Here is a 56,204-nt window from a genome sequence, read left to right as displayed (position 1 = left end):
GATCGGCATGGCCGAACGGGCGCTGGAGCTGCTCTGCCGTCGGGCCAACGAGCGGGTCGCCTTCGGTCGCCCCCTCGCCGAGCAGGGCGTGGTCCGGGAGTGGATCGCCGAGTCGCGCGTCCGCATCGAGCAGGCGCGGTTGCTGGTCCTCAAGACCGCCTGGCTGATGGACACCGTGGGCAACAAGGGCGCGCACACCGAGATCCAGGCCATCAAGATCGCCACGCCCGCGATGGCGGAGTGGGTGATCGACAAGGCCATCCAGGGGTACGGCGGCGCCGGCGTCAGCCAGGACACCCCGCTGGCCGCCCTCTGGGCGCAGACCCGCACCCTCCGCCTGGCCGACGGCCCCGACGAGGTCCACCGCTCCTCCCTGGCCAAGCGCGAACTCCGCCGCTGGGCCCGCACCTGACCCGCCCCACCGCACGCCGCTCTGCCCTGCCGCGCGCCGCTGGATCGCGCCCGATCCTGGTTGTGGTGGCCTCCTAGGCGGAGGCGCGGTGGATCAGTTGGGTGTCCAGGAGGATGTGTGGGGCGGGGAGGTCGTCGCCGCGGATCCGGGCGACCAGCAGGCGGGCCATCTGCCGGCCCATCTCCTCGACCGGCTGGAAGACCGTGGTCAGCGGCGGGTCGGCCTGCCGGGCGATCGGAGCGTCGTCGAAGCCGACCACCGCGACGTCCTCCGGCACCCGCCGGCCGGCCTCGCGCAGCGTCCGCAGCGCGCCGAACGCCATCAGGTCGGAGGCGACGAAGACCGCGTCCAGTTCCGGGCAGACGTCCAGCAGCCGGCGCATGGCGGCCGCGCCGCTGCCCTCGCTGAAGTCGCCGTACGCGATGAGGTCCGGGTCGACTCCGGCCCCGGTGGCCTTGACCGCCTCGGTGTAGCCGACCAGCCGGGCCAGGCCGGCGCCCATGTCCTGCGGGCCGGCGATGGTGGCGATGCGCCGCCGCCCCCGGCCGGCCAGGTACTCCACCGCCTGCCGGGCGCCGCCGACGTTGTCCACGTCGACGAACCAGGCCGGCTGGGCACCGGGATGCAGCATCCGGGCCGGCCGGCCGCCGAGCACGGCGGGCAGGCCGCGCTCCTCCAGCAGGGTCGGCAGCGGGTCGGAGTCGTGCAGCGAGAGCAGCAGTACGCCGTCGACGTGCTGGTTGGTCAGGTGGTGCTCGACCCGCTCCCGCTCGACCGGCGACTGGGCCATGGCCAGCCAGAGCTGCATCGGCGTCTCCAGCAGGCCGGACGAGATGCCGCGCACGATGCCGGCGAAGAACGGCTCGGTGAACACCCGGTCGCCGGATTCGGACACCACCAGCGCCACCGAGTCGGTCCGCTGGGTGACCAGCGCGCGGGCCGCGCGGTTCGGCACGTACCCCAGCTCGGCGATGGCCTGCTGCACGGCGGCCCGGGCCTCCGGGCTCACCTGGGGCGAGCCGTTGACCACGCGGGAGACCGTGCCGCGCCCGACGCCGGCGCGGGCCGCGACCGCGTCGAGGGTCGGGCGCCCGAGCGACCGGGTGCGCTGCGTTGTCATCGTCTGCTCCTCCGACGTCGGGCGGGCCCGGTGCCGCCTGTGCGGCACCGGGACCGCCCTGATGGCTGGCCCGAGCCTATTGTGTGGCCAGACCGTTGCGTCGGATCACCTCGGCGTACCACCTGGCGCTGGACTTGGGGATACGGGTCTGGCTGTCGTAGTCGACGTAGATCATGCCGAATCGCTTGGTGTAGCCCCAGGCCCATTCGAAATTATCCATCAGCGACCAGGCGAAGTAGCCGCGCAGGGGCACCCCGGCGCTGATCGCCTCGTGCGCGGCGCGCAAGTGGGCGTCGAAGTAGGCCAGTCGGTCGGCGTCGTCGACAGCGCCGTCGACGACCGTGTCGACGAACGCGGAGCCGTTCTCGGTGACGTAGAGGGGCAGGTCGGTGTACTCGTCGTGCACCCGGCGCAGCGTCTCGACCAGGCCCGGGGCGTCGATCTCCCAGTCCATGTCGGTGACCGGTACGCCCCGGGTGACGAACCGGACGCCCTCGCTGCCCGGCCAGCAGGACGGCGTCCGCCAGTACGGCTCCGCCTCGGCGCCCTCGACTCCGGCGGCGACCACGTGCCGGCTGTAGTAGTTGACGCCGACCAGGTCCAGCGGGGTGGCGATGGTGGCCAGGTCACCGTTGCGCACGTGCTCGAAGTCGGTCACCTCGCGCAGGTCGGCCACCAGGTCCGCCGGGTACGCCCCGCGCAGCAGCGGGTCGAGGAAGAACCGGTTGGCCAGCCCGTCGATCCGCCGGGCGGCGTCGACGTCGGCGGGGGCGTCGCTGGCCGGGGTGACCGGGTACAGGTTGACCGTGACGCCCACCTCCGCCGTCGGCCGGGCGGCGCGCAGCGCCTGCACGGCCAGGCCGTGCCCGAGCATCAGGTGGTGCCCGGCGCGGACCGCGTCCGCCCCGTCCGACCGGCCGGGGGCGTGCACCCCGGAGCCGTAGCCGAGGAACGCCGAGCACCACGGCTCGTTGAGCGTGGTCCAGTAGCGGACCCGGTCGCCGAGCGCGTCGGCGACCAACGTGGTGTAGTCGGCGAACCGGGCGGCCGTGTCCCGGGCCGGCCAGCCGCCGGCGTCCTCGAGCGGCTGCGGCAGGTCCCAGTGGTAGAGGGTCAGCCACGGCTCGATGCCGTGGCCCAGCAGCTCGTCGACGAGCCGACGGTAGAAGTCCAGCCCCTGCGGGTTGACCGGGCCAGTGCCGCCGGGCTGCACCCGGGACCAGGAGACCGAGAAACGGTACGACTTCAGGCCCAGCTCCGCCATCAGCGCGACGTCCTCGCCGAGCCGGTGGTAGTGGTCGCAGGCCACGTCGCCGGTGTGCCCGGCGACCACCCGGCCGTCGGTGTGGCTGAACGTGTCCCAGATCGACGGGGTACGGCCACCCTCGGCGGCCGCCCCCTCGATCTGGTACGCCGCGGTCGCGGCGCCCCACAGGAAGCCGGGCGGGAAGGTCAGCCCCGGACGCTCGTCGAGGACGCCGACGGCGGGCGGGCTGGCGGGGTTGATCATGACTTGACGGCACCTTCCATGATCCCGCCGATGATCTGGCGGCCGAACAGGAGAAAGACGAGCACCAAAGGGATCGTGCCGATCGCCGTGGCGGCGAACACCTGGGAGTAGTCGGTGTAGTAGGCGTACGAAAGGAAGGAGAGCGAGACCTGGAGGGTCGGGTTCTCCGGGGTGAGAATGGCGTACGGCCAGAGGAACGAGTTCCAGGTCTCCATGAAGGTCAGCAGACCGAGGACGCCGGCGGCGGGGCGCAGCGCGGGCAGCACGATGCTCCAGTAGATCCGGAACGTGCTCGCCCCGTCGACGCGGCCGGCCTCGATCAGCTCGTCGGAGATCGCCTGGCTGGCATACTGCCGCATCATGAACACGCCGAAGGCGCTGACCAGGAACGGCACGGTGACGGCGTAGAGGGTGTCGTACCACCCCAGGTCCTGCATCATGCCCCAGAGCGGGATGAGGCCCATCTGGGTCGGGATCATCATGGTGACGATGATCGCCAGCAGGAGGGCGCTGCTGCCCCGGAACTTCAGCTTGGCGAAGGCGAACCCGGCCAGCGAGCCGGTGAGCACCACCGACAGGGTGACCACCGAGGAGACGATGATCGAGTTCATCATGCCGGTGAGGAAGTTGGCGGCGTCGTTGTCGAGCACCCGTCCGAAGTTGTCACCGAACGCTCCGCCGGGGGTCAGCGGCGGCGGTACGTCGTTGATCGAGTCCAGGCTGCGACTGCCGATCACCAGCATGTAGTAGAACGGGTAGATCGACAGCAGCGCCGCCAGGACGAGCGCCACGTAGGTCAGCGGGCTGGTGCGCCACAGGCGCTGGGAAGCCGAGATCATCGATCTCTCCTCACTTGGCCGTGCGGCGGACGAGCAGGAAGTTGAACAGCGACACCAAGACGATGATCATGAAGATCGCCCAGGCGACCGCGGCTCCGTAGCCGGCGGTGTTCAGGTTCACGATGCCCATTTCGTACATGTACATGGCCAGCGTCTGGAACTCCCGCTGGCTGCCGCCGAGAATGTTGCCGTTGGCGAAGAGCAGGGGCTCGGTGAAGAGCTGCATGCCGCCGATCGTGGACAGGATGACCACGAAGATGAAGGTGGGCTTGAGCATGGGCAGGGTGATCTGCCAGAACTGCCGCCACGGGCCGGCGCCGTCGATCGCCGCGGCCTCGTAGAGGTCCTTCGGGATCGCCTGCATACCGGCGAGCAGGATCAGGGTGTTGTAGCCGGTCCACCGCCAGTTGACCATCGAGGAGATGGCGAACCACGAACTCCACCGCTGTCCGTCCCAGTCGACCGGGTCGACACCGACGAAGCTGAGCAGCCAGTTGAACAGGCCGAACTCCCGCTGGAACAGCATCCCGAAGACGATCGCGACCGCGGCCACCGACACCACGTTCGGCATGAAGATGGCCATCCGGAAGAAGGTCTTGGCGCGCAGGAAGGTCCGGTTGAGCAGGTTCGCCAGGAACAGGGCGAGCAACAGCTGCGGAATGGTCGACAGGGCGAAGATGCCCAACGTGTTGACCAGCGCGTTCCAGAAGTACTCGTCGGAAAACAGCCGGGTGTAGTTGTCGAAGCCGATGAACGTGTGGTCGCCGATCATGTCCCAGTCGTGCAGCGACATCCAGGCGGTACGCAGCATGGGGTACAGCCCGAACGCTCCGAAGATCACGAAGAACGGGGCTACGTAGAGGTACGGCGAGTACTTGACGTCGAGACGGTTGAGGAACCTTCCCCGGCTACGTCGGGAAGAGACGTCGGGAGAAGGCGGTGCTGCTGGCGACGGCGGTGCCGTCGTGGCCGACAGGCTCATGCGAATTTCCTTTTCCGGCGAGGCCCGGGGGCCCTCGCGCAGGGCGCTACGCGGAGGGGACCGGCCGGTGGCGTCCGGGTAGTCCCGAACGCCACCGGCAGGGAATCACTCAGAAGGCACCCTGAGTCTTGGCGTCCTTCGTGAACTGCTCCCAGGCCTTCGCCTTGTCGGCCTGCCCGTTCTCGAACGCCCGCAGAGCCGGCTCGAGCGCGTTCTCCTTCACCGCCTGGTGCTTCGGACCCAGGTGGATCGGCTGGATCTTGGCGACGCTCTCCCCGAAGATCTTGCCGGTCGGCGCGTTGCTGAAGTACTCGTTGGTGTAGCTGATGAACGCGTCGTTCTTCAGCGCCTCCAGGTTCGTGGGCAGCGGGCCCTTGAGCTTGAAGGCCTCGACCTGGCTCTTCGCGTTGGTCAGGTACTCGGCGAGCTTCGCCGCCTCCTTCGGGTACTTGCTCTGCGCCGGAACCGCGAGCCACGAGCCGCCCCAGTTACCGCCGCCGCCCGGCACGGACGCGACATCCCACTTGCCCTTGTTGGCCGGACCGGAGTTGTCCGACACGATGCCGAGCATCCAGGACGGGCAGAAGGTGGCCGCGAAGGTGCCCTGCTTGAAGCCACCGGACCACTCCGGCGACCAGGTCTGCGCCTTGGCGGAGATGTCCGCCATCGAGGTGGCGGTGTCCCAGGCGTTCTTCACCGCGGGGCTGGTGTCCGCGATGATGTTGTCTTCCTTGTCGTAGAACAGATCGCCGCCCTGCTGGAAGAGCACACCGTTGGAGACGGCGGTGATCGAGTCGATGAACGCCTTGCCGCCGCTGCCCTGCTTGTACTTCAGACCGGCGTCGTGGAAGCCCTTCCAGTCCGTCCAGAGCGCCGACACCTGGTCGCGCTCGGTGGGCAGACCGGCAGCCTGGAACAGGTCCTTGCGGTAGCAGACGGCGAGGCTGCCGACGTCGGTCGGGAGGCCGATCAGTCGACCGTCCGGCGCCTTGCCCAACTCCCACTTCCAGGGCAGGTACTCCTTGGAGTGGTCGGCGACCAGCGGCGCGAGGTCGGCCCAGTTGCGCGCGTTGGGCTTGAACTCGTTGAGGATGCCCTCTTCCAGGGCGGTGACGTCCGCCGCGCCCTTGCCGGTGGCCAGGTAGCGGACCAGCTTCGGCCGGTACTCACTGAGCTGCGCGGTCTTGCGCAGCTCGACCTTGATGCCGGTGTCCTTCTCGTACTGCTTGACGAGCTCGTCGTAGCCCATCTCGCCGAAGGTGTCGACGACCAGTTTGGCGGGCTTCTCGCCGGCTGCCGGCTTGTCGTCGTCGTTGCTGCAGGCCGCGAGACCGCCGATTGCGGTGATCGCGGCCAGGGCAGCGGCCGCCAGGCGGGTACGCCGCGTGGTGACGCTCATTCGGTGACCCCTCTTTCCGGTGGTGAGGCTGGGTAGGTGTGGTGGGGGGTGCGTGTGGCGCCGCTGCCGGGCCGGCGGTGCCGGTGGCCGGTCGGAGGAGCGTGGGTGACCCGCGCCACCTCCGGGAGCGCTCCCATGAGATTGCCGGCGGGTGCCAGGGGTGTCAATAGGGTGCTGGGAGCGCTCCCAGATCGTTACCGCGCTCGACGTTTCGGAACGCCGGTGCGGGAGCGCGCGACTCAGCGCCCGGAGCCGGGCGTTCGATGGCGGTCGATCAGCAGAAGCGGCGCAGCAACGTGCCGGCACGGCCGGCGTCGAACGTGGACGGGTCGAACCCCGGCCCCGCCCAGTCCCGCAGCTCGGCGTGCTCCGGATCGGCAGGGTCGGCCAGCGCGACCAGCAGCGCCTGGTAGCCCGGCGGCCCGCCGATGCCCTCGGGCGGGCAGGCCCGCTCCCCGTCGAGGCAGACCGGGTAGCGCTCCTCGGGGTCGGCGGTCAGCGCGTCCTCGACCACCAGGTCGTGCTCCCACCAGTCGCCGAAGTCGTAGGTGTAGGAGAACCGGCTGCCCTTGCCGAGCACCGCGTCCAACCGGACGTCCAGCTCGTCGTGCAGCGCCAGCTCACCGTCCGGGTCCGGCTCGCCGTACTGCACGCCGTCGATCTCGAACGAGTGCAGATGGCAGTCCCGCCAGCCCATCGCGTGCTGCACCACCCGGTGCAGCCGGTCCAGTGTGTAGCCGGCCGGCACGAGCACCCGGCGCCAGACCGGCGGGCGGACCCCGGCGAGGGACATCTTCAGCTGGAAGATCTGACGCGGCATGCTGTCCTGTCCTCCCGCGGCTTAGGCTGCCAGCATGATCTGCCGAGCGTGCCGGGCCAGGCGGCACGACGACTGCCCGGGCCGGAACTGGTGCGACTGCCAGCACCGTACCTCCCGACCGACCCCTCCGGTCACGGGTCCGGCCGGCGAATGAGCGTCGGAATCCCGATTTCCCGGGTCTGGCCCGTGCCGGCCACCGGACCGCTGACCGACGCGGAGCTGACCTCGCTCTACGGCCGCGCCGACCGCCCCCACCTGCGGGTGAACTTCGTGTCCAGCGCGGACGGGGCGGTCACCCTGGACGGCTACTCCGAGGGCCTGTCCGGCGCGGCCGACAAGCGCGTCTTCGGACTGCTCCGGATGCTCTGCGACGGCCTCGTGGTGGCCGCCGGCACGCTGCGACACGAGGGTTATCGGGCGGTCCGGCTCAGCGAGCCGCGCCGCGCCTGGCGCCGCACGCACGGCCTGACCGAGTACCCGGTGCTGGTGGTGGTCTCCGGCTCGCTCGACCTGGATCCGGCCCAGGCCGCCTTCGCCGACGCGCCGGTACGACCCGTCGTGCTCACCCACGCCGGCGCCGAGCCGCCACCCGGGCTCACCGACGTCGCCGACCTCGTCCGCTGCGGAGACGACCGGGTGGATCTCGCCGTCGCGCTGGCCGAGCTGCGCCGCCGCGGGCTGGCGCAACTGCTCTGCGAGGGCGGGCCGCACCTGTTCGGCGCGCTCACCGCCGCGGACCTGGTCGACGAGCTCTGCCTGACCGTGTCGCCCCTGCTGGCCGGTGCCGGGCCGGGGCGGATCACCGCTGGCGACCCCGGCGCGCCCCGGCGGATGCCGCTGCGCCACGTGCTCGCCACCGACGACGGCACGCTGCTGCTGCGCTACGCCCGGGACGACGAACCCCCGGCCGCTTAGGGCGTCTCCCGCCCGCCCGCACCCGGGCCGACCGGCGGCAGCGCGTCCGGCAACCCGAACGCCGCGAAGTGCGACGCCGCCACGAACGAGGTGATCGCCGCGATCCGGGCTCCCCGCAGCGTCAACACGTTGATCGACCACGCCAGGTGCGGGCCGGTCGGGCCCCGGCGCAGGTAGGACGCGACCGCGGGCTGACCGTTCGCGCTGGTCGGCAGGTGTCGCCAGCTGCCGCAGCCGGTCAGCGGCTGCGCGCGCGCGAAGTCCATCACCGCGTCGACGCCCCGGTACCAGTGCGGCAGCGGCGGCATCGACCAGGTGACGTCCTCGGTGAGCAGGGTGATGAGGGCGTCCGCGTCACCGTTCTCCAGTGCGCTCGCGTAGCCGGAGACGATCCCCCGCAGCCGGGCGTCGTCGAGCGTGCGCAGCGTCCGCAGCTGGCTCACGGGCGGTACGCGCTCGGCGACGACCCGGCGGGCCCGGGCGAGAGCCGAGTTCACCGAGGTGGTGGAGGTGCCCATCATGGCCGCGATCTCCGCTGCCGAGAAGCCGAGGACGTCGAAGAGGAGCAGCGCCGCCCGCTGGTTGCCGGGCAGGTGCTGCAACGCGGCGACGAAGGCCAGCTCGACCGCCTCGCGCTGCTCGTAGCGGACGTCCGGGGCGGCCGGACCGGCAACCACGCCGGCATCCGGATAGGGGCTCAGCCAGGCGACCTCGTGGACCGGGCGGTTGTCCGGCACGGCCCGTTCACTCGCCGGGCCCAGATCGACGGGCAGGGCGCGACGACGGCGACCGGCCATGACATCCAGGCAGGTGCGGGTCGCGACCGTGTAGAGCCACGGGCGCAGCGAGGCACGCCCGACGAGGCCCGGCAGGCCCCGCCAGGCCCGCAGCAGGGCGTCCTGGAGGGCGTCGTCCGCGTCGTGGCTCGAGCCGAGCATCCGGTAGCAGTGGGCGTGCAGTTCCCGCCGCAGCGGTGCGACGAGCGCGGTGAATTCGGCCGGGTCGACCCCGCCCGCGGCGACTTTCCCGGAAGCCACGCTCATGAGCGACGATTCTGCCGTACGGCGAAGGTCTCATGGTGGAGCCGTTCACCACGATTCGGGAGGACCCGATGAGCAGCATCTCCGCCGAGCACGTCACCGCCGCGACCCTGGAGGTCCCGGACGGGCAGCTCTACTACGAGGTACGCGGGCAGGGACCGTTGGTGGCTCTGGTGGCCGCTCCGATGGACGCCGGAGCCTTCGTACCCCTGGCCGACCTGCTGGCGGTCGACCACACCGTGCTGACCACCGACCCGCGCGGCATCAACCGCAGCGTCCTGCACGACCCGCACCATGACTCCACCCCGGAGTTGCGCGCGGAGGACGTGTCCCGGCTCCTCGCCCACCTCGACGCCGGCCCGGCCGCCGTGCTCGGCTCCAGCGGGGGCGCGGTGACCGTCCTCGCCCTCGCCCAGGCCCACCCGGAGCGGGTGCACACGGTCGTCGCGCACGAGCCGCCGCTGCTCGGGCTGCTCGACGACCGTGTGGATCTGCTGGCCCGGGAGGAGGACATGATCGCCACCTACCGCTCCGGGGACCGGCTCGGCGCCGGGCGCAAGTTCCTCGCCAACGCCGACATCGCGCTGCCCGAGGAGGTGGTCCAGGCCATGTTCGGTGGCGAGCCCGATCCCCGGGCGGCCGCCGACGAGCACTTCCAGTACATCCACATGATCCGGGGAACCACCCGGTTCCAGCCGGACCTGGCCACCCTGCGCGCCGGCGCCACCCGCGTCGTCGTCGGGCTCGGTGAGCAGTCGGCGGGCCAGGTCTGCGACCGCGCCTCCCGGGCGTTGGCGGCGGCACTGGGCGGCACCCCCACGATGTTCCCCGGCGGACACGTCGGCTTCGTCGAGGACCCGCCGGCCTTCGCCGCCCGACTGCGCCAGGTTCTCGCCGAAGGCTGACACCGGCGACCAGATCGCCCGGCCCGGCTTGCCAGCGCGCCCGGACCGCCACGCTCCGTGCCGGTCCGGACGCGCTGCGACATCGGGGGTCGGCGCGGGCGTGGCGTCCGCCGCGTCGCGTGGCAACCTGTCGTACTCCTCGGGCAGGATGCAGGTCATGCGCCCCGACCGTGATGCCCACCCGACCCGAGTCGCCCGATGACCGACGCCGGCACCGAGCGCCCTGGCGAGGTGGTCGGCCGGGTGCTGGGCACCGCCGACGCCACGCCGCTGCAGTTCTGGACGGCCGTGGCACCGGGCAGCTACCTGCAACTCGACGACGTGGTGGTCACCCGGCGTGAGCTGCCCGACCGCGAGCCGGTGACGATCGCCGGGGTGGTCACCCAGGTCCGGGCCCGGCACGAGGGCGCCCAGTTCGAGTCCGACGTCTTCGCCATCGCCGATGGCACCCTGCCCGCGCAGGTGCAGGAGGCGGCCGAGGTCACCACCACCCGTGTCGACCCGGAGTTCTACGTGCCGCCGACCCCCGGTGCCGTGGTGCACCGCGCCGAGGGCGACGCGCGGGCCCGGGCGCTGCACTTCGACCGGATGGAGCGGCGCATCCCGATGGGGATGGGTCGCGACGGGGTGCCGGTCTACCTCAACGCCGACTTCCTCGACGGCAGCCGGGGCGCGCACGTCTCCATCTCCGGGATCTCCGGCGTCGCCACCAAGACGAGCTTCGCCACCTTCCTGCTCTACTCGGTGTTCCGCTCCGGGGTGCTGGGCGGCGACGCGGTCAACGCCAAGGCGCTGATCTTCAACGTCAAGGGCGAGGACCTGCTCTTCCTCGACCACCCCAACACCCGGCTCGACGAGCCCACCAGGGCGGCGTACGCGAAGCTCGGGCTGACCGCCGGCGCCTTCCCCGACGTGCGGGTCTACGCCCCGCCGCGGGTCGGCGACCCGTCCGGCACACCCGACGTGAGCAGCCGGCTCACCGGCGTGGACAGCTTCTATTGGACGCTGAGCGAGTTCTGCGCCGACCGGCTGCTCCCCTACGTCTTCGCCGACGCCGACGACGAGCGCCAGCAGTACACGATGGTGGTCCACTCGGTCGCCGCGCACCTGGCCCGCCACGCCCAGCCGGCCGACGGCGGGGTGAGCATCGACGGGGTCCGGCTCGGCTCCTACGCCGACCTGGTCGATCACGTCGTCGAGCAGCTCAACGACGACGAGACCCGCTCCGACTGGGCCGGCAGCGCGGTCGGCCTGGGCACCGTCAACGCGTTCGCCCGGCGGTTGATCGGCAGCAAGAAGGACCTCGGCCGGCTCATCCGTGGCGACCTGGCCACCCGCCGCCCGCACTCGATCAACACCAGCGAGTCGGCCCAGGTGACCGTGGTCGACCTGCACAACCTGCCGGACCGGGCGCAGCGGTTCGTGGTCGGCGTGACGCTCAAGAGCGAGTTCGAGCGCAAGGAGAAGGCCGGCACCGCCAAGCCGCTGCTCTTCGTGGTGCTCGACGAGCTCAACAAGTACGCCCCCCGGGAGGGCTCCTCGCCGATCAAGGAGGTGCTGCTCGACATCGCCGAGCGGGGCCGCTCGCTCGGCGTGATCCTGGTCGGCGCGCAGCAGACGGCGAGCGAGGTGGAGCGGCGGATCGTCACCAACTCGGCGATCCGCGTGGTCGGCCGGCTCGACCCGGCCGAGGCGTCCCGTCCGGAGTACGGCTTCCTCCCGCCGGCGCAGCGGCAGCGGGCGCTGCTGGCCAAGCCGGGCACCATGTTCGTCAACCAGCCGGACATCCCGGTGCCGCTCTGCCTGGAGTTCCCGTTCCCGGCCTGGGCCACCCGGGTCTCCGAGGCCGGTCGCGCCCCGTCGGAGACGCTGCGCTCGATCACCCAGTCCGCCGACCCGTTCGCCGTGGTGGGTTCCGGCGGCGGCACCGACGACGACATCCCGTTCTAGGGCGGCGCCGGTGAGCGCGAGGAGTGAGCTTGCGAGCCCCGCAGTCGCGAACGAAAGGCTGGCACGGTGAAGATCCTGCACACCTCGGACTGGCACGTCGGCAAGGTGCTCAAGGGGCAGTCCCGCGCCGAGGAGCACAAGGCCGTGCTGGCCGGGGTGATCGACATCGCCCGGGCCGAGCAGCCCGACCTGGTCATCGTCGCCGGTGACCTCTACGACACCGCCGCGCCCACCTCGGAGGCGACCCGGCTGGTCACCCGGGCGTTGACCGCGCTTCGGCGTACCGGCGCGGACGTGGTGGCCATCGGCGGCAACCACGACAACGGCCCGGCGCTGGACGCGCTGCGCCCGTGGGCCGAGGCCGCCGGCATCACCCTGCGCGGCGGGGTCCGGGAGAACCCCGACGAGCACGTCATCGACGGGGTCACCGCCGACGGCGAGCGCTGGCAGTTGGCGGCGCTGCCGTTCCTCTCCCAGCGGTACGCGGTGCGCGCGGTGGAGATGTACGAGCTGACCGCCGCCGAGGCCAACCAGACCTACGCCGACCACCTGGGTCGGGTGCTGGGCCGGTTGACCGAGGGCTTCACCGAACCGGACCGGGTGCACCTGGTGACCGCGCACCTCACGGTGACCGGCGCGACCACCGGCGGCGGTGAGCGGGACGCGCACACCGTCCTCGGCTACGCCGTGCCGGCCACCGTCTTCCCGGCCACCGCGCACTACGTGGCGCTCGGTCACCTGCACCGGGCGCAGCGGGTGATCGGGCCCTGCCCGGTGCGCTACAGCGGCAGCCCGCTCGCGGTCGACTTCGGCGAGCAGGAGAACGTCCCGTCAGTGACGATGGTCGAGGTGACCGCCAGCACCGCCGCCCGGGTCCGGGAGGTGCCGGTGACCGCGGCCAGCGCGCTGCGCACGGTGCGGGGCACCCTGGCCCAGCTCGCCGAGGTCGAGGCGCCGGACGCCTGGCTGCGGGTGTACGTGCGCGAGCAGCCCCGCGCCGGCCTGCGCGAGGAGGTGCAGGAGCTGCTTCCCCGGGCGCTGGAGATCCGGATCGACCCGGAGCTGATCGCCGCTCCCGGCAGCGGCACCCGCGTCGCGCAACGCTCCGGGCGCTCGCCGCGTGAGCTGTTCGCCGACTACCTGGACAGCCGTGGCCACGCCGACGAGGGCGTACGGGAGCTCTTCGACGAGCTCTTCGAGGAGGTCGAGCACTGATGCGGCCGATGCGACTGGACATGGCCGGGTTCACCGTCTTCCGCGACGACACCACCGTCGACTTCACCGACGCCGACTTCTTCGCGCTGATCGGCCCGACCGGCTCGGGCAAGTCCACCGTGCTGGACGCCATCTGCTTCGCGCTCTACGGCACCGTGCCGCGGTGGGGTGGCACGCGTGGGCTGGCCAACGCCCTGGCGCCGTCGGCGACCGAGGCGCGGGTGCGGCTGGTCTTCGAGTCCGGCGGGGCCCGCTACGTGGCCACCCGGGTGGTCCGCCGCGACGGCCGGGGCAACGTCAAGACCGCCAACGCCGGGTTGCAGCTGATGCCGGCCGGCTTCGACGTGACCAAGCTGGACACCGGGCTGAGCCCGGACGACCTCGGCGAGGTGGTCGCCGGCACGCCCGCCGAGATGGAGCAGGCGGTGCTGGACGCGGTCGGGCTGCCGTACGAGCAGTTCACGAGCTGCGTGGTGCTGCCGCAGGGGCAGTTCGCCGACTTCCTGCACGCCAAGCCGGCCACCCGGCAGCAGATCCTGGTCAACCTGCTCGGTCTCGGCGTCTACGAGGACGTGCAGAAGCGGGCGACGGCGCGCGCGACGGCGGCCGAGGCGAAGCTGGAGGCGGTCGACCAGTTGCTCGCCGGGCTCGCCGACGTCGACGACGCGGCGCTGGCCGAGGCGGACTCCCGGGTCGAGCGGATGACCGTGCTGGCCGCCGAGGTGTCGGCGGCCATGCCGGAGCTGGCGGCGGCGCGGCTCACGGCGCGCGAGGCGTCGGCCGCGCTGGCGGCGCTGGACGACGAGCTGGCGGTGCTGGCGGCGGTGCGGGCACCGGACGGGGTCGCCGAGGTGGCCCGGGCGGTGAGCGCGGCGCGGGCCGACGCCGAGGCGGCGACCAGCGCGGTGTCGCTGGCGGAGGAGCGCGAGGAGAAGCTGCGCGGCGAGCTGACCGGGGCCGGGGACGAGAGCGCGCTGCGGCTGCTGCTGCGGGCGTACGACGATCGGGATCGACTGACCGACGAGGCCGGGACGGTCCGCGCGGCGGTGGCGGCGGCGGACGCCGAGCACGCCACGGCGGTGGCCGCGCTGGCCGCCGCCCGCGCGGACGCCGAGCGGGCCGAGGCCGAGCTGGAGGCGGCCTTCCGGGCGCACGAGGAGGCCAAGGCCACCGACCTGGCGGTCAGCCTGCGCGCGCACCTGCACGCGGGGGCACCCTGTCCGGTCTGCGAGCAGCCGGTGCCGGCGGTGCCGGCGGTGCCGGTCGACTCGGCGGTGGCCGCCGCCACGGCGGCCGGCAAGGCCGCCCGCGCCGCCACCAAGGCCGCCCAGGCGCTGGTGCAGGAGCGCGACGCCGCGGCCCGCGACCTGGAGCGGGTGCTCGTGCAGGCACGCGCCCGGCAGGAGCAGCTGGACGCCCGGCTGGCGGAGTTGGCTGGGCAGCTCGCCGGCGCGGCAGAGCCTGCGGTGCTGCGGCGGGAGCTCGCCGAGCACGCCCGGCTGCGGCGCGCGCTGGACGAGGCGGCGAGCGCGGTGCGGGCCGGCCGGGAGGCCGCGCGGCGGGCCCGCGGTGTGGTGGACGCCGCCGAGGAGCGGCTGCGGGCGGCCTGGCGGGGCTTCGACACCACCCGTGACGGGCTGGGGCGGTTCGGTCCGCCCGGCACCGACCGCGACGACGTGGCCGCCGCTTGGGCGACGCTGACCGGCTGGGCGGCGGACGAGGCGCAGCGCCGGCGCACCGACCGTGACGTCCGGGCCGGCGCGGTCGCGGAGGCCGAGGCGGTCGCGGCCGAGGTGCAGCGCCGGATCGCCGGCATCTTCGCCGCCGCCGACGTGCCGGTCGGGGACGACCCGGTGCACGCCGCCACCGTCGCGGTGGAGCGGGCCGAGGCTGACCGACGGCGGCTGCGGGAGCGCCGCGAGCAGGCCGGGACGCTGCGCGAGCAGCGCGCCGGGCACGAGCGGGAGGCGCAGGTGGCCCGGGCGCTGGCCGGGCACCTGCGGGCCAACAACTTCGAGCGGTGGCTGCTGGCCGAGGCACTGGACCTGCTGGTCGACGGGGCGTCCGGGATCCTGCGGGAGCTCTCCGGCGGCCAGTACGAGCTGGTGCACGACAAGGGCGAGTTCTTCGTGGTCGACCACCACGACGCCGGGCTGCGGCGCGGGGTGCGCACCCTCTCCGGCGGCGAGACGTTCCAGGCGTCGCTGGCGTTGGCGTTGGCGCTCTCGGAGCAGCTCGCCGGGATGTCGACCACCGCGGCGAGCCTGGAGTCGATCGTGCTGGACGAGGGCTTCGGGACGCTCGACGCGGCCACCCTGGACACGGTGGCGGCGACCCTGGAGAACCTGGCCGCCCGCGGCGACCGCATGGTCGGCGTGGTCACCCACGTGTCGGCGCTGGCCGAACGCATCCCGGTCCGTTTCGAGGTCCGCAAGGACGCCCGCTCGGCCCGCATCGAACGGACCGGCCGGTGAGCGCGAGGAGTGCAGCGCAGCGGAGCCCTGCAGTCGCGAACGAAAAGGCGGCACGGTGAGCGCGAGGAGTGCAGCGCAGCGGAGCCCCGCAGTCGCGAACGAGAGGACGCCCCGGTGAGCGACCCCGCGTTCTTCGTCGACGCGTGGGATCCCGCGTACGGTGCGTCGTTCGAGGCGTCCGCGGCTGGTCCGGCGGCGCCGAGCAGCGCGCAGGTCGACGCGGACGTGGAGCTGCCCGCGGTGGACTGGCGGGCGATCGGGGTCCGCCCGGGGGTGCGGGCGCCGGACGTGGTGCTGCTGGTCGACGGGGTACGCCGGATCGACGCGAGCATCTGGACGGCGGAGTCCGACGGGGGTTCCTTCCCGGGGCTGGCTGCCTCCTACGCGGCGGGGGTGGTCCGCTGCGATCTGGGCCGGGGGGCGGCGCAGTTGGCCGGGACCCGGGTCGCCCGGGGGCTGTTCACCGCGAGCCCGTCGGCGCAGGACGTGGTGGCCGGGTCGATCAGCTATCCGGTGCACCGGGTGGGTGGCACCGGCGAGCTGGCCAAGCTGCCGGCCGCGGTGCAGGGGCCGTTGACCGCGCTGGAGGTGGCGGTCTCCGATGCCGCGCGGGTCGACGGTGACCTGCTGGTGGTGGACGGCCCGCTGCGCAGCCGCCGGCAGTTGCCGCGCACCCTCGGCTACATCAAGACCCAGCACAGCCAGTATCTCGACGCTCGGCTGACCGCGGTGGTGACCGGGCTGGCGCCGGGTGAGCGTTCGCCGGTGTTCCGGTTGGGCACGGCGTGGGGCGGCTGGTCGTGGTACCTGCGGCTGCCGGTGGCGGTGGGCGCGCCCTGGGCCGGCATCGTCCGGGTGGAGTGCTCCGCCGAGATGCCGGTGGAGGGGGCGATCGAGCTGGCCGACCTGTCGTTGGTCACTCTGCCCCGGTTCGCGTCGACCCCGTACAAGGACCCGCGCGCCCCGCAGAACCTGATCCCGATCGCCGGTCTGGAGCGGCGGCTGCGGGCGCTGCTGGGCGACGCCCGGCTGCTGCACCGCGCGCTGACCGCCGCCGCCCGCGCCGCGGCCCGCTGACCGGGGGCGTCGATGGGACGTAAGCGGGCCGGGGACCGGCTGGTCGAGCAGGTGGACACCGGGCAGGCGGAGCTTCTGCCGGACCCGGACCGGCCCGGCTCGTGGACGCTGCTGCTCGACGGCGCGCCCCAGTCGCACGTCGACCTGACCGACCCGACCCACCTGGAGTTCGAGTACGTCCGGCGGCTGGCCGCGGCGATCGACCTGATCGCGCCGCCCGGTACGCCGCTGCGGGTGCTGCACCTCGGCGGCGGCGCGCTCACGCTGCCGCGGTACGTCTCGGCAACCCGACCCGGCTCCACCCAGCGGGTGTCCGAGGTGGACGGGGCGCTGGTCGAGCTGGTGCGGCGGGTGCTGCCCTGGCCGACCGATCCTCGGCTGCGGGTCCGGGTCGCCGACGCGCGCGCCGTGCTGGCCGGAAGCCGCGACGCCAGCTACGACGTGGTGGTCGCCGACGTCTTCGCCGGCGCCCGCACCCCGGCCCACCTCACCTCGGTGGAGTACGCCGCCGAGGTGGCCCGGGTGCTCCGCCCGGCCGGCTGGTACCTGGCGAACCTCGCCGACGGCCCGCCGCTGCGGCACGCCCGCGGGCAGGTCGCCACGGTCCGGTCGGTGCTTCCCCGGGCCTGCCTGGTGGGTGACGCGGCGGTGCTGCGCGGCCGGCGGTACGGCAACCTGGTGCTGCTGGCCGGCCGGACCGACCCGCCGGTGCCCGCGCTGACCCGGCGGGCGGCCGGTGACTGGTTCCCGGGCCGGGTGGTGGCCGGCGACGAGCTGGACCGGTTCTCCGGCGGGGCGACCGTCGTGCGGGACGCGGATGCCACCGGCTCCGATCCGCCGCCGCCGGGTCTCTTCTCCGTCCGCCGCTGAGCCGCCTGGCCGCTCAGCCCGCCCGGGCCGGGCGTCACCGTGGCCGGTGCACCCTCCCCACACGCGCCTCCGGAAGTTTTTTCGCGCGTTGTTGATCCGCTGGGACCGGCGATGCGTACCACCGGGCGGCCCGCCTAGTGGGCCGATGGTGGTGGTCACGGACATCCCGGAGGTCTGCATGCATGCGGTGGCGGCCGGTTGGCATGGCGACGCGGTTCGCGCGGACTGGTTGTCCGCACGGTCGTCGTCGCGGCCGACCACGTCTGCCCGGGGGGTCGACGCACGCGCGACGCCTCGCCAGAATGGTCCGGTGACGCCGCGACCGGCGCCCGGGCGCCACCAGGCGACGTCCACCGAGGCCAGCCACTCCGACCAGTTGGTCCGGCTGCTCTACGCCGAGCACGCCGGTCCGTTGCTGATGTTCGTCATGCGGCTCACCGGTGGGGACCGGCAGCGCGCGGAGGACATCGTGCAGGAGACGCTGCTGCGGGCCTGGCGTAACGCGCACCGCCTCGGTGTGCAGGGGCAGGGTTCGCTGCGGCCGTGGCTGGTCACCGTGGCCCGCCGCATCGCCATCGACGAGCACCGCAGCGAGCAGGCCCGGCCGGCGGAGACGTACGACCGGGACCTGACCGCGTTCGCCGAGTCGGACAGCACCGACCAGGTGCTGCGCACGATGACCGTGGCGGACGCGCTGCGTACGCTCAGTCAGTCGCACCGGGAGATCCTGGTGTCGACGTACTTCCGGGGGCGGACGGTGCCGGAGGCCGCCGAGGAGTTGGGGCTTCCGCTGGGCACCGCGAAGTCGCGGGTCTACTACGCGCTGCGCGCGCTGCGCACTGCTCTGCAGGAACGGGGGGTGACGGAATGAGCCGGGCGGACCACATGGACGTCGCCGCGTACGCGCTCGGCGTGCTGGACGAGCAGGACACCGAACGGTTCGAGGAGCATCTCGCCGTCTGTTGGGCGTGCGCGGCGGAGCTGGAGACGATGGTCCCGGTGGTGGGGCTGCTCTCCGGCATCGACGGCGAGACGATGATGGCGCTGGAGCAGACCGCGACCGACCCGGCCCTGCTGGACCGGACGCTTGTCGCGGTCCGCGCCGACCGGCGGCGTACCCGGTTCCGTCAGTTGCTGGCCACCGCCGCCGCGGTGGTGGTGTTCGGGGGCCTGACCGGTTACGGGTTCGTGAGCGTGACCGACGACCAGTCGCCGGGTGTGCTCGCCGAGCCGACGGCGACCGCGCAGGCGAACGACCCGCCGACGAGTGCGCCGACCGCGCCGCCGAGCGGCCCGGGCGTCGGCGGCACCGAGGAGGAGGGGGACCAGATGGAGGCCACCGACCCCACCACCGGCGTGCAGACGACGATGTTCCTGGTCACCAGGGACTACGGCACGCGGATCAACTTCAGCCTGCGGAAACTGCCCGGCCCGCGGATCTGCCGGCTGGTGGTGGTACGCAAGAACGCGACCAGCGAGGTCATTTCGACGTGGTCGGTGCCCGACGGCGGGTACGGCACCACGAATCGCCCGCAGGGGCTGGAACTGAGCGCTTCGACGTCGGCCAAGGTCGGCGACATCAAGCAGCTCCAGGTGCAGTCGGTGGACGGCAACGGGGTGGCCAGCCCCCTGGTCACCGTGCCCATGTAGGTTCTCGCACCGAATCGGCGCCGGTCATTGCCACAATGACCGGCGCCGATCGGTGGTATCCCGAAGGGATTCCGCGCCGGGGTACACGCGTGGCGTCACGGATCGGTTCAACGATATCGCGTGAAATTGACCACTGTTACTCCTTCAACCTTGACAGCCCCGCTGCCGTACCTATGGGTGAACTGCCAAGAATGAGGAGGGCACGTGGCACAGATGAAGCGGACCGTCATCGTCGCGAGCGCGATGGTCGCACTAACGGCCTGCGCTCCCGCAGGTTACGACGGGGCGAACACGAGCGCGGCCGAGCCGGTCGCCGTCGCCGCGGCCGAACCCACCGCGTCGGCTGAACCCGAGGCCTCGGCCTCCGCGGAGGCTCCGGCCGCCGACGCGCCGCCGCCCGCGGACGTCGACCTGACCGAGCAGTTGATCGCCAAGAAGGTCGCCCGGATGGGCAACGTGGTCACCGACCAGGACGGCTGGATCCTGTACCGCTTCGACAAGGACACCGCCGACCCGCCCTCGTCGAACTGCGTCGAGAAGTGCGCCCAGGTGTGGCCGCCGGCGCTGACCGACGGCAACCCGCAGCTCAACGGGCTCTCCGACGACAAGGTCGGCAGCGTGACCCGGCAGGACGGCACCCGCCAGCTCACCATCGGCGGCTGGCCGGTGTACCGCTACATCGGTGACAAGAAGCCGGGCCAGTGGAAGGGCCAGGGCGTCGGCGGCACCTGGTTCGTGGTCGCGCCGGACGGCAAGAAGAACCTGACCTGCCTGCCGACCAGCACGCCGAAGCCCGTCGCCCCGCCGGCGGACAGCGGATCGAACGACGCGGGCGGCTCGGGCTACTCGTACTAGTTCCGCCGTCGGCACGGACACGGTGGCCGGTCGCAGCCGGGGAGGGCGCGGCCGGTCACCGTCATGTGAGCAACGACGGCCTCAGCCCTTCTCCCAGGGGCTGGGCACCGGGTAGTAGGTGTCCAGGAAGGGCGTCAGGATCGTCAACTGCCGGGCCAGGTCCTCCTCGGTGGAGAAGGCGTCGTTCAGGCAGAAGACGTGCCGGTCCCGGCGGGCCAGCAGGTGCGCCAGCCGTGCGGGAGTGTCCGGATGCGACAACTCCGCGATGGTGTACTCCAGGTCCCCCGGCACCGCCCGGCCGGTGTGGAACGCGTAGTAGTGGTGCAGCGACGAGGCGATCGAGATGTCCGTCATGCTGCGGAACCGGCTCTCCGCCGTCCGACGGTGCGCGTCGGGGAACTCCCGCTCGATCTCCCAGAGCACGCTGCGTCGCAGCGCGTGCGGCATGTGCTTCATCTTCCGGCTGAGCACCGTGCCGAACCGCTCAGCGATGAGCGCCCGGTTGTTCTTCCCCGCCGCGGACGACGGGATGTCCTCGGCGGTCGCGGTGCCCGGCGGCACCAACGCTGGCGACGGGAAGAACCGGGAGATCCCGTTGGCGAGGAAGAAGTCCCCGGGCAGCACGTCGGTGCCGAGGAACACGTCGTCGTTGAAGTACAGGAAGTGCTCGGAGAGCCCCTCGATGTGGTGCAACTGGCTCTCGATGGCGTGCGAGTTGTAGGTCGGCAGCACCGACGGGTCTGCGAAGATCTCCCGGTGGCTGACCACCCGGATCCCCGGTGCGGACCGGTCCAGCCAGGGCGGCACCTGATCGTCCGTCACCAGGTAGATGTGGCGTACCCACGGCGCGAACAGGTGCACCGACCGCAACGAGTAGCGCAGCTCGTCGCGGCTGAGGAACCGTGCCGCGCTCGCCGACTCGGCGTGGTACGGGATCCCGGTCACCTCGGCGCGGCGGCGCAGCCAGTCCGGATCGGTGCCGTCCACCCAGGTGTAGACCACGTCGACCGGGAAGGTGACGTCTCCGGGAAGCCGCCCCGCGAACTCCGGACGGGTGCGGGCGGTGGCGGGAGAGGTCGCCGGCACCAGGCCGGTGAAGACCGACTCGGACGCGAGAACGCTCGGTCCCGTCGCCGCCACCTGCTCGGCCACCGGGTTGCGTCGGGGCGCGACGAGCGCATCGCCATGCCGGGTCCAGAACTCGACGTCGCAACCGTACGCCTGACCCAGCACCAGCCGCTGGCGGGGATCCGTCCAGTACCAGGTCAGCCGCACCACCGGGGCGTCACCGAGGCGGCGCCACACCGGCGGTTCGAAGCCTGGAGCCGGTGGTCGGGCGGGCTGCTGCTCACCACGCCGCAGCTGGGCGACGTAGCCGGGCACCCGTCCGCAGGCGACCGCGAGCGCCGCGTACACCCGCTCCCGGTCGTCGGCGTCGACGGCGACGACCGAGGAACGGTCCGACCCGCCCCGGGCACGGAAGTACGGCACCCCCGCCTCGTCCAGCGCCGCCGTGACCGCCGACAGGTTCTCCGCGCGGGCCTGGCCGGGCGTGATGTCGGCCCGGACCCGGGCGACCCTGGGGCCCCGATCCGCCGTGACCACCGCCCGGTCGCCGCCGGCCAGCAGCTCCGGCTGCCGGCGCGCGAGCCACTCCCCCCGGCGGCCCATCAGCTGGCCGTCGACGGACGCCCGGGCCACCCACTGCTTCAACTGGTGCCGGGTGTGCGGACTGACCTTCTTCGCGATGGCCCGGCGCGTCTGCGGGCTCAGCACCCGGCGGTAGACGCCGACCAGCCGCGACGGTTCGGCGACCGCTCGTGGGATGTCCGACCGCCCCTGCCCCGGCTCGCTCACCCTGGTCCCCTCCTCGGGTTCGCCGCTACGGCCGGTCGATGACCACGAGCGACAGCTCGCTGTCGATCGTGTAGTAGGGCCGTACCCGCACCGTAGCCGCAGGGTCCTCCTCCACCAGGGCCAGGTCCACCTCGTCGGGCAGGTAGATCTCCGGATAGGTGTAGACACGCTTCTTGTCGACGACGTCGTCGACAAACCGCCCCAGCCGGACCTCCTCGAGGCCGCCCGGCCGCGGGAAGAAGATGTCCCAGTCCTCGTACCGGCCGAGCCGGAGTTCGGCGAGCGTCGCCAGCGGCACCACCAGGGTCGGGCTCCCGTCGGCCGCCGCCACGACGGGCACGGCGAGTGAGTCCGTCCGGTCGCCTCGACGACGGAGGACCGCGGTGTCCGGCGCACCCGGCCCGTACCACGTGAGGCCGACCAGGACGGCCTCGCCGTCGAGGGTGACCCGACGGACCTCGGCATGGGCGGCACGTACCCAGCTCCGCACGGCGAGGAAGCCGTCGGCGGTGCGGTACGGCACATGCGCCCGCACCCCGGACGGACTTCCGGCGAACCCGTCGTCCGGCCCGCCCGCGAGGACCCGACTGTCGAGCCGCTGCGGGCGCAGCCGGCGCCGGACGCCCTTCCCATCCGCCAGTTGGACGTTCCACCGGCCCTCGGGGAGGGCGGCCGCGTCGAGCGTGCCCACGTGCCGGAGCCCGTCGACCGATGGGACGAGGGCCACCTCGACGACCTCGCGGGTGTCGCGGTTGCGCAGTACGAGGGACCCGCCGCCGGCGCAGAGCGCCGCGTCGACGGACCACTGCAGCCCCAGGTCCGGCAGCACCAGGCAGTCCGCGACCAGGCCGTCGGTCGGAGCCGAGACCCGCCGCCGGATCGCCTGCTGCAACCGGGTGCTGGTGCCGCGCGCCCGCCGCACCCGGCCCAGCCGTACGAGTGCCCCCATGCTCGCCCGCCGGGCGAGGTCGTTCCCCGCGATACCGCGCAGCAGCGGATCGGCCAACGCCCGAACCAGGTCCGGCTCGCGGAGCAGCTCGCCGCCCCGGGCGAGGACCGACCGGGTCACTCCGACCCTCGGGATCCGGCGTGCGCTCCGGCGGGGCGGCGGCGTCCCGGCACGACGGGTGGCCAGCACGCCCGCGCAGTCCCGAGCGAACTGGGCGGCCAGGTGGGCCGGATCGAAGCGGACGGAGTTGGCCAGGGCCATCTTGGCCATGCGGGCGCGCAGGGCGTCGTCGCGCATCAGGGTTCGCAGCGCGGCGGCGTACGCGTCGAGGTCGTCGCTGGGCACCAGCAGGCCGTCCTCGCCGTCCTCGATGATCTCGCGGGGACCCACCGGGCAGTCGGTGCTGACGACCGGCAGCCCGAGACGCATGGCCTCGACGATCGTCATGCCGAACGACTCGCGCTCGGAGGAGACGGCGGCGATGGCGCCCTTCACCCACTCCGTCGACATGTCGTCCCGGCGGCCCATGAGGTGGACGCGGTCGTAGACGCCGAGCTCGCGGATCAACACGGCGAGCGCGGTCCGTTGCTCGCCGTCGCCGTAGATCCGCAACGTCCACTCCGGACAATCCGCGGCAGCCCGGGCGAAGGCGGTGATCAGCCGGTCGTAGCGCTTGATCGGGTCGAGCCGGCCAGCCGCCATCACGATCCTGCCCCGCCCGTCCGCGGCCGGGACCTCCGGTGGTGGGGAGCTGTTGGGCAGGACCTCGATCCGGGTTCCCGGCACCGGGTTGCCGAGGCGGAAGGCCTCCGCGTCCGCACCCGTCACGGTGTACGCCAGGTCGATCCGCGGGTAGTGCCGGCGGATCTCGGCCTTCAGCCCGTCGTCGATCAGGTCCTGCGTCATGTGTTCCTGCGCGACCCGCACGGCGTGGTCCGGGGCGTACCGGGCGACGGCGATGTTGAGCCCCGGACGGGTGCCCACGACGACATCCGCGTCGGTGGACCGGAGGTACTCGACCAGCCGCTCGTCCGTCAGCCGGCTGTAGTGCAGGTGGAACTCCTCGGACTCGGGGATCAGCGTCGAGGGTTCCCGGTGTCGCGGGTTGGACCGGTCGGGCCGCCGCGGCCTGGTGTCGACCAGGGGTACCACGGTGATCCGCTCGTCGACGTCGAACATGGTCCGGTCGAGCCGGCGGAACACCGAGGCCACCTCGACCTCGTGGCCGCCCTCCACCAACGCGGTGGCCAGGTTCAGCACCGCCCGGTTGGTGCCACCCACGCCGTAGAAGTTGTGGATGAGGAAGGAGAACTTCACGACCGGCCCGCCGACTCGTACGGGCTGGGCACCGGGAAGTAGGCCTCGAGGAACGGCTCCAGGATGGCCATCTGCTGCTGGAGCTGGGCGTACGTCGAGTAGGCGTCGTTGATGCAGAAGGTGTCCCAGTCCCGCCGGGCCTCGGCACGCTTGAGTCGGGCCACCAGATCCGGCACCGCGAGCTGCACGTAGCCGTAGTTCACGTGCCCTGGCAACGCGCGCCCGGTGAGGAAGGCGTAGTAGTGGTGCAGCGAGTAGGTGATCGTGAGATCGGTGGGGCTGCGGAACTTGCTGTGCACCGTCGCGGCGTGCTCCGCCGGGAACTCCCGCTCGATCTCCGCCAGGATGCTCCGCCGAAGCGGATACGGCACGTGCTGGCTGCCCTGCGTCAGGGTCCGGCCGAACCGTTCCTCGACGAGCCGCCGGTTGTTCTTGATCATCGCGTCGACAGGGCTGTCGAGACTGGTGATCGGCCCGATGGGGATGCGGTTCTGGGACAGGAAGAACTTGGTGTTGCCGTTGGCGAGGAAGAACGTCTGGGGCGCCAGCGGACGACCGAAGAACATGTCGTCGTTCAGGTAGAGGAAGTGTTCGGCGAGGCCGTCGATGTTGTGCAACTGGCTCTCGATGGCGCACGAGTTGAACGTCGGCAGCGCGCTCCGGTCCCTGAAGATCTCCTCGTGGTTGACCAGGAAGATGTTGCCGGCGCTCAGATCGAGCCAGGCCGGCCGCTGCCGGTCGGTCACGATGTAGATGTTGCGGACCCAGGGGGCGTTGAGGTGCAGCGACCGGAGGGAGTACTTCAGCTCGTCCCGGTTGATGTACCTCGAATCGCTCGCGGCCTCGGCGTGGAACGCCTCGCCCTTCTGCTCCGCCCGGCGGCGCTGCCACTCCGGGTCCGCGCCGTCCACCCAGGTGTAGACGACGTCGATGGGGAAGTCGATGTCGTCCGGAAGGGTGTGGTCGAACTCCGGGCGGGTACGGAAGCGCGGGCCGGGCCTGGCCGCGGACGCCAGCCGGGTGAAGCGCTGCTCGGCGGCCTCCACGGGCACGCCGGCCATCGAGACCGCGAACATCATCCGGTTGCGCCGCGGCGCGCGCAGCACGGCGGCCTTCCGGTCGGGTTTCCAGAACTCGACCTCGCACCCGTACGGGGCGCCGGTGACAAGCTTCTCCGTGGGATCCATCCGGAACCAGGTCACCTTGAGCGCCCGGGCGGCGTGCAGGTCCGCCCACGCCTCCGGGTCGGCCGCGTCCCGCAGGACCCCCACGATCGGCGGCCTGGGCAGTACCTGGCTCACGTAGCAGGGGTTCGCGGCGCCGAGCTTCTCGAGCGCGCCGAGGGCGGCGGTCCGATCGTCCTCGCTGACACCGACCACCGGCGTCCGGTCGTCCATGCCGCGGACGAGGAAGTGGTCCACGCCGTGCGCCTCCAGCGCCGCGGTGACCGCGCTGGCGTTCAACTGGCGGGCGAGCAGCGGGGTGAGGCCGGGATGCACGTGGGCGCGCCGGCGCCCCCCGTCTACCAGCACCTCCCGGACGTCGGTCCCGCCGGGGGGGACGGACCAGTCCGTCAACGGCTCATGGGTGGGGGGCGTGAGGGTCACGGTACTTCCTTCATCACGTTGATCGACGACGCCGCCTGCTCCACCTCGTGGGTGAGCAGTCCGCCGCCGGCGGAGACCGCCAACACGACCGGCCGGCCGGCGGAGTTGACCGAAACGGCGTGGCTACCGGCGATCGGGGTGGGTTCCCGCATCCAGGCGCCGCGGGCACGGCCGTCCAGACCCACCCAGATGACACTCGTCGCCGAGTCGTCGTCCCGGACGGCCACCAGCACCGCGCCCGCGTCCGGCACGAACCGGGCGGCGATCGGCCCCGGCCCGCCGTGCCCGCCGAGATCGACCAGGCTGGACGGGTCCCAGACCGGGCCGTCGCCGACGGTGCGGAACGACACGACCGACGCCGAATCCCGGCACCGGCAGAACAACATCCGCCCGCCGTCCGGAAGCCGCACGACGGTGGGCGGGCCCGCGGGCGCCTCGGTGGGCACCACCGCGAACTCGGCGGCGAGTTCCGCCGGGGAAACCAGCCAGCGAGCGATCCCGTGACGCGCCGCGGCGAGCACCTCGACCGACCCGTCGGGCAGGGCCACCGCGGTCAGGCCTTCCTGTGTGTCTCCACCACCGAGGTCCCGCCAGGAGGTCCAGGTCGAGCCGTCGTGGAAGCGGGCGCTCACGCCCTTGCCGGCGTTCCGGGCGAGCACCAGCAGCCGGCCTTCGGAAAGCGGCACGGCCAGCGGCATCCCGATGTTGCGCCGCTTCGCCGGCTCGCTGTGCGCGTTGGGATTGCCCAGCGACTCCCACCGCACGTCCCGGTAGTCACCCGAGGCCGGCAACAGGATCGTCCACAGGTCCCGCACGTGCCGGTTGGGATCTGCGGTCAGCCCCTGGCGTACCGCGAAGAGGCGCCAGCCGCCGTCCCCGGTCGGCACGGCGTCCACGTGCGGCAGCAGCTTGCGGCCCGGCACCCGCCGGCCCTCCGCGAACTCACCACGGCGGACTTCCCGCCAGTGCACGACCTGCCCGCCGCGCACGGCGAAGGCCGAGAGCCGACCGTCGGCCCCGGGCCGGGCCCACGAGCGCGAGCCGGGATAGCGCAGCGTGGTGCCGGAGGCGTTGCCGGAGGCGATCAGGTCGCCGCTGACCTTCCGGTCGCCCAGCCCGGCAGGATCGTCGCTCGGGCGACGGTCGGCCCAGCCGTACACGTCCTTGTAGCGCTGCTTGGCGGCACGCCCCTCCGGGCTGAGGTTGGACGGCCAGCGCCGGACGTAGTATCCGCGGAACGCCTCGACCGTCGTCATCCGGCCGCCGCCCGCGGCGAACCAGCGGGTGATCGCCTCGTGGGTGAACAGGCCCGTCGCGGTGTGGAAGCTGTGGTCGGAGTAGCCCTCCGCGTCCGCGTGCCGAGGGTTCGCGCGGTTGTGGACCTGCCGGTCCGGATCCGGGTCCATGGTCCAGAGCAGCGTCGGGGCGAAGCGGTCCAGCAGCATCACCAGCGACTCGATCAGGGTCTCCCGGGTGTAGCTGTGCACAGCTGACACCGGCGAGCCGAGCGGGATCATGGTCAGAGCCGACTCCTCCCGCCCAGCCCAGAGCCCGGGCAGCGACTCGGCGCCCGGGGCGGCGCCCGCCGGGGGCGAGCACCACAGGTTGAGCGACACCAGCCGGATGTGCGGGGCGTCGACCAGGACCGACACATCCGCCTCGGCGCCGCCGGCCAGGGTCATCACCTCCCGGCGCCACTTGGCGTCCCGGTCACCCAGCACCATGTCGGCATACGCGCAGCGCAGCCCGTTGTACCGGGCGGCCGCGAAGGCCTCGAAGTCCAGCGGTGCGGCGGCGTGTTCCGCGGTGCCCCCCGGCGCGTTGCGGCCATCCGCCTCGCCGGCGGTCAGGCAGACGGTGAGGTGCGCCTCGCTGCTGAGCAGCTGGCTCACCAGCAGGGGGTTGAGGAAGTAGAGGTCGTCGTCCTGGTGAGCCATGACGGCCATCGAACGCGCCGGGCCGACGGGCGTGGACCGGGCGCGGACGGCACCCGGAAGACCCGCGGCCCGACGGCCGAGCGCGCGTAGCGGACCGGCCCATCCCTTGTGATCAGGCATCTCGCGTCTCTCCTGCGGGGGAAGGGCCGGCTCCGGGTGGTGCACCGGTGTCGCGGTCGGACGATCGGGCGGCAGCGATGCGCATCGAGGGCAGGGTGGGCGCGTCCAGCCGGGGACCGACGCGGACTTTCGACGCGCTCGCCGGGTCCGGGCCCGTCTGAGGCCGGAGCGTGGGAGTCGTCGGAGCGTCCACCTGCCCGGCGGGCCGGGCGGCGCCACGGGCCTGCCGCCACCGGGCGGTCGCGCCCCACTCCCGCCGCTGTGCCACCACGTCGTCGGGCAGCTCGAAGGGTGCGGGGAAGGGCAGGTAGCGCGGCAGGAAATCGGCCAGCATGTTCTCCTGCTCCTCGATCGCCCGCGGATCCGAGTCGGTGTCGTTGAGGCAGAACACGTCCCGGTGGCGTCGGGCCAGCAGTTCGGCGAGGCGGGCGGGCGTGGAAGGGTGGCCGAGGTCGGTGTACTCGTACTCGATGTCGCCCGGCACCGCCTGCCCCGTCAGGTACGCCCAGTACTGGTGCAGCGACGACGGGATGGAGAGGTCGCCGTGGTGGCGGAACCGGTGCGACGCGGTCGCCGCCACGTCCGCGTGCAGCACCGCCTCGATCTGGTACATGATGCTACGCCGCAGCGAGAACGGGGTGTGCTTCATCTTCTGCGTGATCGTCACGCCGAACTGCCGCTGGATGTGCCGACGGTTGTTCTTGCCGGCGGCGTTCACCGGCGGGTCGCTCGGCGTGGCCTCGCCCAGCCCGAACTGGGCCGGTGAGGGGAAGAACTTCGCGATCCCGTTGGCGTGGAAGAAGTGGGTCGGCAGCAGCGGCCGGCCCAGGAACACGTCGTCGTTGAGGTAGAGGAAATGCTCCGCCAGCCCCTCGATGCGGTGCAGCCGGGACTCGATGGCGTGCGAGTTGAAGGACGAACACCCACCGAGGTCGGCGAAGAGTTCGGCGTGCGAGACGACGGTGACCATCGGGTGGGTCGGATCGAGCCAGCTCGGCAGCTGGCTGTCGGTGACCAGGAAGATCCGCCGCAGCCAGGGGGCGAAGCTGTGCAGCGAGCGCATCGAGTACCGCAGTTCGTCCCGATTGTGGTAGCGCGACGTGTTGGCCGCCACCGCGTGGAGCGGGCCGTCGGGGGTGCCGAACGCGGCCATCTTCCGCTTCAACCACTCCGGATCCGCCCCGTCCACCCAGGTGTAGACCGCGTCAATCGGGAAGCCCACCCGGTCCGGGGCACGGACGGTGAGATCACGGCGGGTGCCGTAGGTGTGGTCATCGGCCTCGGGGACGAAATGGCTGAGCAGCGCCGCGGCCACGCGGACCGGCCTCGCCTCGGCGGGTGCTTCGTCGATCACCGGGTTGTGCCGGGGCGCGCGGACGACGTCACCGACCCGGGTCCAGAACTCGATTTCGCAGGCGAACTCGACGCCCAGCACCACGCCCGCCCGGGCGTCGGTCACCGGGAACCAGACCTGGATGACCTCGGCCGGGGCGAGGTCCGGCTGGTTGCGCGGGGGCTGCACCTCGATGGTGCGCACGTGCGCGCCGGACAGCGCAGGCGCGGAGCTGACCAGGCGGCGCACGGCGTCGCGCCGATCGACGAGCACCGCCACGGTGCTGCGGAGATAGTCGTCGTTGCGCAGGCAGTGGTATTCGATGCCGGCCGCGTCCAGGGCGGTCGTGACGGCGGTGAGGTTCCGGTGCCACACCTCCAGCGGCGTGGCGGCCGCGACGACCTCCGCCCGGGTTCGGACGCCGCCTTCGTCGACCGTCACCCGGGACCCGATCGGGTGCACGGTGTCGCCGCCGCGCGGGCGGACGAAGACACGCACCAACCCGATTCGCCGGTGCGCGGGGAGCAGCTCGAACAGCCGGCGCCGGATCGGAGGCGGCAGGAGGCGGTAGACCCGCAGGGCGATCATGCGTCCCGCCGTCCGGATCGGACGGACACGTCGTCGGTGAGCACGGTCAGCGCCGGTCGAGCAGAGCCGACGACACCTGTCGTGACCCGCGTGAACACGTTCCATCAGCGGGCATCGCTGATCGCCCTTTCTCCGTGCATCCCCGTTGGCCACCAGCCGTGCGCCCCCTCGAAGAGTGGGCGCGATGTCACCGCGAACGAACCATGCCTGGGCCGTCGGCCGTGGCCGGGCGGTCAGGAGAGGACAATCGCGGGTTGGCGGCGACCGTCGAGACGGTAGCAGTGTGTTCACCTACCGGCCATCGATCAGACAGCAGACGGCCTTTCACGTCGCGTCGATACCTTGCCATTTCGGGCCGAAAGTCCGTTTAGCACCGAGAATCCCACCGTTCCGACGTAGCGGTGACTGCCAGTTCGGCTGATGGGCACTCACCCCTGCGCCGATGTCCGCGGAGCGCTCGCCGGACCCACCCGCCGTACTCGCTGAGCCGGAATGATGACAGAGTGGCGGGATGACCGGGATCAAGCCGACCGCACACCGGGAGCTGCGCCCGCCGGCCGACTACCGGCTGGCCGCGTCGGTGCGGGCGCTGACCTTCAGCCCGTACGATCCCTGCGTCCGGATCGCGGGCGGCGCCTTCTGGTGGGCCACCCGCACCCCGGCCGGACCGGCCACCCTGGCCCTGCGCCCGGCCGCCGGCGAACTGGTCGCCGAGGGGTACGGCCCGGGCGCCGACTGGGTGGTGGACCGCGCCGACGCGGTGGCCGGGCTGCGCGACGACCTCACCGGCTTCGCCGCGCTCGCCGCGAACCACGCGGTGGTGGCCCGGCTGGCGGCGCAGCACCGGGGGCTGCGGATGCCGGCCACCGGCCTGGTCTTCCCCCGGCTGCTGCGGGCGGTCTTCGAGCAGAAGGTGACCGGCAAGGAGGCCTACCGGGCGTACGCGGGGACGGTCCGGCACTTCGCCGAGGCCGCTCCGGGGCCGGTCCAGCTGCTGCTGCCGCCGGACCCGGCCGCCGTGGCGGCCACGCCGTACTGGGTGTTCCACCAGTTCGGGGTGGAGCAGCGCCGGGCCGAGACGCTCCGCCGGGCGGCGGCCGCCGCCGACCGGTTACAGCGGTGCGCGGACGCCGCCGAGGCCACCCGGCGGCTGACCGCGATCGCCGGCATCGGCCCGTGGACCGCCGCCGAGGTGGTCCGGGTCGCGTACGGCGACCCGGACGCGGTCAGCGTCGGCGACTACCACATCCCCAACACGGTCGCCTGGGCGCTCGCGGGCGAGCCGCGCGCCGACGACGCCCGGATGCTGGCCCTGCTGGAGCCGTTCCGCGGCCACCGGGGCCGGGTCTGTGTGCTGCTGGAGGCCGCCGGCGTCCAGGCACCGAAGTTCGGGCCCCGCGCCCCGATCCGCTCGTTCGCCCGGTTCTGAGAACCGGAAGAACCGGTCAGGCCCGGGCGCAGAGCCGGCGCAGGGTGCGACCCAACCACCAGGCGTACGCGTGCTGAAAGGCACGCCCGACGGGCCCGGCGGCGCGCATGACGAAGCGGTCCGGGCGGCTGAACGCCACCACCTCGAACCAGACGTGACCGGCGTCGTCGCGGCTGACCACGAACGCCTCCTCGCCCCGCGCGGGATGCCCGGGGAGGGTGCCGTACCCGAAGCCGGCCCGGCGCCCGTCGTCGACGGCCCAGACCACCGCGCAGGGTGCGGCCAGCCGCAGCGGTCCGATGCCCAGGCGGGAGACGACCCGCACCCCCGGCGCGGCCCGTTCGGCCTCGGCGTCCAGCCGGATCCCGGCCGCCCGGTGCAGCCGCCAGTCCAGCACGGCCGTGCCGGCCGCCCGGAAGCAGGAGTCGGGCAACCGGACCCGGTGTCGCACGTGCCGCCAGCCGGCCGGCAGCTCCCCGGTGCGGGTGGCGCCGACGTGCGGGTAGGTCAGTGCCGGCACGGTACGCACCCCCACGGGTCGACGGGACACCGACAGCGTACGGCCGGGGTGGGCGGGCCGCCGGACGCCGCCGTCGCGCGCTGTGGTGTGCTGCCACGATGAGCGTCGAGGTGACCATCGTCCCGGCCGACGTCGCCGACGCCGGTGAGATCCTCACCGTGCAGCGCGCCGCGTACGTGACCGAGGGGCAGCACTACGGCGACCCGTTCCTGCCGCCGCTGACCGAGACGCTGGACGAGGTCCGCGCCGTGCTGACCGGGCCCGCCACCGTGCTCGTCGCGCGGCTGGGGCGGCGGCTGGTCGGCTCCGTCCGGGCGCACCTGGACGGGGACACCGCGCACGTCGGGCGGCTGTCGGTCGCGCCCGACCATCAGGGGCTGGGCCTCGGCGGGCGGCTGCTCACCGCCGTCGAGGCGGCCTGCGCCGGTCGGGCGGCCCGGTTCACCCTGTTCACCGGCGCGGACAGCGCCCGCAACCTGCGGCTGTATGAGCGGCACGGCTACCGGATCGTGGCGCACCGGCCGGACGCGCACGGCATCCGGCTGGCGGTGCTCGAGAAGCAGGCGGTCAGCTCGGCTCGCAGCGACGCCTGAGCCCGTCGGCCTCCAGCCGCAGATAGCGGCGGACCAGATCGCCGTACAGGAAGCCGATCGGCCCGGCCAGCGGCCCGGACTGGTCGAGGACCAGCTCGACCCGGCTGCGCCCGTCGGGCAGCGGCAGCACCCGGTGCTCGCCCCGGCTGCGCACGCCGGGATTCTCGGAAACCCAGGTGAAGGCGCCCCTCGGTCAGCTCGGTGACCCGCCACACCGCCGGGCGCAGCTTCGGCTGCGTCAACCGGGCGGTCGAGCCCACCGCGAGCGGCCCCGGATCCCCGCGCTCGACCCGGCGCACCGAGGCCGTCCACTCCGGCCAGCGCTCGACGTCAACCAGCACCGCCCACACCCACTGGGCGTCGGCGACCACCTCGGTACCGGCTTCGAAGCGCATCACGTCCCCTTCCCCGCGGCGCCGCCCAGCGCCCGCCACGCCGTACTGACGACGCTGCCCGGCGAACTGTGACGACGATATCCGCCGGCCGGCCGGTCACCGCCCGGCCGCCCGGTCACCGCCGGGAGGTCAGGCGGCTTCGCGCAGGTCGGCGAGGCTCAGCGGGGTACGCCGGCGCAGCAGTTCCTCCAGCTCGGGCACCGACCCCACCTCCCCGAGCACGTTCTTGCCGCCGCCGAACCGCTCGGGGTAACGGCGGATCAGCCGGTACCGGTAGCGGCCCCGGATCAGCTCCACGCTCACCCGCCACCGCCCGCAGCAGCAACAGACCCACTCAGACACCCGGCGAAAGTAGCTCTGACCTGCGGTTATTCGATCCGCGCGGAGGGGACGATCGCAGCGGCGGCGGACACCGCGCCCGCGCGGCGGCGGTGATCTGCCTCACGGCTGTCGGTACCGTCTGATTGACTGGTCGCCGTGGACCTGCCGATCAACCCTCCGATCGAGCCGATGCTGGCCAAGAGCGTCGCCAAGCTGCCGACCGCGCCCGGGATGACCTACGAGCCCAAGTGGGACGGTTTCCGGTGCATCGTGTTCCGCGACGGCGACGAGGTCGAGCTGGCCAGCCGGGGCGGCAAGATGATGACCCGCTACTTCCCCGAGGTGGTCGAGCAGGCCCGCCGCCAACTGCCCGAGCGGTGCGCGGTCGACGGCGAGCTGATCGTGATCCGGCGCGACGGTCCGGACGGGCAGCCCCGCCTCGACTTCGAGCTGCTGGCCCAGCGCATCCATCCGGCCGCGTCCCGGGTGAAGATGCTCGCCGAGACCACGCCGGCCGACTTCGTCGCCTTCGACCTGCTGGCCATCGGCGACGAGGCACTGCTCGACCAGCCCTATCCACGGCGCCGGGAGCGGTTGACCGAGGCGCTCACCGGGGTGCGCCCACCTATGCACGTCACCCAGGTCACCACCGACCCGAAAACCGCGCAGCGCTGGTTCGACGTCTTCGAGGGCGCCGGGCTGGACGGGCTGATCGTCAAGCCGGCCGACCTGCCGTACGAGCCGGGCAAGCGGCTGATGTCCAAGGTCAAGCACGCCCGCACCGCCGACGCGGTGGTGGCCGGTTTCCGCTGGCACAAGTCCGGCCCGGTGGTCGGCTCCCTGCTGCTCGGCCTCTACGACGACGCGGGGGTGCTGCACCACGTCGGAGTGAGCGCGTCGTTCACCATGGCCCGCCGGGCCGAGCTGCTCGAGGAGCTGGCACCGTACCGGGACACCGGCGGCGAGCACCCGTGGGTGCACGGCGACCACGAGCGCGGCCAGCGCATCCCCGGCGGGGTGAGCCGGTGGACCGGCACGAAGAACCTGGAGTGGGAGCCGGTCCGCCCCGAGCTGGTCGTCGAGGTGGGCTACGACGCGATGGAGGGCGAGCGGTTCCGGCACACGGCCCAGTTCGTCCGCTGGCGCCCCGACCGCGATCCCCGTTCCTGCCGTTACGACCAGTTGGAGCGTCCGGTGCGCTTCGACGTCGACCAGGTGCTGCGCGGCGACCCGGCGGCCACCGTGGAGCGGGCCGCCGCCGGCCCGGCGTAGCCTGGCCTCGACTCGACTCCGGAGGACCACGTGACCCGCACCGCGCAACGGATCCGCCGGGTTCGTCGTACCCTCGCCGGCTTCGCCGTGGCGGCGCTGCTCACCGCCGGGTGCACGCTGCCCGCGTTCGCGCCGCGCACCGAGGTGCAGGGCGAGGCGGCGCCGGCCGGCAGCGCTCCGACCTGGCGGGCGTGCCCGGAGGTCGCCGACGAGTTGGTCGGGCGAAGCGCACCGGACATGCGCTACGAGTGCGCCCGGATCACGGTGCCGCGCGACTGGGGTGCTGGCGGCACTCCGGCGACCGCCGGCCCCGGCGCCGGGCAGACCTTCGAGATCGCCCTGCTCCGGGCCCGGTCCACCAAGCAGCGCGACCGGATCGGTTCCCTGGTGGTTAACCCGGGCGGCCCCGGCGGCTCCGGCGTGGACACCGCCGTCTACCTCTCCTTCGGCTCGGCCTTCGGCGGGCTGCCCACCGACATCACCGAACGCTTCGACATCGTCGGTTTCGACCCGCGCGGGGTGTCCCGATCCAGCCCGGTGAAGTGCATCTCCGACGCCGACCTGGACGCCAGCTTCGGCTACGACCCCGACCCGAGCAGCCAGGCCGCCTTCGACGGCTTCGTCGCGTTGAGCCAGCGGATCGGGCGCGGCTGCGGCGATCGCTACGGCGACCAGCTCCCCCTCTACGGCACCGAACAGGCCGCCCGGGACATGGACGCGGTCCGCGCCGCCGTCGGCGACGACAAGCTGACCTATCTCGGCTACTCCTACGGCACCCTGCTCGGCGCCACCTACGCGCAGCTCTATCCGCAGCGGGTGCGGGCGCTGGTGCTCGACGGCGCGGTCGACCCGCAGCAGCGCCTGGTGGCCGGCTCGGAGAGCCAGGCCCGCGGCTTCGAGCGGGCCTTCGACAACTTCACCCGATGGTGCACGGCGAACGCCGCCCGCTGCCCGATCGCCCCGGACGCCCGCGCGGCGGTCACCACGGCGATCGACAAGGCGAAGGTCTCCCCGGTACGCGGCGACGACGGGCGGGAGGCCACCGCCGGCTGGGTCTTCTACGCGGTCATCTCCTCGCTCTACACCGAGTCGGGCTGGCAGGAGCTGGCCCGGGCGATCGACCGGCTGGCCGACGGTGACCCGAAGGAGGTGTTCCGCCTCGCAGACGCGTACGCCGGCCGCGAGGACGACGGGCACTACTCGAACCTGTTCGACGCCAACCTCGCGATCAACTGCGCCGACGAGACCGAAAAGCCGAGCCGGGAGCAGATCCGCCAGTTGCAGTCACAGTGGCGCAATAAATATCCGCTGTTCGGGCCGGCGCTGGCGGTGGGGATGCTGAGCTGTGTCGAGTGGCCCGGTGGGCGCGATCCGTACCCGACCGGCCGGGCGGCCGGCGCACCGCCGATCGTGGTGGTCGGCACCACCGGTGACCCGGCGACGCCGTACGAGCAGACCCCCCGCCTCGCCTCGATGCTCGGCGTGGGCCGCGTGCTCACCTGGGAGGGCGAGGGGCACACCGCCTACCCGCAGACCTCCTGCATCACCGCGGCGGTCGACGCCTACCTGATCGACCTGACCGTTCCCAGGGAGGGGCTGCGCTGCCCGGCCCGCTGACCGGTCAGCAGGGCTCCGGCGACGGCCGTCAACCGGCGACGGTCTACTAGCATGAGCCGGCCGCGGCGCGCCACGCCGGGGCGATGACCCGTCGGCTGCGAGCTGGTCCATGTCGTCCCGCCTCCGCCCTACTCAGGAAAGCCCCCGCCATGTCCGTCTCAGCGTTGCCCCGCCAACCCGCATCAAGCGATGGCGGCACCCTTTCCAGCCCCTCCCGGGACGCCTACTTCGACAACGCGAAGCTCATGGCCACCACCCTGGTCGTCCTCGGCCACACCTGGGGCCCGCTCGTCGGCTCCCCGAACGAGATCCGCGGCGTGCGAGCTCTCTATCTGCTGGTGTACGCCTTCCACATGCCGCTGTTCGTCATGATCAGCGGCTATTTCTCCCGCTCCTTCGCCCAGAACTCCTCTGACCCCGGCCGGCTGCGCAGACTCCTCACCAGCACCCTGGTCCCCTACCTGATCTTCGCCACCGCATACCAGCTGTACAACAACTACCGCCGGGACGAGTCCAACCCGATTGACCTGGTCACGCCCTTCTACCTGACCTGGTTCCTGGTGGCCCTCTTCGTCTGGCGGATTTCCGCCGCCCTCTGGCTCAACCTGCGTGCGCCGGTCGCGGTGGCGACCGCCGTCATGCTCGCCTCGGGCGCCGCCTCGCTCTCCGGAGAACTTGACCTGGCCCGCATCCTGCAGCTCCTGCCGTTCTTCGTGCTCGGCCTCACCGTTCGGCGCGAACACCTGGAACGGATCCGGGACACCCGGTGGCTGCGCCCCGTCGCCGTCCTGGTCTTCGTCGCAGCCCTGGCCATCGTTTACCGCTACGCCCCGCAGCTGCCCGCCGGCTGGTTCTACCGTCACAGCGGGCATGCACAACTGGACGTCAGCTGGGCCACGTGGGCAGTCGGCGCACTCGGCTTGGCGGCGGCCGCGCTCGTGCTCAGTGTCGCGTTCCTCGGCCTGGTGCCCGCGAAGCACAATCTGTTCACCCCGCTCGCCACCGGCACCCAGTACACCTACCTGCTGCACGGGTTCATCGTTCAGATCGCGCTCGCCTACAAGTTCCAGAACTCGCCGTTCGTCAACTCCCTGGCCGGCCTGGTGACCATCAGTGCGCTCGCCGTCCTCGCGACGGGAATCCTGGCCTCCCCTCCGGTCCGGAGGCTCTTCGGTTGGGCGGTGGAACCGAAGATGGGTTGGGCCTTTGCCGATGTACGGGCGGGAAAGCCCGCCGGTGCCCGGCGCCCGGTGACCGCTCCGGGTGGTACCGCGCCGCCCTCACCGCCACCGTCGACGCCTCTGTGATCGACCTGCCCGTTCCCAGGGCGGGGCTGCGCTGCCCGGCCCGCTGACCGGTCGGGTCGGCGGCAGCGGCGGCAGTTCGACGCCCTGCCGGGCGGCCAACTCCTCCAGCAGCGCCCGCATCCGCCGCACATCGTCCTTGAGCTGCTCCTGCTCGTCGTGCTCGAAGGCGTCGTCATCGACGATGAGCCGGCTCGCGAAGTGCGCGGTGATCAGCGGGATGACCAGCAGCACCATGGTCGAGATGAGCAGCGCGGCCAGCGTCCGCCCCTGCCAGGTGGTGGGCGAGATGTCGCCGTACCCGACGGTGGAGGCGGTGACCACGGCCCACCACACGGCGTCGGCGGGGCTGCGCGCCTCGACATGGCCGTAGATGACCCCGGCCACCACGATCATCAGCAGGTACGACGTGATCAGCGTGCGCGGCGAGTTGGCGAACCAGATCAGACCCCGGTAGATCCAGCGGAACGGCAGCAGGAGGTCCTCCATGCCGCCCCATGCTGCCCTCTGCCGGCAACAGGCACCGGCACATCCGCCGGTGTCGCTGTGCCAGGCTCAGCGGCATGACCGACGTGATCTTCCGGGAGGCGGCCCGCGCCGACCTGCCCGCCGTCATCGCCCTGCTCGCCGACGACGTCCTGGGCAAGGCCCGCGACTTCACCGAGGTCGACGCGGCGTACGAGAAGGCGTTCGCGGACATCACCGCGGACCCGCGCAACCACCTGATCGTCGCCGAGCAGGGCGGGGAGCTGGTCGGCTGCCTTCAGATCACCTACATTCCCGGGCTCGGCCGGCACGGCGCCGAACGGTCGCTGATCGAGTCGGTCCGGGTCCGCTCCGACCGGCGCGGGCAGGGGTTGGGCCGGGAGCTGATGGCCTGGGCGATCGATCAGGCCCGGCAGCGTGGCTGCGCGCTGGTGCAGCTGACCACGGACAAGACCCGCCAGGACGCGCACCGCTTCTACCTCGGCCTCGGCTTCGCGGCGAGCCACGAGGGCATGAAACTCGCACTCTGACGATGCCGGCGGTCAGGCGTCGACAAGGTGGCCGTCGCGCAGGTTGAGCACCCGGTCGGCCAGGTCGATCAGGGCCGGGTCGTGCGTGGCGACGAGGGCGGTCATGCCGCGGGCGTGCACCACCGCGCGGAGCAGGTCCATGATGGACCGTCCGGTCTCCGAGTCGAGCTGCCCGGTGGGTTCGTCGGCGATGAGCAGGTCGGGCTCGTTGGCCAGGGCGCGGGCCACCGCGACGCGCTGCTGCTGGCCGCCGGAGAGCTCGTACGGGCGCTGCGCGGCGTGCCCGCCCAGGCCGACCAGTTCGAGCAGCACCGCCACCCGCTCCTCCCGCTCGGCGGCCGGCACCCGGGCCAGCCGCAGCGGCACCCCCACGTTCTCGGCGGCGGAGAGGATCGGCACCAGCCCGAAGGTCTGGAACACGAAGCCGACGGTGCCGCGCCGCAGCGCCAGCAGCTCCGTCTCCCCGGCCGAGGTCACGTCGTGCCCGGCCACCACCACGCGGCCGGAGTCCGGCCGGTCCAGCCCGCCGATGAGGTTCAGCAGGGTGGTCTTGCCGGCGCCGGAGCGGCCGCGGATCGCGACCAGCTCACCCCGGTCGGCGGTGAACGACACGTCGCGCACCGCGTGCACCGCGCGCTCACCTCGACCAAAGGTCCGGCTCACCCCGCTGACCCGGACCACCTCGGCGTCGACCGCGTCGACCGCGAGCGGACCACCGGCTCCACCCGCCACCATGTCCCGACGGCTCACGCCTGCTCCTCCTGCCCGTCCGCGGCCCGGTCGCCGGGCCGTACCTGCACGTGGTCCGGTTCCAGGTCGAGCCGGACCCGGTCCCGCAACGACAGCGCGTCCACGAACGCGGCCGGTAGCTGCATCCGGCCGGTCCGGTCGAGCACCGCGTACTCCTCGCTGACCAGCTCGGTGCTGCCGTCCTCGCCGACGCGCGCGGTGCGGCGTACCTCGGAGGCGGTCCGGCCGTCGCGGATCGCGACGGTCCGGCGGACCTGCGTGGCCACGGCGTGGTCGTGGGTGACCACCACGATGGTGACGCCCAGCTCGGCGTTGATGGTGCGCAGCGCGGCGAAGACCTCAGCGCCGGTCGCCTCGTCCAGCTCGCCGGTCGGCTCGTCGGCGAAGAGCACCTCCGGGTCGTTGGCCACCGCCACGGCCACGGCGCAGCGCTGCTGCTCGCCGCCACTGAGCTGCCCGGGCCGCCGGTCCGCGCAGTAGCCCACCCCGACCAGGTCGAGCAGTTCCCTGGCCCGCTCGCGGCGGGCCCGCCGGCCGGACTTGCCGGCGAGCTGCATGGGCAGTTCGACGTTCTCCAGGGCGGTCAGGTACGGCAGCAGGTTGCGACCGGTCTGCTGCCAGACGAACCCGACCAGCTCCCGCCGGTAGCTCAGCCGCCGCTTCGCGGACAGCGAGAGCAGGTCGTAGTCGGCGACCCGGGCGATGCCGGCGGTCGGGGTGTCCAGCCCGGAGAGGATGTTGAGCAGGGTGGACTTGCCGGACCCGGAGGCGCCCACGATCGCCACCAGCTCGCCCCGGTCGATGACCAGGTCCAGCCCCTGGAGGGCGACCACCTCAACCCCCTCGGTCTTGAAGATGCGGACCAGGCCGTCGCAGACGATGTGCCCGCGCAGCCGGTCCTGGCCGCCGGCCCGCTCGGCGGCACGCTGCGCGGCCCGCCGTTGCAGGGCGGCCAGGTCGGGCACCACGGGAGTCTGGGTGGTAGCGGTCATCTCAGCTCTCCTCTCCGAGCCGGAGCACCTCACCGAGGCGCAGCCGGCGGTTGTTCAGGGCCTCGACGGCGACCGCGAAGCCGAGGGCGAGCGCCCCGAGCGCGAGCACCGCGGCGACCAGGCCGGGCTCGAAGGCGACCCGGACCGGCACGCCGCTGGTGAACGCGGACAGGCCGAGCACCGGGTTGAGCAACAGTGGCAGCACCGCCCCGACCAGCGCGCCGGTCAGCACCGCCACCCCGACCAGCGGGGTCAGCTCGACCAGCAGCAGCCCCCGCCACTGCCGGCGGGACAGGCCGAGGGTACGCAGCCGGGACAGCACCTGCCCCCGGGCCCGGGCGCCGGCCAGCACGGTGAACGCGATGGCGAGCAGCCCGAGCGCGGTGCCGCCGGCCGCCCCGGCCAAGAAGCCGAAGGCCAGCACCCCGTTCGCGCCGCCGTCGCCCAGGTCCCGCCGGACGTCCGCGCGGGTGGAGACGGTCACCCCGATCGGACGTTCCCGGGCGGTGACCGCCCCGGTGCGCTGGTACCGCGCCTGTCCCTCGTCGCCGGCCTGGCGCAGCACCTCCGCGTCCAACCGGTCGCCGGCGACGAGCACGCTGGTCGGCACGGGCTCGGTGTTCCGGGCGGGCAGCGCCTGCCAGGGCAGGATCACGAACCGGTCGGTGGTGGCCGGCAGCAGCGGGAAGCTGTCGGCCGTGCCGGCGACCCGCAACTCGTACCGCTGGCCCTGCACGGCGACGAAGGCCGAGCCGCTCAACCCCGCCTCGGCCAGGTCGGCGGCGAGCGCCGGCGAGACGACCGCGGGCAGCGGCCCGGCCCCGGCCCGTGCGGTACGCAGCGCGGCCGGCACCGGCACGTCGACGCCGGAGAGCCGGATCGTCTCGGCGAGCCCCGGTCCGTCCACCAGCAGCGCGGTCGTCTGGCCGATCCGCGCGTCGGTGCCCAGCGCGTCGGTTGCCAGCGGCTGGGCCGACTCGCGTAGCACCGGGGTGGCCGCCCGCACGCCGGGCAGGCGGCCCAGCTCGGCGGGAGTGTCCGGCGCGAAACGTTCGCCCTCGATCAGCGCGTCGGCCGGCACCACCTGCTCGGCGGCACGGTCCCGGCTGGCCTCGACGCCGGCCGCAACCACCGCGCAGAACGCCGCCGTGCCGATCGCGAGCACCACGACCACCAGCGGCGCGGCGACCGCCGACCGGCCCGCCCGCGCGGTGCCGAGGAACGCCACGCTGCCGCGCGTCCGCGCGGCCAGCCGGCTCACCAGCCGCAACGGCCAGGGGTACGCGCGCAGCGCGAGCACCGCGGCGGCCACCGCGAGCAGCACGGGCACGGACACCAGCAGCGGGTCCACCTCGCCGAGGGTGAGCCCGCGCCGGCGCAGCAGCACGGCGGCGAGCCCGGCGAGCACCAGCAGGAAGACCTCGACGGTGAGCCGGCGGGCGGACGGACGCAGCCGGACCAGGTCCCGCCGGGCGCCTCCGCCGGCCGGCACGGCCAGCGCGGCCAGGGGCAGCGCCAGGCAGACCAGCACGGTCGCCGTCACCGCGTACCCGGCGGTCGGGTCCGGGGTGCCGGGCGTCAGGGTCCCCAGCCACCAGCCGAGCAGCGCGGCGGGTGGCACCACCAGCAGCGACTCGGCGAGACTGCGCCGGGCGCCGGCGGTGGCCGCGCCGCCGCGAGCGCGCAGCAGCGCGAACTCGGAGCGGCGCCGCCGCACGGCCAACGTGGCCGCCAGCACGATGAGCCCGGCCAGGGTGGCCAGCACGCCGGCGGCGATGACGGCGAGCAGGGTCCGGGCGGCGTCCACCTCGGCGGCGAAGGCGCGCAGCGGAACATCGACGCCCTGGGTCAGCTTCGCGTCCGCCGGGGCTTGCCGCTGGAGCTGTTGCAGGCCGTCGATCAACTCGTCCAGCCGGCGTGGATCGATGGTGCTGGCACCCAGCCGGTAGCGCCAGCCGAACCGCACCGGCCAGGCCTCTGCCACCTGTCGGTCAAGGGTGGCCGGAGTGACGACGGCCTGGGCGACGAACGGTTCGCCGTCGCCCTGCGGTTCGATGATCCGCAGCAGCGGCGGCAGGGCGTCCCAGATCCCGTCCGACCGGTTGGCGGGGCGGAACAGTCCGACCACTACCACCGGCGCGAGGAGCGGCACCTCCGGTGTGAGCTGCTGGCTGAGTTGCAGTCGGCTGCCGGCCCGCAGGTTCAGCTTCCGGGCCACGTCGGCGTCGAGCGCCACCTGCACCGGTCCGTCCGGGTCGGGCACCTCGTCCGGCCAGGCTCCCTCGACCAGCGTGCCAGCTTCCCGGACGCCGGGCACGGCACGTAGCCCGAGGTCGACGAGCAGGTTGCGGGCTGCCAGGTCCGGGCCGGTCAGCCGGCCCGGCAGGGTCTCGGCCGAGTACCACCGCTCGGCGACGGCCGCCCGCACCGCCGGCGGCATCTGCCGCTCCAGCACGTCCAGCCGGGTCCGGGCGGTCGACATCGCCGCACCACCGGCCAGGCTCGTCGAGCCGGAGGTGTACGACAGGTCACGGCGCGCGGCCGGCTCGCTGGTCAGCCGCTCCCGCAGGCCCTGCTCGGCGAGCCGGTTGACCAGCCTCGGCACCCCGCTGACCAGTAGCGTGACCACCAGCATGAGGACGCCCAGCAGCAGGAACTGCCCGCTGTACGCCCGGACCCGGCGTGCCGCCGCGCCGACGCTCATCGTTCTCCCCCGATCCGCAGCTGCACCGCGGCCACCCGTTGCCGGATGCCGGTGGCGATGAACGCGCTGAAGGCGAGCGCGGCCAGCAGCAGGCCGACCGCGGTCACGCCGATCGGCACCCAGGGCAGCGCGAAGGCCGCCGGGGGCACCGGCCGGTCGGCGGCTGGCGTGAGGATGACCAGCGGGGCCATGGTGGCGCCGACCACCGCGCCGAGCAGCAGCCCCACCCCCACGCCGATGCCGGCGAGGAAGGTCTGTTCGGCCAGCAGTGCCCGGGCCAGCAGCCGGGGGGTGGCGCCGAGGGTGTGCAGCACCGCGAACTCGCCGAGCCGGTGCCGCGCCGTGGCCCAGACGTCCACCATGAGACCGACCAGGGCGAGCAGCACCGCGCCCAGCGCGGCGGCGAGCATCCCGGTGCGGGCGCCCCGCCAGTACGGGTCCCGGGCCGCCGCCCCGATCGCCGCCTCCCGGTCGAGCAGGGTGGTCCCGGACAGCTCGCTGGCCGACCGAGCGGCGGCTACCGCGTCGTCGGTGCCGATCCACCACTCTGGCACGGGCCGGATCGTGCCGGCGCGGATCAGCGTGTCGACCGCGGCGGGCAGGTCCAGTAGCACGCCCTCCCCGGTGGTGCCCGGTACCGCGGTCACCTCGCCGACGAGCCGGACCGGCAGCGACGCGCCGGAGAGCGTCAGGGTCACGGTGTCCCCGGTGCGCAGGCTCAGCGCCTCGCGTACCCGGGGGGTCATGAGCACCGGTACCGGCGGGCTCTTCCCCTCCGGCACGACGGCGAACCGGGTCGGCGGCTGGTAGGCGAACTGACCGCCGGGGATCAGGTCCACCGGGTGTGCGGCGGTCACCCCGGTGGGCGTGGATGCCGCCGGCGCGGTGGACGTCGGTCCGTTGGGCCCGATCGCCCCGGGGTCCTCGGCCGCGGCCACCCGCCAGGTGCCGGTCAGCTCGGCCGGGCGGGCGGCGCCGTCCGCGCCGGCCAGGCTCAACCCGGATACCTTTAGCCCGTAAGCCGTGCCGGCCGCCACCCCACCGTCGGCCTCGAACCCGGCCAACCGGAGCCGGGAACCGCCGGTGTCGGGCAGCCGCACCGTGAACGGCGTGGCCCGCCCGTCGCTGTCGGCGTTGACCGCCGGCAGCCGGAGGGCGAGCCCGTCGGCGCTGGTCACCAGCAGCGCCACCGCGATCTGGTGCGGCCGGACCGCACCGGTCACCGGGGTGCGCACGGTTCCGCTGATCGCCCTGGTGCCTTCGGGCAGCTCCATGCCGCCGGGTGTGCCCCGGGCCCCGACCAGCCGCCGGTACAGCTCTGGCACCGGGTCGTCGGCCAGACGGTCGGCGAGCCGAACCACGCCGCCGGCACCGGCGGCGTCGAGGCCGATCACGGTCACCGGCAGGTCCTCCCGACCGACGCGCACCTCGTCCCGCGACACCGGCAGCGCCCGGTCCACGCCCGGCAGCGCGGCCAGCTCCGCGGCCCTCGTCGGTGGGGCGGCTCCGGTGCGTTCGGTCACCCGCAGGTCGGCGCCGACCGTGTGGCCGGCCTGTTCCACCTGCGACCGCTCCCCGGTGGAGACCAGCGACCAGGCCAGCGTGCTGCCGCCGACGGCCAGGGCGAGCAGCAGCACCGGTCCGGCGTGCGGACGCCGGCCGGCCTGCCACATGCCGAGCATCGTCGCCATCCACGGGCGCCGGTCCACGAACCGCTCAGCGAACCGGGTGAGCGGCGGGAGGACCCGCAGTGCCAGCACCGCGCCGGCCAGCACGCCGAGCGTCGGGGCGGCGACGAGCAGCGGGTCGACCCCGAGTGAGCCGCCCGAGCCGGCCAGCGGGGAGGCGTAGCGGCGCAGTTGCACCCAGGCGAGCACGGCCAGCGCCACCAGCACCAAGTCGACGCTGGCCCGCTGCACGGTCGCCGCCCGGTTGGGGCGGGACCGGGCAACCATGTCGGCGACGTACGTCCCGGAGCCGCGCAGCGTCGGGGCGACCATGGCCACCAGGCACCCCACGGCGGTGGCGACGGCGGCCGCCCAGACCAGCACCGTGTTCCCGCCGGCCGTGGAGAGTTCCGCGGCCCCACCGGGCCGGACGTGGCGCAGCGCCTCCGCGGCGAGCAGCGGCCCGAGCACGGCGGCGGGCGCGACCACGAGGGTCGCCTCCCGTGCTGCCAGGCCGGCGAGTTGCCGGCGGGCAGCTCCCCGGGCGCGCAGCAGCGCGGTCTGCGGACGGCGGTCCTCGTGCAGCAGCGCGGCGACCAGGACCAGCGCGTACCCGCCGAGCACCACGATGAGCAGCAGCGGAGTGGCCAGCGCGGAACGGCCGACCAGGTCGGCGCGGGCGATCCGGTCGAACAGCCGCTCCATCCGGGTCACCGTGGTGGCCGACGCGCCCAGGTCGGCGGCCTCCGGCACGTTGGCGACGGCCCTCGCGAGCGCCGCCCGCACGTCCGGCAGCGCGGCCGGCTCGGCCTCGCCGAGGGCGGGTTCGGCCAGCCAGGAGGCGGACGACGAGCCCGGGAAGAGGGCCGCGAAGTCGGCCGGGTCCAGCGCGAACGGCCCGTACGAGGTGCCGGAGTCGGCGCTGCCCGCACCCACCCCGGGGGCGAGCAGCCAGTACGCCTCGGTCGCGTCCCGGGGCCGCCAGGTACCGGCGAGCACCACCTCGCTGGCCTGCTCGGTTCCACGGTCGCTCAGCGGGATCCGCTCGCCGGTATTCAGACCGAGTGCGGTGGCGACCCGCTCCGGAAGAGTCACCTGGACGGGGGCCGCGCCCGGAGCCGGCCACGCTCCACTGACGAGGTCGGCGTGCCGGGCCAGGTCGTCGAGGGTGGCCAGGTTGGCGAAGACCGGGTCGTCGCCGGCGCGGGTCAGCGACCCGAGGTCGCCGGTGAGTTCGCGGCCGGTGCCGTACCGGGCCGCCGCGACGGTGACCGGCACCCCGGCGAGGCCGTCGGCGAACTCCGCACGCACCGCCCGGTCCCGGCTGACGAACTCGGTGCCGTCCCGACCGCCGGAGCCACTGACCAGCAGGCCGCGTTCCTCGGCCGGGGCTGCGGCGACCAGCGCTCGCTGACCCGCGTCGACCGCCCGGCGGTTGTAGTCGGACAGGCCGGTGACCAACGCGACGGCGACCAGGGCGGCGATGACCGCGGCAACGAGCAGCCCGCGCGCCTCGCGGGCCCGCCTCCACACCAGTTTCATCCAGCGCCTCCCCTGGCCCCGTTCGGGCCGACGACCAGGGAGACCGGTTACCAATGGGAAAAGGTTCGCGCCCGTTACATGATCGTTATTCCGACGCCGGCCAGACCAACCCAGCCCGCCCGGCCGCCGCACGCAGCGACGTCGCGAACCGGGTCACGCTGCCGTCGAGCCCGGCCAGCTCGGCCGGGCCGAGCAGCGGCACCAGGTCGTCGCCGGTCCGGGCCAGCACGCACGGGGTACGTCCCGCACTGGCCGCGCGCACCTCGGCGGTGCGCTCGTTGAGGTGCACCAGATCGAACGGCACGCCCAGCTCCCCCACCAGCTCCCGCCACTCCCGCTTGCGGCCGAGCGCGTGGTGGGTCACGTCGCACAGGGCGCATTCGGCGGTGCCGCGCACCTTGCCGATGAGGTACGCCAGCTCGCCGCGCAGGCCACCATCGGCCTGGTAGACGCCGACGAGCCCGTGGATCGCGTCCGTGGGGTGAGTCATGCGGGCAAGTGTGCCCGGCGGCGGGGACGTCAGTCCGCCGCCGACTCCGGCCGGTGCTTCCTGATCCACGCCTCGACGTCCGACCTCCGCCAGACCTTTCCCATGGCCAGCACGGCGATCGGCTCCGGGAAGTTCCGTTGGTTGGCGATCACCGAGGCGCGTTGCCGCGACACGTTCCCGAGCATCACCCGGATCTCCGCTACGCCCACCAGCTCCACAGGTTGACGATGACAGCGGCACTGTCCGCCGACTCCGACAACTACGGAGTCCGTTGACACAGACAACAGGACGAGGGACGATCGGGGTATGCCTACGCCGAACGTGTCGTCCGTACACGACCGCCAGCGGCGGGCGGTCCGGCCGCACCTGCCGATGCGGCCACTGTGGCTCTGCCGGGTGTGCGCCGCCCCCTGGCCCTGCCAGCCGGCGCGGCTGCTGCTCGGCATGGAGTACCGACGGGACCGCGTGTCGCTGTCGGTGTACATGGCCGGCCAGCTCTTCGACGCCACCGCGGACTTGATCAAGCTCAACCCCCACCCGACCACGACACCGGCGGAGCTGTTCGACAAGTTCCTGGCCTGGACGGCTCGGTACGCACGGCGCGACGACACCGAGCGACAGGCCAACACCGAGCGGCGGGAGATCAGCCCTTGATCAACACGAGATCCACGATGTTGCGGTATCCGAGCTGGTCGGACGCCCGACATCGCCGACCTGGTGTTGACCTTGACCACGCCGCCCACCCGGCGCGGCACCCCCGCGAGCCCAGCGCCGACACTGCGTGAGTGCCGGCGTCGCGGGGACGTCGCCGACACTCACGCGGTGTCGGCGCTGGGCTCGCGCTTGGCGCGGCTGGGCTGGACCCGCTTGGGCTCGCCGGGCATCTTCGGGTGGTCCGGCGGGTAGGGCAGGTCGCCCTGGCCGGCGGCGGCGTCGCGCTCGGCCCACTCCAGCAGCGGCGTGATGTCCCACGGGGCGTCGTCGATGCCGGCGTGCGGGTCGCCCCGCTCGGCCAACCGCGCCGGAACGCTGCCCAGATCGAAGTCGTCCGGCTCGACGTCGGGCAGCTCGTCCCAGCTGACCGGGGTGGAGACGGTCGCCCGGGCGTTGGCCCGCAGGGAGTACGCGCAGGCGATGGTGCGGTCCCGGGCCATCTGGTTGAAGTCGACGAAGACCCGGCTGCCGCGCTCCTCCTTCCACCACGCGGTGGTGACCAGCTCGGGGCGGCGACGCTCCAGCTCGCGGGCCAGCGCGATGGTGGCCCGGCGCACCTCGGTGAAGGTCCAGCGCGGCGCGATGCGCAGGTAGACGTGCACGCCCCGGCCGCCGGAGGTCTTCGGCCAGCCGGCGACGCCCAGCTCGTCGAGGAGCCCGCGCAGCTCCGCGGCGGCCTGCGCCGCGTGGGCGAAGTCGGTGCCCGGCTGCGGGTCGAGGTCGATGCGCAGCTCGTCGGGGCGGTCCACGTCGGCGGCGCGCACCGGCCACGGGTGGAACACGATGGTGCCCATCTGCGCGGCCCAGGCGACGTGCGCGAGGTCGGCCGGGCAGAGCTCCGCCGCGCTCCGGCCGCTGGGGAAGGTGATCTCCGCCGTCGACACCCACGGCGGGACGCCCCGGGCGGGCACCCGCTTCTGGAAGAACATCTCGCCCTCGATGCCCTCGGGAAAGCGTTGCAGCGTGGTGGGGCGCTGGCCCAGGGCGCGCATGATGCCGTCGCCCACCGCCAGGTAGTAGTGGAAGACGTCCGCCTTGGTGAAGCCCCGCTGCGGGAAGATCACCCGGTCGGGACTGGTCAGTCGTACGGTGTGCCCGGCCACCTCGACCTCGGTGACCGCTGCCCTGGTGCCACCCATCCCGCGACCTTATGCCACGGCCCCGACGTTCGACGTACCGTTGACGGGTGAGTCTTGACAAGAGCGAACTGCCCCAGACCGAGGAAGAGTGGCGGGTCCGGCTGACCCCGGAGGAGTTCCGGGTGCTGCGGGAGGCCGGCACGGAACGCCCATGGACCGGCGAGTACGTGGACACCAAGACGCCCGGCGTCTACCACTGCCGCGCCTGCGGCCTGGAACTCTTCTCCAGCGACACGAAGTTCGACTCGCACTGCGGCTGGCCGAGCTTCGACGACGCCATCCCGGGCCGGGTCAAGGAGATCCAGGACAACACCCTCGGCATGACCCGTACGGAGATCCGCTGCGCCCGGTGCGACAGCCACCTGGGGCACGTCTTCCACGGCGAGGGCTTCACCCCGAAGGACACCCGACACTGCGTCAACTCGGTCTCCATCCGGTTGGAACCGCGCTGACCCGCCGATCCACTCGACGTCCATGAAGTCGGGGTGTCCCCGTAGCGGGGGCGCCCCGATTTCCATGAACCCGGGTTGATCAGCCCGGCTGCCCGGTCAGCAGCTCGACCTCGGCCGTGCGGGAGCGTTCGACCCGGCGGGCCAGTTCACGTACCCGCTCGTCGCGACCGGCGTCGACCTGGGCCCGGGCCAGCTGGGCCGCGGCCCGCTGATGGTCGGCGAGCACCTCGCGCAGCACCGCGTCGACGTCGACGCCGGTTGCGGCCCGCAGCCGGTCCAGCGCGGCATCGTCCCCGTGGCCGGCGTGATGGTGGCCGGCCGCCGCGCCGGCCGGGCCCGAAGTGGGCAGCCAGGCACGCATGCTGGAAAGTTCGTCGGTCTCGGTCGCCTCGATGGCCGCGGCCAGGGTGCGCAGGTCCGCGTCGGTGACCCGGTCCCGGGCCAGCCGGACGATCTCCAGGGTGCGCTCGCTGTGCGCCGCCATTGTGGTCAGGAACAGCACGTCGATGCCGCTGAGCGCCGCGTCCTCGGCCGGCAGCTCGGAGGCGGCCGGGACGGCACCGGATGCCACCGCCGGGGCCGGGACGGCACCGGGCGCGGCCGGGGAGGCAGCCGCGCCGGCACCGGACGTGGCCGGCGAAGCGGACGGTCCGGCGCAGGCGGTGGCCAGCACGCAGCCGGCGACGGCCAGCAGGAACAGGCGGGCCAAGCGGGCCAAGCGGGCCAGGCGGGCCAGGCGGGCTAGGCGGGCCAGGCGGAGGGTTCGCCGGGGCATGGCGGGTGCTCCGATCGGGCGAGGGTGGATCACGGGTGCGGCCGGAACCGCACCCGTGCGGTCAGACCTGGCTCCAGAGCGCCGGCACGTTCGGCGGCTCCCACCCGGGGATCGCGGTGTGCGCCTGCCGGCAGCGGTACGTCAGGCCGCCGTAGGTCACCTGGTCACCCACCTGGTACGCGCGGCCGGCGGTCCAGGTGCCGCCCGGCGCGGGCGGTGTGGTCGGCGAGGCGGTCGGAGTGGGGCGCGGCGTCGGTGAAATGGTTGGGGTGGGGCCCGGCCCGCCGCCACCGATCTGCACGTCGACGCAGGAGTAGAACGCGTTCGCGGTGTCGGCGATGTTCCAGACCGCGAGGATCTTCTGCCGGCCGGAGTAACCCCCGAGGTTGACGGTGTGCGAGACGGTGGCGCCCGGCTGCTGGCCGTTCCCGTTGACCACGGCGACCCGGGTGGAGCCGATCCAGTACTCCCAGTTGCTGGTGGCGTGCCGGGCGGTGTTCACCCAGGTGAAGGTGAGCGAGGTGCCGACCGAGGTGGCCGGCCAGCCACGACTCTCGTCGTCGAGGACGGCGAACTGGGCGATCCCGGCGCTGCAACTGCGCAGGCCCTTGCGGCCCTCGACGCTCTGCGGCTCGTACTTGATCTGCCCGCAGTCGGGCACCCGGCCCTGGGCGCAGAGCGCCTGCCGGCTGGGTGGCGCGGAGACGTAGCCGTGCGCCTGGGCGGGCGCGGCGACGGTGAGGGTGGCGGCGACGGCGCCCGCCACCACCAGCGGGACGGTGATTCTTCGACGCATCGGGCAACTCCTTCGGATGTCCGGCCGGGACTCGGCCGGTGCCGCCGATCCGCTCAGCCGAGGCCGGGGACCGGCCCTCCACCTGGGGAAGGTGCCCTTCAACGTAATTTAAAGTTTGTTAACAGTAAAGACCCCGATCGATAAATATATCGACGGTGACGATTCGATTGCTCAGAGCCGCAGCAGGCTGCCGCAGTCGTCCACCTGGTCGGCCGAGTCGTCGTCGAGCCACACCCCGCCGCTGGCGAGGTAGCGGAACCGGTACTCCCCCGGCCCGAGCCGCACGGTCACCGTCCGGGTGCCGTCGCGACGGGCCACCAGTTCGTGCCGGCCCGGCTCCCACTCGTTGAAGCAGCCGACCACGCTGACCGGGCCGGGCGGGGCGTCCCGGGGCAGGCAGAAGGTCACCCGGGTCTGGTTGCCGAAGAGTCTGTTGCGCTTGATCACTGCGATCCTCCGGGGGTTGCGGCGGTCCACTCGGCATAACGGACGACACGCCGGAGCCGACACGCCGCCCAGCCCGGTGGGATTGCAGCAATTCGGCCGGCAGCGCCCCGTCCTGCGGCACGCTGGGGCTACATGTCCGAAAACGGGGGGTTCTCCATGGCGACCTGCGAGGTCTGCGGCAACGACTACTGGATGGCGTTCGAGGTACGCACGGTCAGCGGCGACGTCCACACCTTCGACTCCTTCGAGTGCGCGATCCACAAGCTGGCACCGATCTGCGAGCACTGCCAGATCAAGATCGTCGGCCACGGGGTCGAGGTCAACGGCCGCTTCTTCTGCTGCGGGCACTGTGCCCGGGCGGTCGAGGGAGACCAGGGCGCAGAAATCCGCGACGCGGTCGGCGCCCGCCCCGCCTGACGTCGCCACCGGGTACGGTCGTCGGATGCGACCGTTCCTCGGCGTCCTCCCGCCGCCGCGCTCCTGACCGGAGCGCCGCGCCTTCCGCCGACCGGGTGACCCGGTCCGGCCACCTCGCCGTACGCGCTCCGCCGACGTCGTCCCCTGTCAGCGGCTCATCCTCCGGAGCGCATCCATGGCCACCTCCCGTACCGCGCCCTCGCCCGCCCCGACGGCGCTCGCCGCCGCCCACGCCCGCACCGGCCTGATCCAGATCACCGTCACCGGGGTGCTCTGGGGCACCACCGGCGTCGCGGTGCAACTCCTGCGTGAAAGCACCGGCCTCAACCCGGTGACCATCGGCTTCCACCGCCTCGCGATCGCCGCCGTCGTCCTGCTCGTCTGCACCGCCGGGCGGCTGGGCTCCACGCTGGCCGCCGTGCGCGCGGCACCGCTGGCGCTGCTGCTCACCGGCGTCGGCCTCGGCCTCTACCAGGCGCTCTACTTCGCCGCCGTGGCGATGGCCGGGGTCGGCGTGGCCACCGTGGTGAGTCTCGGGCTGGCGCCGGTGCTCGCCGCCGCGTGGGAGTCGGTGCGGGCCCGGCGGGCACCCGGCCCGCTCCGGCTCGCCACGCTGGTGGCCGCCGTGGCCGGTCTCGCCCTGATCACCGGCTCCACGGCGGAGCCCACCGCGGCGGCGCCCCGACCGTTGCTCGGCCTGCTGGCCGCCGCCGGGTCCGGCCTCGGGTACGCGGCGAGCACCCTGGTCAGCCGGCAGGTGTCGCAGCGCACCGCGCCGATGACGCTGACCACCGTCTCCACCGCGATCGGCGCGCTGACCCTGGCCCCGTTCGCGCTGGTCGCCGGGGTGACCGTGCCGCTGCGCGCCAACACCGTCGGGCTGCTGCTGCACCTCGGGGTGGTCACCACCGCGCTGGCGTACGCGCTGTTCTACGCCGGGCTGCGAACCACCGAGGGCAGCGTCGCCGCCGTGCTGACCCTGCTGGAGCCGCTCACCGCGGCGGCACTCGCCGTGGCGCTGCTGCACGAGCCGCTGCCGCTGCCACTGGTGGCCGGCGGCGGGCTGCTGCTCTGCGCCGTGGCCGCCACCTACCTCTCCCCCGCCGGACGGGAGGCGTCGTGAACCGACCCGCTGAGCGGCGGCCTACCATCGCGGGATGCGCCAGCAGACCGCCGAGATCCGAACCGCCTCCTTCGCCGATCTGGACACCCGCACCTTCCACGACCTGCTCAAGCTGCGGATCGACGTGTTCGTGGTCGAGCAGAACTGCCCGTACCGGGAGCTGGACGGGCGGGACGTGGAGCCCGGCACCCGCCACCTCTGGCTGACCGACGGCGGCGCGCCGCTGGCGTACCTGCGGATCCTGGCCGACCCGGACGGCACCGCCCGGATCGGTCGGGTCGTGGTGGACCCGGCGGCACGCGGCGGCGGGCACGCCGGCCGGCTCATCACCGCGGCGCTGGAGGTCGTGGGCAACCGGCCGTGCGTGCTGGAGGCCCAGTCGCACCTGGTCGCGTTCTACGGCCGGCACGGCTTCGCGGTCAGCGGAGCGGAGTACGTCGAGGACGGCATCCCGCACACCCCCATGCGCCGCGAACGCATCGACGCCTGACGCCACACCCGCGCGGGGATGGGCGCCGGGCCGGCGGGGAAATCGTTTGGCCCGCGCGCCGGGCACCGGCACGATGCCGAAATGATCGAGATGACCGTGGTCGGCCCGGACGACTGGCCGACCTGGCGCCAACTGCGACTGGCAGCCCTCACCGAGGCGCCGGCGGCGTTCGGCGCCCGGCTGGCCGACTGGCAGGGCGACGGCGACACCGAGCAGCGGTGGCGGGAACGCCTCGCCATTCCCGGCTCGCACAACCTGGTGGCCAGCCTCGACGGGCGGCCGGCCGGGATGGCCAGCGGCGTCACCTGGCCGACCGCGACCGAGGTGGCGCTGACCTCCATGTGGGTGCGCCCCGACGCGCGCGGCCGGGGCGTCGGCGACCGGCTGGTGGACGAGGTGGCGCGGTGGGCGAAGGAGCGGGGCGCCCACCGGGTGGGCCTCGGCGTCGCTCCGGACAACGCAGCCGCGATCGCCCTCTACCGGCGCAGCGGCTTCGTCCCGTCCGACGTACCCGGGAAGGTGCTGCCCGACGGGGTACGCGCGCAGGTCATGTTCCGGCAGCTCTGACCGAGCGCCCGCCGCGCCGCACGCTTGTTAGGAGGGGCCCCCTGTACAACGCCAGGCGTTAACAGGGGGCCCCTCCTAACAGCTCAGACCAGGCAGTTGACGATCTCGGCGACCGAGCGGCGACGGCCGGTGTAGAACGGGACCTCCTCGCGGACGTGCCGGCGGGCGCCGGACGCACGCAGGTCACGCATCAGGTCCACGATCCGGTGCAGCTCGTCGGCCTCGAACGCCAACATCCACTCGTAGTCGCCGAGCGCGAACGAGGCGACCGTGTTGGCCCGCACGTCCGGGTAGCCGCGCGCCAGCCGGCCGTGCTCGGCCAGCATCTCCCGCCGCTCGGCGTCGGGCAGCAGGTACCACTCGTACGAGCGGACGAACGGGTACACGCACAGGTACGGGCGGGCCTCCTCGCCGGCCAGGAACGCCGGGATGTGGCTCTTGTTGAACTCGGCGGGCCGGTGCAGCGCCATCTGCGACCAGACCGGGGTCATCGACCGCCCGAGCGTGGTGCGGCGGAACCGCAGGTACGCGTCCTGCAACGCGTCGCTGGAGGCGGAGTGCCACCAGATCAGCACGTCGGCGTCGGCGCGCAGCCCGGAGACGTCGTACACGCCGCGGACCACCACGTCCTTGCCGGCCATCTCCTCGAAGAGGGACTCGACCTCGCCGGTCACGTTGTCCCGCAGCGACGGCAGCGGGGCGCTGGCCCGGAACACCGACCACATCGTGTAGCGAATGCTGGCGTTCAGCTCCCGCAGCCGGGCCGCGTTGGTCTGCTCGGTCATCTCGCCGGTCCTCCCAGTGCTGTGATGATCTCGTCGGCCGCCGTCTCGCCCGAGCGGACGCAGACCGGGATGCCGACACCGTCGTAGCCGGCGCCCGCGAGGACCAGGGTGGGGTGGGCGGCCCGCAGCGCCGTCCGTGCGGCGGCCACCCGGTCGGCGTGCCCCGGGGTGTACTGCGGCAGCGCGCCGCCCCAGCGCTGCACGTGCCCGCCGACCGCGTCGGGCAGCGGGGCGCCGAGCACCGCCGACAACTCCCGGTGCACGGTCGCGGCCAGGTCGGCGTCGGGGCGCTGGAGATACTCCTCCTCCCCGTACCGACCCACCGAGGCGCGCACCAGGGCCAGCCCGTCGGACCGGCGCAGGTGCCCCCACTTGGTGGTGAAGAACGTCGCCGCCTTGGTCAGCAGCCCCTCGGTGCTCGGCACCAGGAAGCCGGACAGCTCGGGCAACCGCGGCTGCGGCAGCGCCAGCGTGACCAGCGCGACGCTGGCGTAGTCCAGGCCGCCGACGCCGGCGGCGGCCGCCGGGGCCGGGCCGGAGAGCAGGCGGGCCGCCGGCCGGGCCGGGACCGCCAGCACCACGGCGTCCACGTCGACCAGTTCGGGGTCGCGGGTCGGGCCGACGGTGAGTCGCCAGCCCGCGCCGGTCGGGGTCAGCTCGCGGACCGCCGCGTCCCGCCGCACCGTCGCGCCGCTGGCCGTCACGGCGGCGTCGACCAGGGTGGAGAGCCCACCAGCCAGGGTGCCGAACACCGGTGCGCCGGGGGCGCGGGGCGCGGCGGCCTGCGCCGCCCGCACCGCGCCGAGCAGGGTGTGCTCCACCCGGGCCGCGCGTGCCAGCGCCGGCATCGTGGTGACCAGGGAGAGGTCGTCGGCGCGGCCGGCGTACACGCCACCGAGCATCGGGTCGACCAGCCGGTCGACCACCTCGTCGCCGAACCGGGACCGGACCAGCGCGCCGACGGAGACGTCCGCGTCGGCGCCCAGCAACGGCCGGCCGCCGTCGGTGTCGGCGTCCGCGGCCGGCCGCGCGACCGTGGCCACCCGCTCCAGATCTCCGGGTACGCCCACCAGCGTCCCGCCCGGAACGGGGCGCAGCCCACCGTCGACGACCAGGGCGGCCTGCCCGACGGTGGGGTGCACGATCTTCTCGGCCAGCCCGAGCCGGCGGATCAACCCCACGGCGGCCGACTCGGCGCCGGCCGGGTCGCGCATCAGGAACGACTCGGCGCCCAACTCCACCGGCTGGCCGGCCAGCGCGCCGGTGCGCAGCTTGCCGCCGAGCGCGCCGGACTGCTCGTACACCGTGATCTCGGTGCCGGCCGGCGCTCGGTCGCGCAGCCGCACGGCGGCGGCCAGCCCGGCGATCCCGCCGCCGACCACCGCCACCCGCCAGGGCTGCCCCATGCTTGTCAGCCCTGGTCGGCCCGGCGGCCGGACAGCTCGTGCACCAGCGCGACCACCCGGGTCAGCACGTCCGGGTCGGTCTCCGGCAGCACCCCGTGGCCGAGGTTGAACACGTGGCCGGGCGCGGCGCGGCCCTGGGTGAGGATCCGGCGTACCTCGGCCTCCACCACCGGCCACGGGGCGAACAGCACGGTCGGGTCCAGGTTGCCCTGCACCGCCTTGTCCGGGCCGATCCGGCCGGTGGCCACGTCCAGCGGGGTACGCCAGTCGACGCCGACCACGTCGGCGCCGGCCTCGCCCATCGCGCCGAGCAGCTCGCCGGTGCCCACCCCGAAGTGGATCCGCGGCACGCCCGCGTCGGCCAGCCCGCCCAGCACGGCCGTCGAGTGCGGCAGCACGTAGCGGCGGTAGTCGGCCTCGGACAGCGCGCCGGCCCAGGAGTCGAACAACTGCACGGCGGAGACCCCGGCGTCGACCTGCACCCGCAGGAAGGACAGCGTCACCTCGGCCAGCCGGCCGCAGAGCGCGTGCCACAGCTCCTCGTCGCCGTACATCAGCGCCTTGGTCTTCGCGTGCGTCCGCGACGGACCGCCCTCGACCAGGTAGCTGGCCAGGGTGAACGGCGCCCCGGCGAAGCCGATCAGCGGGGTGTCGCCCAGCTCGACCACCAGCTGGCGGACCGCCTCGTCCACGTACGACACGTCGTCGCGGCTGATCGGGCGGATCCGCTCGACGTCGTC

The 56,204-nt window shown here is 73.3% G+C and carries 52 protein-coding genes and 1 pseudogene (2 of these 53 only partly in view); 23 read left to right on the top strand and 30 right to left on the bottom strand.

Annotated features, from left to right (window positions below; translation table 11 throughout):
- Positions 1-412, top strand: partial view of an acyl-CoA dehydrogenase family protein gene (locus ACFOW4_RS28790; protein ID WP_377533434.1) — the 3' end only. Its footprint begins 806 nt before the window's first position; 412 of the gene's 1,218 nt are visible here — the last part of the coding sequence; the start codon falls outside the window, past its left edge; its stop codon occupies positions 410-412.
- 73 nt (positions 413-485) lie between these two features.
- Here the strand turns inward: ACFOW4_RS28790 and ACFOW4_RS28785 are convergent, their stop codons facing one another.
- The 6 genes from ACFOW4_RS28785 to ACFOW4_RS28760 all read right to left on the bottom strand — a co-directional run bounded on the left by ACFOW4_RS28785 (position 486) and on the right by ACFOW4_RS28760 (position 7,082).
- Positions 486-1,532, bottom strand: coding sequence for a LacI family DNA-binding transcriptional regulator (locus ACFOW4_RS28785; RefSeq protein ID WP_377533433.1), 1,047 nt, complete (start codon positions 1,530-1,532; stop codon positions 486-488).
- 76 nt (positions 1,533-1,608) lie between these two features.
- Positions 1,609-3,042, bottom strand: a complete 1,434-nt coding sequence (locus tag ACFOW4_RS28780) for a GH1 family beta-glucosidase (protein ID WP_377533432.1) — start codon at positions 3,040-3,042, stop codon at positions 1,609-1,611.
- A complete protein-coding gene (locus ACFOW4_RS28775; protein ID WP_377533431.1) occupies positions 3,039-3,881 on the bottom strand; it encodes a carbohydrate ABC transporter permease in 843 nt (280 codons plus the stop codon). The genes ACFOW4_RS28780 and ACFOW4_RS28775 overlap by 4 nt, the downstream gene beginning before the upstream one ends.
- 10 nt (positions 3,882-3,891) lie before the next feature.
- The gene (locus ACFOW4_RS28770; RefSeq protein ID WP_377533430.1) at positions 3,892-4,863 is read right to left on the bottom strand and encodes a carbohydrate ABC transporter permease; all 972 of its coding nucleotides are present in this window, start codon (positions 4,861-4,863) and stop codon (positions 3,892-3,894) included.
- A 109-nt stretch (positions 4,864-4,972) separates the two neighbouring features.
- On the bottom strand, positions 4,973-6,262 hold the full coding sequence (locus tag ACFOW4_RS28765) for an ABC transporter substrate-binding protein (RefSeq protein WP_377533428.1): 1,290 nt from the start codon (positions 6,260-6,262) through the stop codon (positions 4,973-4,975).
- Between the two features lie 274 nt (positions 6,263-6,536).
- On the bottom strand, positions 6,537-7,082 hold the full coding sequence (locus ACFOW4_RS28760; RefSeq protein ID WP_377533427.1) for a plasmid pRiA4b ORF-3 family protein: 546 nt from the start codon (positions 7,080-7,082) through the stop codon (positions 6,537-6,539).
- A 150-nt stretch (positions 7,083-7,232) separates the two neighbouring features.
- Between ACFOW4_RS28760 and ACFOW4_RS28755 the strand changes: the two genes are divergently transcribed.
- Positions 7,233-7,997, top strand: a complete 765-nt coding sequence (locus ACFOW4_RS28755; protein ID WP_377533426.1) for a pyrimidine reductase family protein — start codon at positions 7,233-7,235, stop codon at positions 7,995-7,997.
- Here ACFOW4_RS28755 and ACFOW4_RS28750 read toward each other — a convergent pair.
- Entirely contained in the window at positions 7,994-9,040 is a 1,047-nt protein-coding gene (locus ACFOW4_RS28750) for a sigma-70 family RNA polymerase sigma factor (RefSeq protein WP_377533425.1), read from the bottom strand. The genes ACFOW4_RS28755 and ACFOW4_RS28750 overlap by 4 nt on opposite strands.
- A 68-nt stretch (positions 9,041-9,108) precedes the next feature.
- On the opposite strand from ACFOW4_RS28750, the gene ACFOW4_RS28745 reads away from it, so the two are divergent.
- From ACFOW4_RS28745 to ACFOW4_RS28705, 9 genes are all read left to right on the top strand, one after another.
- Positions 9,109-9,942 carry an alpha/beta fold hydrolase gene (locus ACFOW4_RS28745; RefSeq protein WP_377533424.1) on the top strand — a complete coding sequence of 278 codons (834 nt, stop codon included), beginning with the start codon at positions 9,109-9,111 and terminating at the stop codon, positions 9,940-9,942.
- Positions 9,943-10,140: 198 nt separating this feature from the next.
- Positions 10,141-11,892 carry an ATP-binding protein gene (locus ACFOW4_RS28740; protein WP_377533423.1) on the top strand — a complete coding sequence of 584 codons (1,752 nt, stop codon included), beginning with the start codon at positions 10,141-10,143 and terminating at the stop codon, positions 11,890-11,892.
- Between the two features lie 66 nt (positions 11,893-11,958).
- On the top strand, positions 11,959-13,107 hold the full coding sequence (locus ACFOW4_RS28735; protein WP_377533422.1) for an exonuclease SbcCD subunit D: 1,149 nt from the start codon (positions 11,959-11,961) through the stop codon (positions 13,105-13,107).
- On the top strand, positions 13,107-15,581 hold the full coding sequence (locus ACFOW4_RS28730; RefSeq protein ID WP_377533421.1) for an AAA family ATPase: 2,475 nt from the start codon (positions 13,107-13,109) through the stop codon (positions 15,579-15,581). Before ACFOW4_RS28735 ends, ACFOW4_RS28730 begins: the two co-directional genes overlap by 1 nt.
- A 114-nt stretch (positions 15,582-15,695) precedes the next feature.
- Positions 15,696-16,658 (top strand): hypothetical protein, encoded by a 963-nt coding sequence (locus ACFOW4_RS28725; protein WP_377533420.1) that lies wholly within the window; start codon positions 15,696-15,698, stop codon positions 16,656-16,658.
- A 12-nt stretch (positions 16,659-16,670) separates the two neighbouring features.
- Positions 16,671-17,528 (top strand): spermidine synthase, encoded by an 858-nt coding sequence (locus ACFOW4_RS28720; protein WP_377533419.1) that lies wholly within the window; start codon positions 16,671-16,673, stop codon positions 17,526-17,528.
- A 178-nt stretch (positions 17,529-17,706) separates the two neighbouring features.
- Positions 17,707-18,399, top strand: coding sequence for a sigma-70 family RNA polymerase sigma factor (locus ACFOW4_RS28715; protein WP_377533581.1), 693 nt, complete (start codon positions 17,707-17,709; stop codon positions 18,397-18,399).
- Complete coding sequence (locus ACFOW4_RS28710) at positions 18,396-19,178, top strand: anti-sigma factor family protein (protein WP_377533418.1); 783 nt, start codon at positions 18,396-18,398, stop codon at positions 19,176-19,178. The genes ACFOW4_RS28715 and ACFOW4_RS28710 overlap by 4 nt, the downstream gene beginning before the upstream one ends.
- 204 nt (positions 19,179-19,382) lie before the next feature.
- Positions 19,383-20,033, top strand: a complete 651-nt coding sequence (locus ACFOW4_RS28705; RefSeq protein WP_377533417.1) for a hypothetical protein — start codon at positions 19,383-19,385, stop codon at positions 20,031-20,033.
- 81 nt (positions 20,034-20,114) lie between these two features.
- Here the strand turns inward: ACFOW4_RS28705 and ACFOW4_RS28700 are convergent, their stop codons facing one another.
- From ACFOW4_RS28700 to ACFOW4_RS28680, 5 genes are all read right to left on the bottom strand, one after another.
- Positions 20,115-21,890, bottom strand: coding sequence for a stealth conserved region 3 domain-containing protein (locus ACFOW4_RS28700; RefSeq protein ID WP_377533416.1), 1,776 nt, complete (start codon positions 21,888-21,890; stop codon positions 20,115-20,117).
- 25 nt (positions 21,891-21,915) lie between these two features.
- Entirely contained in the window at positions 21,916-24,156 is a 2,241-nt protein-coding gene (locus ACFOW4_RS28695; protein ID WP_377533415.1) for a glycosyltransferase family 4 protein, read from the bottom strand.
- The gene (locus tag ACFOW4_RS28690) at positions 24,153-25,763 is read right to left on the bottom strand and encodes a stealth conserved region 3 domain-containing protein (protein ID WP_377533414.1); all 1,611 of its coding nucleotides are present in this window, start codon (positions 25,761-25,763) and stop codon (positions 24,153-24,155) included. The genes ACFOW4_RS28695 and ACFOW4_RS28690 overlap by 4 nt, the downstream gene beginning before the upstream one ends.
- Positions 25,760-27,700: a hypothetical protein gene (locus tag ACFOW4_RS28685; protein ID WP_377533413.1), complete on the bottom strand. Its 1,941-nt coding sequence runs from the start codon at positions 27,698-27,700 to the stop codon at positions 25,760-25,762. The genes ACFOW4_RS28690 and ACFOW4_RS28685 overlap by 4 nt, the downstream gene beginning before the upstream one ends.
- A 112-nt stretch (positions 27,701-27,812) precedes the next feature.
- Positions 27,813-29,741: a stealth family protein gene (locus ACFOW4_RS28680; protein WP_377533412.1), complete on the bottom strand. Its 1,929-nt coding sequence runs from the start codon at positions 29,739-29,741 to the stop codon at positions 27,813-27,815.
- A 511-nt stretch (positions 29,742-30,252) separates the two neighbouring features.
- Here ACFOW4_RS28680 and ACFOW4_RS28675 point away from each other — a divergent pair.
- Positions 30,253-31,170, top strand: a complete 918-nt coding sequence (locus ACFOW4_RS28675) for a DNA-3-methyladenine glycosylase family protein (RefSeq protein WP_377533411.1) — start codon at positions 30,253-30,255, stop codon at positions 31,168-31,170.
- Between the two features lie 16 nt (positions 31,171-31,186).
- Here the strand turns inward: ACFOW4_RS28675 and ACFOW4_RS28670 are convergent, their stop codons facing one another.
- Complete coding sequence (locus ACFOW4_RS28670; RefSeq protein ID WP_377533410.1) at positions 31,187-31,720, bottom strand: DUF1990 family protein; 534 nt, start codon at positions 31,718-31,720, stop codon at positions 31,187-31,189.
- 68 nt (positions 31,721-31,788) lie between these two features.
- Between ACFOW4_RS28670 and ACFOW4_RS28665 the strand changes: the two genes are divergently transcribed.
- Positions 31,789-32,283, top strand: a complete 495-nt coding sequence (locus ACFOW4_RS28665; protein WP_377533409.1) for a GNAT family N-acetyltransferase — start codon at positions 31,789-31,791, stop codon at positions 32,281-32,283.
- On the opposite strand, the gene ACFOW4_RS28660 is transcribed toward ACFOW4_RS28665, so the two are convergent.
- The 3 genes and pseudogenes from ACFOW4_RS28660 to ACFOW4_RS28650 form a co-directional block, all read right to left on the bottom strand.
- Positions 32,258-32,437, bottom strand: coding sequence for a hypothetical protein (locus ACFOW4_RS28660; protein ID WP_377533593.1), 180 nt, complete (start codon positions 32,435-32,437; stop codon positions 32,258-32,260). The genes ACFOW4_RS28665 and ACFOW4_RS28660 overlap by 26 nt on opposite strands.
- A gap of 67 nt (positions 32,438-32,504) precedes the next feature.
- A pseudogene (locus tag ACFOW4_RS28655) lies at positions 32,505-32,678 on the bottom strand (polyketide cyclase); the annotation flags it as partial.
- 129 nt (positions 32,679-32,807) lie between these two features.
- Complete coding sequence (locus ACFOW4_RS28650) at positions 32,808-33,020, bottom strand: hypothetical protein (protein ID WP_377533408.1); 213 nt, start codon at positions 33,018-33,020, stop codon at positions 32,808-32,810.
- Positions 33,021-33,155: 135 nt separating this feature from the next.
- On the opposite strand from ACFOW4_RS28650, the gene ACFOW4_RS28645 reads away from it, so the two are divergent.
- The 3 genes from ACFOW4_RS28645 (at position 33,156) to ACFOW4_RS28635 (ending at position 37,195) form a co-directional block, all read left to right on the top strand.
- Positions 33,156-34,271 carry an ATP-dependent DNA ligase gene (locus tag ACFOW4_RS28645; protein WP_377533407.1) on the top strand — a complete coding sequence of 372 codons (1,116 nt, stop codon included), beginning with the start codon at positions 33,156-33,158 and terminating at the stop codon, positions 34,269-34,271.
- A 30-nt stretch (positions 34,272-34,301) separates the two neighbouring features.
- Positions 34,302-35,888, top strand: coding sequence for an alpha/beta hydrolase (locus tag ACFOW4_RS28640; RefSeq protein WP_377533406.1), 1,587 nt, complete (start codon positions 34,302-34,304; stop codon positions 35,886-35,888).
- Between the two features lie 149 nt (positions 35,889-36,037).
- Positions 36,038-37,195, top strand: a complete 1,158-nt coding sequence (locus ACFOW4_RS28635; protein ID WP_377533405.1) for an acyltransferase family protein — start codon at positions 36,038-36,040, stop codon at positions 37,193-37,195.
- On the opposite strand, the gene ACFOW4_RS28630 is transcribed toward ACFOW4_RS28635, so the two are convergent.
- Complete coding sequence (locus ACFOW4_RS28630; RefSeq protein ID WP_377533404.1) at positions 37,169-37,681, bottom strand: potassium channel family protein; 513 nt, start codon at positions 37,679-37,681, stop codon at positions 37,169-37,171. The two genes, ACFOW4_RS28635 and ACFOW4_RS28630, sit on opposite strands and share 27 nt — an antisense overlap.
- A 74-nt stretch (positions 37,682-37,755) precedes the next feature.
- On the opposite strand from ACFOW4_RS28630, the gene ACFOW4_RS28625 reads away from it, so the two are divergent.
- Entirely contained in the window at positions 37,756-38,208 is a 453-nt protein-coding gene (locus ACFOW4_RS28625; RefSeq protein ID WP_377533403.1) for a GNAT family N-acetyltransferase, read from the top strand.
- Between the two features lie 12 nt (positions 38,209-38,220).
- Here ACFOW4_RS28625 and ACFOW4_RS28620 read toward each other — a convergent pair whose 3' ends face one another.
- From ACFOW4_RS28620 to ACFOW4_RS28595, 6 genes are all read right to left on the bottom strand, one after another.
- Complete coding sequence (locus tag ACFOW4_RS28620; RefSeq protein WP_377533580.1) at positions 38,221-38,943, bottom strand: ABC transporter ATP-binding protein; 723 nt, start codon at positions 38,941-38,943, stop codon at positions 38,221-38,223.
- Positions 38,944-38,954: 11 nt separating this feature from the next.
- Positions 38,955-39,950: an ABC transporter ATP-binding protein gene (locus ACFOW4_RS28615; RefSeq protein WP_377533402.1), complete on the bottom strand. Its 996-nt coding sequence runs from the start codon at positions 39,948-39,950 to the stop codon at positions 38,955-38,957.
- A gap of 1 nt (position 39,951) precedes the next feature.
- Positions 39,952-42,654 carry an FtsX-like permease family protein gene (locus ACFOW4_RS28610; protein ID WP_377533401.1) on the bottom strand — a complete coding sequence of 901 codons (2,703 nt, stop codon included), beginning with the start codon at positions 42,652-42,654 and terminating at the stop codon, positions 39,952-39,954.
- Positions 42,651-45,863, bottom strand: coding sequence for an FtsX-like permease family protein (locus ACFOW4_RS28605; RefSeq protein WP_377533400.1), 3,213 nt, complete (start codon positions 45,861-45,863; stop codon positions 42,651-42,653). Before ACFOW4_RS28605 ends, ACFOW4_RS28610 begins: the two co-directional genes overlap by 4 nt.
- Positions 45,864-45,948: 85 nt before the next feature.
- Positions 45,949-46,353, bottom strand: a complete 405-nt coding sequence (locus tag ACFOW4_RS28600; RefSeq protein WP_377533399.1) for a hypothetical protein — start codon at positions 46,351-46,353, stop codon at positions 45,949-45,951.
- Positions 46,354-46,382: 29 nt separating this feature from the next.
- Positions 46,383-46,571: a hypothetical protein gene (locus tag ACFOW4_RS28595; RefSeq protein WP_377533398.1), complete on the bottom strand. Its 189-nt coding sequence runs from the start codon at positions 46,569-46,571 to the stop codon at positions 46,383-46,385.
- An 88-nt stretch (positions 46,572-46,659) separates the two neighbouring features.
- On the opposite strand from ACFOW4_RS28595, the gene ACFOW4_RS28590 reads away from it, so the two are divergent.
- On the top strand, positions 46,660-47,007 hold the full coding sequence (locus tag ACFOW4_RS28590) for a hypothetical protein (RefSeq protein ID WP_377533397.1): 348 nt from the start codon (positions 46,660-46,662) through the stop codon (positions 47,005-47,007).
- A gap of 161 nt (positions 47,008-47,168) precedes the next feature.
- On the opposite strand, the gene ligD is transcribed toward ACFOW4_RS28590, so the two are convergent.
- Positions 47,169-48,206 (bottom strand): non-homologous end-joining DNA ligase, encoded by a 1,038-nt coding sequence (gene ligD / locus ACFOW4_RS28585; RefSeq protein WP_377533396.1) that lies wholly within the window; start codon positions 48,204-48,206, stop codon positions 47,169-47,171.
- Between the two features lie 47 nt (positions 48,207-48,253).
- On the opposite strand from ligD, the gene msrB reads away from it, so the two are divergent.
- Positions 48,254-48,658, top strand: a complete 405-nt coding sequence (msrB, locus tag ACFOW4_RS28580; RefSeq protein WP_377533395.1) for a peptide-methionine (R)-S-oxide reductase MsrB — start codon at positions 48,254-48,256, stop codon at positions 48,656-48,658.
- Positions 48,659-48,737: 79 nt separating this feature from the next.
- Here the strand turns inward: msrB and ACFOW4_RS28575 are convergent, their stop codons facing one another.
- The 3 genes from ACFOW4_RS28575 to ACFOW4_RS28565 form a co-directional block, all read right to left on the bottom strand.
- Positions 48,738-49,433 (bottom strand): DUF305 domain-containing protein, encoded by a 696-nt coding sequence (locus ACFOW4_RS28575; protein ID WP_377533394.1) that lies wholly within the window; start codon positions 49,431-49,433, stop codon positions 48,738-48,740.
- Between the two features lie 61 nt (positions 49,434-49,494).
- The gene (locus ACFOW4_RS28570; RefSeq protein ID WP_377533393.1) at positions 49,495-50,229 is read right to left on the bottom strand and encodes a lytic polysaccharide monooxygenase; all 735 of its coding nucleotides are present in this window, start codon (positions 50,227-50,229) and stop codon (positions 49,495-49,497) included.
- 171 nt (positions 50,230-50,400) lie between these two features.
- Positions 50,401-50,676 carry a glycoside hydrolase gene (locus tag ACFOW4_RS28565; protein WP_377533392.1) on the bottom strand — a complete coding sequence of 92 codons (276 nt, stop codon included), beginning with the start codon at positions 50,674-50,676 and terminating at the stop codon, positions 50,401-50,403.
- Between the two features lie 156 nt (positions 50,677-50,832).
- Between ACFOW4_RS28565 and ACFOW4_RS28560 the strand changes: the two genes are divergently transcribed.
- From ACFOW4_RS28560 to ACFOW4_RS28545, 4 genes are all read left to right on the top strand, one after another.
- Complete coding sequence (locus tag ACFOW4_RS28560; protein WP_377533579.1) at positions 50,833-51,093, top strand: Prokaryotic metallothionein; 261 nt, start codon at positions 50,833-50,835, stop codon at positions 51,091-51,093.
- Positions 51,094-51,268: 175 nt separating this feature from the next.
- A complete protein-coding gene (locus tag ACFOW4_RS28555) occupies positions 51,269-52,216 on the top strand; it encodes a DMT family transporter (protein ID WP_377533391.1) in 948 nt (315 codons plus the stop codon).
- 34 nt (positions 52,217-52,250) lie between these two features.
- Entirely contained in the window at positions 52,251-52,706 is a 456-nt protein-coding gene (locus ACFOW4_RS28550) for a GNAT family N-acetyltransferase (protein ID WP_377533390.1), read from the top strand.
- Positions 52,707-52,787: 81 nt separating this feature from the next.
- The gene (locus ACFOW4_RS28545) at positions 52,788-53,273 is read left to right on the top strand and encodes a GNAT family N-acetyltransferase (RefSeq protein WP_377533389.1); all 486 of its coding nucleotides are present in this window, start codon (positions 52,788-52,790) and stop codon (positions 53,271-53,273) included.
- 83 nt (positions 53,274-53,356) lie between these two features.
- Here the strand turns inward: ACFOW4_RS28545 and hemQ are convergent, their stop codons facing one another.
- The 3 genes in view from hemQ to hemE are tightly spaced (at most 5 nt apart) and all read right to left on the bottom strand, a layout consistent with a single transcriptional unit that may run on beyond the window.
- Positions 53,357-54,058, bottom strand: a complete 702-nt coding sequence (gene hemQ, locus ACFOW4_RS28540) for a hydrogen peroxide-dependent heme synthase (protein WP_377533388.1) — start codon at positions 54,056-54,058, stop codon at positions 53,357-53,359.
- Positions 54,055-55,464 (bottom strand): protoporphyrinogen oxidase, encoded by a 1,410-nt coding sequence (hemG, locus tag ACFOW4_RS28535; RefSeq protein ID WP_377533387.1) that lies wholly within the window; start codon positions 55,462-55,464, stop codon positions 54,055-54,057. Before hemG ends, hemQ begins: the two co-directional genes overlap by 4 nt.
- A 5-nt stretch (positions 55,465-55,469) precedes the next feature.
- Positions 55,470-56,204, bottom strand: partial view of a uroporphyrinogen decarboxylase gene (gene hemE, locus ACFOW4_RS28530; protein ID WP_377533386.1) — the 3' portion only. Its footprint extends 363 nt past the window's final position; the window shows 735 of its 1,098 coding nt (coding positions 364-1,098); its start codon lies off the right edge, out of view — the gene reads right to left on this strand; its stop codon occupies positions 55,470-55,472.

Origin of the sequence: Micromonospora sp. GCM10011542 (assembly GCF_042650685.1) — a bacterium.
Lineage (GTDB): Bacteria > Actinomycetota > Actinomycetes > Mycobacteriales > Micromonosporaceae > Micromonospora.
Note: the sequence above shows the minus strand (reverse complement) of the source record. Positions and strands in the feature narration are given on the sequence as shown.

Excerpts from the sequence above, each read along its gene's own strand:
- ACFOW4_RS28730 (WP_377533421.1), top strand. The coding sequence starts at position 13,107 with ATGCGGCCGATGCGACTGGACATGGCCGGGTTCACCGTCTTCCGCGAC.
- ACFOW4_RS28750 (WP_377533425.1), bottom strand. The coding sequence starts at position 9,040 with ATGAGCGTGGCTTCCGGGAAAGTCGCCGCGGGCGGGGTCGACCCGGCC.
- ACFOW4_RS28635 (WP_377533405.1), top strand. The coding sequence starts at position 36,038 with ATGTCCGTCTCAGCGTTGCCCCGCCAACCCGCATCAAGCGATGGCGGC.
- ligD (WP_377533396.1), bottom strand. The coding sequence starts at position 48,206 with ATGGGTGGCACCAGGGCAGCGGTCACCGAGGTCGAGGTGGCCGGGCAC.
- ACFOW4_RS28545 (WP_377533389.1), top strand. The coding sequence starts at position 52,788 with ATGATCGAGATGACCGTGGTCGGCCCGGACGACTGGCCGACCTGGCGC.
- ACFOW4_RS28625 (WP_377533403.1), top strand. The coding sequence starts at position 37,756 with ATGACCGACGTGATCTTCCGGGAGGCGGCCCGCGCCGACCTGCCCGCC.
- ACFOW4_RS28765 (WP_377533428.1), bottom strand. The coding sequence starts at position 6,262 with ATGAGCGTCACCACGCGGCGTACCCGCCTGGCGGCCGCTGCCCTGGCC.
- ACFOW4_RS28745 (WP_377533424.1), top strand. The coding sequence starts at position 9,109 with ATGAGCAGCATCTCCGCCGAGCACGTCACCGCCGCGACCCTGGAGGTC.
- ACFOW4_RS28680 (WP_377533412.1), bottom strand. The coding sequence starts at position 29,741 with ATGATCGCCCTGCGGGTCTACCGCCTCCTGCCGCCTCCGATCCGGCGC.
- ACFOW4_RS28620 (WP_377533580.1), bottom strand. The coding sequence starts at position 38,943 with ATGGTGGCGGGTGGAGCCGGTGGTCCGCTCGCGGTCGACGCGGTCGAC.
- ACFOW4_RS28605 (WP_377533400.1), bottom strand. The coding sequence starts at position 45,863 with ATGAAACTGGTGTGGAGGCGGGCCCGCGAGGCGCGCGGGCTGCTCGTT.
- ACFOW4_RS28560 (WP_377533579.1), top strand. The coding sequence starts at position 50,833 with ATGGCGACCTGCGAGGTCTGCGGCAACGACTACTGGATGGCGTTCGAG.
- ACFOW4_RS28785 (WP_377533433.1), bottom strand. The coding sequence starts at position 1,532 with ATGACAACGCAGCGCACCCGGTCGCTCGGGCGCCCGACCCTCGACGCG.
- ACFOW4_RS28775 (WP_377533431.1), bottom strand. The coding sequence starts at position 3,881 with ATGATCTCGGCTTCCCAGCGCCTGTGGCGCACCAGCCCGCTGACCTAC.
- ACFOW4_RS28755 (WP_377533426.1), top strand. The coding sequence starts at position 7,233 with ATGAGCGTCGGAATCCCGATTTCCCGGGTCTGGCCCGTGCCGGCCACC.
- ACFOW4_RS28685 (WP_377533413.1), bottom strand. The coding sequence starts at position 27,700 with ATGGCTCACCAGGACGACGACCTCTACTTCCTCAACCCCCTGCTGGTG.
- ACFOW4_RS28630 (WP_377533404.1), bottom strand. The coding sequence starts at position 37,681 with ATGGAGGACCTCCTGCTGCCGTTCCGCTGGATCTACCGGGGTCTGATC.
- ACFOW4_RS28665 (WP_377533409.1), top strand. The coding sequence starts at position 31,789 with ATGAGCGTCGAGGTGACCATCGTCCCGGCCGACGTCGCCGACGCCGGT.
- ACFOW4_RS28720 (WP_377533419.1), top strand. The coding sequence starts at position 16,671 with ATGGGACGTAAGCGGGCCGGGGACCGGCTGGTCGAGCAGGTGGACACC.
- ACFOW4_RS28710 (WP_377533418.1), top strand. The coding sequence starts at position 18,396 with ATGAGCCGGGCGGACCACATGGACGTCGCCGCGTACGCGCTCGGCGTG.
- ACFOW4_RS28555 (WP_377533391.1), top strand. The coding sequence starts at position 51,269 with ATGGCCACCTCCCGTACCGCGCCCTCGCCCGCCCCGACGGCGCTCGCC.
- ACFOW4_RS28760 (WP_377533427.1), bottom strand. The coding sequence starts at position 7,082 with ATGCCGCGTCAGATCTTCCAGCTGAAGATGTCCCTCGCCGGGGTCCGC.
- ACFOW4_RS28780 (WP_377533432.1), bottom strand. The coding sequence starts at position 3,042 with ATGATCAACCCCGCCAGCCCGCCCGCCGTCGGCGTCCTCGACGAGCGT.
- ACFOW4_RS28740 (WP_377533423.1), top strand. The coding sequence starts at position 10,141 with ATGACCGACGCCGGCACCGAGCGCCCTGGCGAGGTGGTCGGCCGGGTG.
- hemG (WP_377533387.1), bottom strand. The coding sequence starts at position 55,464 with ATGGGGCAGCCCTGGCGGGTGGCGGTGGTCGGCGGCGGGATCGCCGGG.
- ACFOW4_RS28570 (WP_377533393.1), bottom strand. The coding sequence starts at position 50,229 with ATGCGTCGAAGAATCACCGTCCCGCTGGTGGTGGCGGGCGCCGTCGCC.
- ACFOW4_RS28575 (WP_377533394.1), bottom strand. The coding sequence starts at position 49,433 with ATGCCCCGGCGAACCCTCCGCCTGGCCCGCCTAGCCCGCCTGGCCCGC.
- ACFOW4_RS28590 (WP_377533397.1), top strand. The coding sequence starts at position 46,660 with ATGCCTACGCCGAACGTGTCGTCCGTACACGACCGCCAGCGGCGGGCG.
- ACFOW4_RS28615 (WP_377533402.1), bottom strand. The coding sequence starts at position 39,950 with ATGACCGCTACCACCCAGACTCCCGTGGTGCCCGACCTGGCCGCCCTG.
- ACFOW4_RS28770 (WP_377533430.1), bottom strand. The coding sequence starts at position 4,863 with ATGAGCCTGTCGGCCACGACGGCACCGCCGTCGCCAGCAGCACCGCCT.
- hemQ (WP_377533388.1), bottom strand. The coding sequence starts at position 54,058 with ATGACCGAGCAGACCAACGCGGCCCGGCTGCGGGAGCTGAACGCCAGC.
- ACFOW4_RS28675 (WP_377533411.1), top strand. The coding sequence starts at position 30,253 with ATGACCGGGATCAAGCCGACCGCACACCGGGAGCTGCGCCCGCCGGCC.
- ACFOW4_RS28550 (WP_377533390.1), top strand. The coding sequence starts at position 52,251 with ATGCGCCAGCAGACCGCCGAGATCCGAACCGCCTCCTTCGCCGATCTG.
- ACFOW4_RS28610 (WP_377533401.1), bottom strand. The coding sequence starts at position 42,654 with ATGAGCGTCGGCGCGGCGGCACGCCGGGTCCGGGCGTACAGCGGGCAG.
- ACFOW4_RS28600 (WP_377533399.1), bottom strand. The coding sequence starts at position 46,353 with ATGACTCACCCCACGGACGCGATCCACGGGCTCGTCGGCGTCTACCAG.
- ACFOW4_RS28715 (WP_377533581.1), top strand. The coding sequence starts at position 17,707 with ATGCATGCGGTGGCGGCCGGTTGGCATGGCGACGCGGTTCGCGCGGAC.